This window comes from Tunturibacter gelidoferens (assembly GCF_040358255.1).
GTDB classification, from domain to species: Bacteria; Acidobacteriota; Terriglobia; order Terriglobales; family Acidobacteriaceae; genus Edaphobacter; species Edaphobacter gelidiferens.
Genome location: NZ_CP132938.1, coordinates 2,364,531 through 2,421,132, shown reverse-complemented (window position 1 = coordinate 2,421,132; position 56,602 = coordinate 2,364,531). Strand labels below are relative to the sequence as shown.

General features: G+C 57.1%; 54 protein-coding genes and 1 tRNA gene. 26 read left to right on the top strand and 29 right to left on the bottom strand.

Annotation, left to right across the window (positions count from 1 at the left end; genetic code table 11):
- Positions 1-200: 200 nt before the first annotated feature.
- A complete protein-coding gene (locus RBB81_RS10805; RefSeq protein WP_179581914.1) occupies positions 201-755 on the bottom strand; it encodes a TetR/AcrR family transcriptional regulator in 555 nt (184 codons plus the stop codon).
- Between the two features lie 155 nt (positions 756-910).
- On the opposite strand from RBB81_RS10805, the gene RBB81_RS10800 reads away from it, so the two are divergent.
- Positions 911-1,684 (top strand): SDR family NAD(P)-dependent oxidoreductase, encoded by a 774-nt coding sequence (locus RBB81_RS10800; protein WP_353073691.1) that lies wholly within the window; start codon positions 911-913, stop codon positions 1,682-1,684.
- 61 nt (positions 1,685-1,745) lie between these two features.
- On the opposite strand, the gene RBB81_RS10795 is transcribed toward RBB81_RS10800, so the two are convergent.
- From RBB81_RS10795 to RBB81_RS10785, 3 genes are all read right to left on the bottom strand, one after another.
- Positions 1,746-3,659, bottom strand: a complete 1,914-nt coding sequence (locus tag RBB81_RS10795; RefSeq protein ID WP_353073690.1) for a CocE/NonD family hydrolase — start codon at positions 3,657-3,659, stop codon at positions 1,746-1,748.
- A 126-nt stretch (positions 3,660-3,785) separates the two neighbouring features.
- Positions 3,786-4,217, bottom strand: coding sequence for a hypothetical protein (locus RBB81_RS10790; protein WP_179581911.1), 432 nt, complete (start codon positions 4,215-4,217; stop codon positions 3,786-3,788).
- Between the two features lie 45 nt (positions 4,218-4,262).
- Positions 4,263-6,161 carry a M14 family metallopeptidase gene (locus tag RBB81_RS10785; RefSeq protein ID WP_353073689.1) on the bottom strand — a complete coding sequence of 633 codons (1,899 nt, stop codon included), beginning with the start codon at positions 6,159-6,161 and terminating at the stop codon, positions 4,263-4,265.
- A 114-nt stretch (positions 6,162-6,275) separates the two neighbouring features.
- Here RBB81_RS10785 and RBB81_RS10780 point away from each other — a divergent pair, with 114 nt between their 5' ends.
- Entirely contained in the window at positions 6,276-6,950 is a 675-nt protein-coding gene (locus tag RBB81_RS10780; RefSeq protein ID WP_353073688.1) for an O-methyltransferase, read from the top strand.
- Between the two features lie 152 nt (positions 6,951-7,102).
- Here RBB81_RS10780 and ispF read toward each other — a convergent pair whose 3' ends face one another.
- From ispF to RBB81_RS10765, 3 genes are all read right to left on the bottom strand, one after another.
- Entirely contained in the window at positions 7,103-7,720 is a 618-nt protein-coding gene (ispF, locus tag RBB81_RS10775; RefSeq protein WP_179581908.1) for a 2-C-methyl-D-erythritol 2,4-cyclodiphosphate synthase, read from the bottom strand.
- 61 nt (positions 7,721-7,781) lie between these two features.
- The gene (gene ispD, locus RBB81_RS10770; RefSeq protein ID WP_353073687.1) at positions 7,782-8,498 is read right to left on the bottom strand and encodes a 2-C-methyl-D-erythritol 4-phosphate cytidylyltransferase; all 717 of its coding nucleotides are present in this window, start codon (positions 8,496-8,498) and stop codon (positions 7,782-7,784) included.
- Between the two features lie 29 nt (positions 8,499-8,527).
- Positions 8,528-8,986: a GNAT family N-acetyltransferase gene (locus RBB81_RS10765; RefSeq protein ID WP_353073686.1), complete on the bottom strand. Its 459-nt coding sequence runs from the start codon at positions 8,984-8,986 to the stop codon at positions 8,528-8,530.
- 207 nt (positions 8,987-9,193) lie between these two features.
- Between RBB81_RS10765 and tilS the strand changes: the two genes are divergently transcribed.
- The 5 genes from tilS (at position 9,194) to holA (ending at position 15,517) form a co-directional block, all read left to right on the top strand.
- The gene (gene tilS, locus RBB81_RS10760) at positions 9,194-10,267 is read left to right on the top strand and encodes a tRNA lysidine(34) synthetase TilS (protein WP_353073685.1); all 1,074 of its coding nucleotides are present in this window, start codon (positions 9,194-9,196) and stop codon (positions 10,265-10,267) included.
- 607 nt (positions 10,268-10,874) lie between these two features.
- Positions 10,875-12,794 carry an ATP-dependent zinc metalloprotease FtsH gene (gene ftsH, locus RBB81_RS10755; RefSeq protein WP_353073684.1) on the top strand — a complete coding sequence of 640 codons (1,920 nt, stop codon included), beginning with the start codon at positions 10,875-10,877 and terminating at the stop codon, positions 12,792-12,794.
- Positions 12,795-13,167: 373 nt separating this feature from the next.
- On the top strand, positions 13,168-13,527 hold the full coding sequence (locus RBB81_RS10750; protein WP_353073683.1) for a DUF4260 domain-containing protein: 360 nt from the start codon (positions 13,168-13,170) through the stop codon (positions 13,525-13,527).
- A 221-nt stretch (positions 13,528-13,748) separates the two neighbouring features.
- Positions 13,749-14,258, top strand: a complete 510-nt coding sequence (gene lptE, locus RBB81_RS10745; protein WP_353073682.1) for an LPS assembly lipoprotein LptE — start codon at positions 13,749-13,751, stop codon at positions 14,256-14,258.
- Positions 14,258-15,517: a DNA polymerase III subunit delta gene (gene holA, locus RBB81_RS10740; RefSeq protein WP_353073681.1), complete on the top strand. Its 1,260-nt coding sequence runs from the start codon at positions 14,258-14,260 to the stop codon at positions 15,515-15,517. Before lptE ends, holA begins: the two co-directional genes overlap by 1 nt.
- A 90-nt stretch (positions 15,518-15,607) precedes the next feature.
- Here the strand turns inward: holA and RBB81_RS10735 are convergent, their stop codons facing one another.
- Complete coding sequence (locus RBB81_RS10735) at positions 15,608-16,066, bottom strand: DsrE family protein (RefSeq protein ID WP_179581901.1); 459 nt, start codon at positions 16,064-16,066, stop codon at positions 15,608-15,610.
- A 155-nt stretch (positions 16,067-16,221) separates the two neighbouring features.
- Here RBB81_RS10735 and sseA point away from each other — a divergent pair, with 155 nt between their 5' ends.
- Positions 16,222-17,061: a 3-mercaptopyruvate sulfurtransferase gene (sseA, locus tag RBB81_RS10730; RefSeq protein ID WP_353073680.1), complete on the top strand. Its 840-nt coding sequence runs from the start codon at positions 16,222-16,224 to the stop codon at positions 17,059-17,061.
- A gap of 14 nt (positions 17,062-17,075) precedes the next feature.
- The gene (locus RBB81_RS10725) at positions 17,076-17,975 is read left to right on the top strand and encodes an Fpg/Nei family DNA glycosylase (protein ID WP_353073679.1); all 900 of its coding nucleotides are present in this window, start codon (positions 17,076-17,078) and stop codon (positions 17,973-17,975) included.
- Positions 17,976-18,053: 78 nt separating this feature from the next.
- Here the strand turns inward: RBB81_RS10725 and RBB81_RS10720 are convergent, their stop codons facing one another.
- The gene (locus RBB81_RS10720) at positions 18,054-18,341 is read right to left on the bottom strand and encodes a hypothetical protein (protein WP_179581898.1); all 288 of its coding nucleotides are present in this window, start codon (positions 18,339-18,341) and stop codon (positions 18,054-18,056) included.
- A 108-nt stretch (positions 18,342-18,449) separates the two neighbouring features.
- Between RBB81_RS10720 and RBB81_RS10715 the strand changes: the two genes are divergently transcribed.
- Complete coding sequence (locus RBB81_RS10715; RefSeq protein ID WP_353073678.1) at positions 18,450-19,532, top strand: AI-2E family transporter; 1,083 nt, start codon at positions 18,450-18,452, stop codon at positions 19,530-19,532.
- 62 nt (positions 19,533-19,594) lie between these two features.
- Here the strand turns inward: RBB81_RS10715 and polA are convergent, their stop codons facing one another.
- The 3 genes from polA to RBB81_RS10700 all read right to left on the bottom strand — a co-directional run bounded on the left by polA (position 19,595) and on the right by RBB81_RS10700 (position 24,371).
- Complete coding sequence (gene polA / locus RBB81_RS10710; protein WP_353073677.1) at positions 19,595-22,441, bottom strand: DNA polymerase I; 2,847 nt, start codon at positions 22,439-22,441, stop codon at positions 19,595-19,597.
- Between the two features lie 76 nt (positions 22,442-22,517).
- Positions 22,518-23,612 carry a tRNA preQ1(34) S-adenosylmethionine ribosyltransferase-isomerase QueA gene (queA, locus tag RBB81_RS10705; protein WP_353073676.1) on the bottom strand — a complete coding sequence of 365 codons (1,095 nt, stop codon included), beginning with the start codon at positions 23,610-23,612 and terminating at the stop codon, positions 22,518-22,520.
- Between the two features lie 108 nt (positions 23,613-23,720).
- A complete protein-coding gene (locus RBB81_RS10700; RefSeq protein ID WP_353073675.1) occupies positions 23,721-24,371 on the bottom strand; it encodes a lysophospholipid acyltransferase family protein in 651 nt (216 codons plus the stop codon).
- A 314-nt stretch (positions 24,372-24,685) separates the two neighbouring features.
- Here RBB81_RS10700 and RBB81_RS10695 point away from each other — a divergent pair, with 314 nt between their 5' ends.
- Positions 24,686-26,179 carry an outer membrane beta-barrel protein gene (locus RBB81_RS10695; protein WP_353073674.1) on the top strand — a complete coding sequence of 498 codons (1,494 nt, stop codon included), beginning with the start codon at positions 24,686-24,688 and terminating at the stop codon, positions 26,177-26,179.
- Between the two features lie 23 nt (positions 26,180-26,202).
- Here RBB81_RS10695 and RBB81_RS10690 read toward each other — a convergent pair whose 3' ends face one another.
- A complete protein-coding gene (locus RBB81_RS10690) occupies positions 26,203-26,502 on the bottom strand; it encodes a helix-turn-helix domain-containing protein (protein WP_179583456.1) in 300 nt (99 codons plus the stop codon).
- Positions 26,503-26,589: 87 nt separating this feature from the next.
- Here RBB81_RS10690 and RBB81_RS10685 point away from each other — a divergent pair, with 87 nt between their 5' ends.
- Entirely contained in the window at positions 26,590-26,955 is a 366-nt protein-coding gene (locus RBB81_RS10685; protein WP_353073673.1) for a VOC family protein, read from the top strand.
- 8 nt (positions 26,956-26,963) lie between these two features.
- Here RBB81_RS10685 and RBB81_RS10680 read toward each other — a convergent pair whose 3' ends face one another.
- The 3 genes from RBB81_RS10680 to RBB81_RS10670 form a co-directional block, all read right to left on the bottom strand.
- Entirely contained in the window at positions 26,964-28,208 is a 1,245-nt protein-coding gene (locus RBB81_RS10680; protein WP_353073672.1) for an ABC transporter permease, read from the bottom strand.
- The gene (locus RBB81_RS10675; RefSeq protein ID WP_353073671.1) at positions 28,201-29,133 is read right to left on the bottom strand and encodes an ABC transporter ATP-binding protein; all 933 of its coding nucleotides are present in this window, start codon (positions 29,131-29,133) and stop codon (positions 28,201-28,203) included. Before RBB81_RS10675 ends, RBB81_RS10680 begins: the two co-directional genes overlap by 8 nt.
- A 61-nt stretch (positions 29,134-29,194) precedes the next feature.
- Complete coding sequence (locus tag RBB81_RS10670) at positions 29,195-30,427, bottom strand: MFS transporter (protein WP_353073670.1); 1,233 nt, start codon at positions 30,425-30,427, stop codon at positions 29,195-29,197.
- A 91-nt stretch (positions 30,428-30,518) separates the two neighbouring features.
- On the opposite strand from RBB81_RS10670, the gene recG reads away from it, so the two are divergent.
- Complete coding sequence (gene recG, locus RBB81_RS10665; protein WP_353073669.1) at positions 30,519-32,924, top strand: ATP-dependent DNA helicase RecG; 2,406 nt, start codon at positions 30,519-30,521, stop codon at positions 32,922-32,924.
- A gap of 51 nt (positions 32,925-32,975) precedes the next feature.
- On the opposite strand, the gene RBB81_RS10660 is transcribed toward recG, so the two are convergent.
- The gene (locus RBB81_RS10660; RefSeq protein ID WP_179581889.1) at positions 32,976-33,425 is read right to left on the bottom strand and encodes a response regulator; all 450 of its coding nucleotides are present in this window, start codon (positions 33,423-33,425) and stop codon (positions 32,976-32,978) included.
- 660 nt (positions 33,426-34,085) lie between these two features.
- Positions 34,086-35,060: a PhzF family phenazine biosynthesis protein gene (locus RBB81_RS10655; RefSeq protein WP_353073668.1), complete on the bottom strand. Its 975-nt coding sequence runs from the start codon at positions 35,058-35,060 to the stop codon at positions 34,086-34,088.
- A 328-nt stretch (positions 35,061-35,388) separates the two neighbouring features.
- Between RBB81_RS10655 and RBB81_RS10650 the strand changes: the two genes are divergently transcribed.
- Both RBB81_RS10650 and RBB81_RS10645 read left to right on the top strand, forming a co-directional pair.
- On the top strand, positions 35,389-36,045 hold the full coding sequence (locus RBB81_RS10650; RefSeq protein ID WP_179583452.1) for a peroxiredoxin: 657 nt from the start codon (positions 35,389-35,391) through the stop codon (positions 36,043-36,045).
- A 47-nt stretch (positions 36,046-36,092) separates the two neighbouring features.
- Positions 36,093-36,168: transfer RNA gene (locus RBB81_RS10645), tRNA-Cys, on the top strand.
- 181 nt (positions 36,169-36,349) lie between these two features.
- On the opposite strand, the gene RBB81_RS10640 is transcribed toward RBB81_RS10645, so the two are convergent.
- The 3 genes from RBB81_RS10640 to RBB81_RS10630 all read right to left on the bottom strand — a co-directional run bounded on the left by RBB81_RS10640 (position 36,350) and on the right by RBB81_RS10630 (position 37,787).
- A complete protein-coding gene (locus RBB81_RS10640) occupies positions 36,350-36,550 on the bottom strand; it encodes a hypothetical protein (RefSeq protein ID WP_353073667.1) in 201 nt (66 codons plus the stop codon).
- On the bottom strand, positions 36,547-37,008 hold the full coding sequence (locus tag RBB81_RS10635) for a uroporphyrinogen-III synthase (protein ID WP_353073666.1): 462 nt from the start codon (positions 37,006-37,008) through the stop codon (positions 36,547-36,549). Before RBB81_RS10635 ends, RBB81_RS10640 begins: the two co-directional genes overlap by 4 nt.
- Before the next feature lie 290 nt (positions 37,009-37,298).
- Positions 37,299-37,787 (bottom strand): transporter, encoded by a 489-nt coding sequence (locus RBB81_RS10630; protein WP_353073665.1) that lies wholly within the window; start codon positions 37,785-37,787, stop codon positions 37,299-37,301.
- Here RBB81_RS10630 and RBB81_RS10625 point away from each other — a divergent pair.
- The 3 genes from RBB81_RS10625 (at position 37,780) to RBB81_RS10615 (ending at position 42,577) form a co-directional block, all read left to right on the top strand.
- Positions 37,780-38,130 (top strand): MFS transporter, encoded by a 351-nt coding sequence (locus RBB81_RS10625; protein WP_246373524.1) that lies wholly within the window; start codon positions 37,780-37,782, stop codon positions 38,128-38,130. The two genes, RBB81_RS10630 and RBB81_RS10625, sit on opposite strands and share 8 nt — an antisense overlap.
- Before the next feature lie 44 nt (positions 38,131-38,174).
- On the top strand, positions 38,175-38,627 hold the full coding sequence (locus RBB81_RS10620; protein ID WP_353073664.1) for a hypothetical protein: 453 nt from the start codon (positions 38,175-38,177) through the stop codon (positions 38,625-38,627).
- Positions 38,628-39,766: 1,139 nt separating this feature from the next.
- Positions 39,767-42,577: an MGH1-like glycoside hydrolase domain-containing protein gene (locus RBB81_RS10615; RefSeq protein WP_353073663.1), complete on the top strand. Its 2,811-nt coding sequence runs from the start codon at positions 39,767-39,769 to the stop codon at positions 42,575-42,577.
- Here RBB81_RS10615 and RBB81_RS10610 read toward each other — a convergent pair.
- On the bottom strand, positions 42,505-42,816 hold the full coding sequence (locus RBB81_RS10610; protein WP_423248078.1) for a PDDEXK nuclease domain-containing protein: 312 nt from the start codon (positions 42,814-42,816) through the stop codon (positions 42,505-42,507). The genes RBB81_RS10615 and RBB81_RS10610 overlap by 73 nt on opposite strands.
- 190 nt (positions 42,817-43,006) lie before the next feature.
- Here RBB81_RS10610 and RBB81_RS10605 point away from each other — a divergent pair, with 190 nt between their 5' ends.
- Together RBB81_RS10605 and RBB81_RS10600 are read left to right on the top strand one after the other, a co-directional pair.
- A complete protein-coding gene (locus RBB81_RS10605; RefSeq protein WP_353073661.1) occupies positions 43,007-43,414 on the top strand; it encodes a hypothetical protein in 408 nt (135 codons plus the stop codon).
- A gap of 559 nt (positions 43,415-43,973) precedes the next feature.
- Positions 43,974-45,167: a hypothetical protein gene (locus RBB81_RS10600; protein ID WP_348641578.1), complete on the top strand. Its 1,194-nt coding sequence runs from the start codon at positions 43,974-43,976 to the stop codon at positions 45,165-45,167.
- A gap of 473 nt (positions 45,168-45,640) precedes the next feature.
- Here the strand turns inward: RBB81_RS10600 and RBB81_RS10595 are convergent, their stop codons facing one another.
- From RBB81_RS10595 to RBB81_RS10575, 5 genes are all read right to left on the bottom strand, one after another.
- The gene (locus RBB81_RS10595) at positions 45,641-46,042 is read right to left on the bottom strand and encodes a nuclear transport factor 2 family protein (RefSeq protein WP_179581884.1); all 402 of its coding nucleotides are present in this window, start codon (positions 46,040-46,042) and stop codon (positions 45,641-45,643) included.
- Between the two features lie 96 nt (positions 46,043-46,138).
- A complete protein-coding gene (locus RBB81_RS10590) occupies positions 46,139-46,876 on the bottom strand; it encodes an SDR family oxidoreductase (RefSeq protein WP_353073660.1) in 738 nt (245 codons plus the stop codon).
- 79 nt (positions 46,877-46,955) lie between these two features.
- Complete coding sequence (locus tag RBB81_RS10585; protein WP_353073659.1) at positions 46,956-47,816, bottom strand: NmrA family NAD(P)-binding protein; 861 nt, start codon at positions 47,814-47,816, stop codon at positions 46,956-46,958.
- 351 nt (positions 47,817-48,167) lie between these two features.
- Positions 48,168-48,776, bottom strand: a complete 609-nt coding sequence (locus RBB81_RS10580; RefSeq protein WP_353073658.1) for an SDR family NAD(P)-dependent oxidoreductase — start codon at positions 48,774-48,776, stop codon at positions 48,168-48,170.
- Between the two features lie 136 nt (positions 48,777-48,912).
- Entirely contained in the window at positions 48,913-49,653 is a 741-nt protein-coding gene (locus tag RBB81_RS10575; RefSeq protein ID WP_353073657.1) for an SDR family NAD(P)-dependent oxidoreductase, read from the bottom strand.
- Between the two features lie 217 nt (positions 49,654-49,870).
- Here RBB81_RS10575 and RBB81_RS10570 point away from each other — a divergent pair, with 217 nt between their 5' ends.
- Positions 49,871-50,377 carry a TetR/AcrR family transcriptional regulator gene (locus RBB81_RS10570; protein WP_353073656.1) on the top strand — a complete coding sequence of 169 codons (507 nt, stop codon included), beginning with the start codon at positions 49,871-49,873 and terminating at the stop codon, positions 50,375-50,377.
- A gap of 480 nt (positions 50,378-50,857) precedes the next feature.
- Here the strand turns inward: RBB81_RS10570 and RBB81_RS10565 are convergent, their stop codons facing one another.
- A complete protein-coding gene (locus tag RBB81_RS10565) occupies positions 50,858-51,262 on the bottom strand; it encodes a putative quinol monooxygenase (RefSeq protein WP_179581878.1) in 405 nt (134 codons plus the stop codon).
- Between the two features lie 92 nt (positions 51,263-51,354).
- Complete coding sequence (locus RBB81_RS10560; protein WP_179581877.1) at positions 51,355-52,305, bottom strand: AraC family transcriptional regulator; 951 nt, start codon at positions 52,303-52,305, stop codon at positions 51,355-51,357.
- Positions 52,306-52,456: 151 nt separating this feature from the next.
- On the opposite strand from RBB81_RS10560, the gene RBB81_RS10555 reads away from it, so the two are divergent.
- Genes RBB81_RS10555 through RBB81_RS10535 form a run of 5 tightly spaced genes read left to right on the top strand, consistent with a single transcriptional unit; the run spans position 52,457 to position 56,027 of the window.
- Positions 52,457-52,942, top strand: a complete 486-nt coding sequence (locus RBB81_RS10555) for a (R)-mandelonitrile lyase (protein WP_179581876.1) — start codon at positions 52,457-52,459, stop codon at positions 52,940-52,942.
- Between the two features lie 23 nt (positions 52,943-52,965).
- On the top strand, positions 52,966-53,733 hold the full coding sequence (locus tag RBB81_RS10550; RefSeq protein ID WP_179581875.1) for an SDR family NAD(P)-dependent oxidoreductase: 768 nt from the start codon (positions 52,966-52,968) through the stop codon (positions 53,731-53,733).
- An 8-nt stretch (positions 53,734-53,741) separates the two neighbouring features.
- Positions 53,742-54,602, top strand: coding sequence for a carboxymuconolactone decarboxylase family protein (locus RBB81_RS10545; RefSeq protein WP_353073655.1), 861 nt, complete (start codon positions 53,742-53,744; stop codon positions 54,600-54,602).
- Between the two features lie 51 nt (positions 54,603-54,653).
- Entirely contained in the window at positions 54,654-55,007 is a 354-nt protein-coding gene (locus RBB81_RS10540; RefSeq protein ID WP_353073654.1) for a DUF2255 family protein, read from the top strand.
- A 21-nt stretch (positions 55,008-55,028) separates the two neighbouring features.
- Positions 55,029-56,027 carry an aldo/keto reductase gene (locus RBB81_RS10535; protein WP_179581873.1) on the top strand — a complete coding sequence of 333 codons (999 nt, stop codon included), beginning with the start codon at positions 55,029-55,031 and terminating at the stop codon, positions 56,025-56,027.
- Positions 56,028-56,602 lie beyond the last annotated feature (575 nt).

Genomic DNA, 56,602 nt, shown 5'->3' with positions numbered 1-56,602 from the left:
GCCTCAAAACCTGTCTAAAAACTGCAACTGAAGCTTTGTTTGCTGTTGTTCGTTTGTGTCGTCATCCTGAACGAAGTGAAGGATCCCTGTATTTTGCCTTTGCACTTGGTGTTGCCTGTTCTTCAACCCATCCCTCAATGCAACTCCCTTACGCATCTAATTTGGGAAAAATCCTGAGATCTTCGAAGCCATGGAAGCTGTCATACCAGACCCTTCCGCACCTCACTCAGAATTTCGTCCGAGAATCTCTCGTCCTCCACCGCACGGGCCAGTATCATCGCCCCCACCATCGAAGCCGTCATCCGAATTGCATCTCCCCGCGCCGACCTCCTGGAACGCCAGGGAAAGTGAGCCGTCACAGCCTGAATCAAGGCCTTCAGCCGGTCCGTGAACACACCCCTCACCTGCGGCTCGTGCCTAATCTCCGCCGAAAGACTCGCCATCGTGCATCCCGTACCGGGAGCATCACGATGAGCCGCACTCAAATACCTCTTCACATACTCCGCTCTCCCCTTGGCCGTGCCTTCGGTCGCATTCAATCCGTCTAACGTGTTCTCGAATCCAAGCAACACGCTCTCCGCCATCAACTCTTCCTTCGAGTCGAAGTGATTATAAAAAGGGCCATGCGTCAAACCCGTCGCCTTCATAATCTCGCTGACGCTCACACCGGAAAATCCCCTCTCGCGAAATAACCGCGACGCCTCTTCCAGAATCCGCGCATGTTTCTCCGCCGTCTCTGCTGCTGGATATCTCATCCCAACCTCCCGCTTGACTTTATACATGATACACGTCATGCTTAATCAAGATGAAGCATGACAAACATCATGCATTGATTAAATAAAATGCAACTGCACCCAAACGTTGGCAGTCTGCAATCAAAGACATCGAAACCTGACAAGAGGAAAACACCATGAAACTCCAAGGAAAGAAAGCACTCATCACAGGCGGCAATAGCGGCATCGGCCTCGCCACCGCTCAACTCTTCATCCAGGAAGGCGCACAAGTCGCCATCACCGGCCGCGACCAGAAGACCCTCGACGAAGCCGCCAAACTCCTCGGCCCCAAGGCCACAGCCTACCGCGCCGACGTCGTCGACTTCGAAGCGCGCAAAGATCTCTTCGCCAAAATTAAGAAAGACTTCGGCCACCTCGACATTGTCTTCGCCAACGCCGGCATCGCCGGACAAACAACCACCGGCAACACCGACGAAGCGACCTTCGAAAACATCATCCGCATCAACCTCACCGGCGCGTTCTTCACCGTCCAAGAGGCTCTCCCCATCCTCAAAGACGGTTCTTCCGTCATCTTCAATGGCTCCGTCATCGGATCGCTCGGCCAGCCAGGCTACGCCGCATACGCCGCAAGCAAGGCCGGCCTCCGCGGTCTCTCCCGCTCCATGGCCGCCGATCTCGCTCCCCGCGGCATTCGGGTCAACGTCGTCGCTCCCGGACCAATCAAGACACCCATCTGGACCCGCAACACCCGCACCAGCGAAGAGAACGATGTTCTAGCAACGCGCATCGCCTCTACGATTCCGCTAGGCCGCTTAGGCGAAGCAGAGGAGCTCGCAAAAGCAGTCCTCTTCCTCGCCTCCGACGACTCCTCCTACGTCAACGCAGTCGAGTTCTTCGTCGACGGCGGCGTCGTAGGCACTCCCTTTGGCGGACCAGCCTTCCGCGGCTAAAACAACGGGCGATCGTGAAACACGCCGACGATCGCCCGCACCTTCCTTGTAATCGCAGGTATCAGTGCTGCGGCACGACCAGCACCTCAACCCCACTAGCCGCTCCAACATTCCGATAAACACTCTCCGTCGCCTTCACGAACTGCTCAGGCTTCGCAAACGGAATATCCACAAACGTCTGCGGATTCCTGTCCACCAACGGAAACCACGAGCTCTGTACCTGCACCATAATCCGATGCCCCGTGCGGAACGTATGATTGACATCCGGCATCTCTGCATCCACCTCCACCATCTTTCCTGGCGTAAGCGCAGTCGGCTTCTCCCAGCTATCCCGAAACTTCGCCCGCATCGGCTCGCCCCGCACCAGTTGTTCATACCCACCCATCAAAACTGGCGCAGCACCAACCACCCGCTTACCCACAGCGTCGTTTGGAGGATCAGGATAATCATCCGGATAAACATCAATCAGCTTCACCACAAAATCCGCGTCAGTCCCGCTGGAGGACACCTTTAGCTTCGGCCGCACCGGCCCTGCAACCGTCACATCCTCCGTCAGAGGTTCGGTTTCATACGTCAATACATCAGGTCGCCGCGAGGCAAACCGCTGATCGTCATCCATATACCGTTGCGGCACCGTGTCCGTTGTGTAATCCACAAACGGCACAGGATGTGCCGGATCACTCACATACTCATCCACACCAGCCTTCTCGTTAGGAGCATCGAAGCTGAGCCTGCCGTCCGCGTGAAAATAGAGCATCTTCGCCGCCGCAGACTTTGGAGGCCACGCATCATACTTCTTCCAAACATTGCTTCCCGTCTCAAACACATAGGCCTTTGGCAGCACTCCCCCATCACGCCCCTTCAAATAATGCTCAAAAAACGGATACTCGATGTTCTCTCGATAGAACAGTGAAGTCTTCGAATTGAACGTCACATCGCCAAGACGGTCCCCGTCGTTGCGTGACCATCCGCCATGCGTCCAGGGTCCCACCACCAGCGTATTCACCGCACCGGGATTGAACTCATCGATCGCATGAAACGTCTTGAACGGCCCCGACAGATCCTCCGCATCGAACCATCCACCGACCGTCATCACCGCCGCATGCACATTCTTCATATGCAGCGAAAGATCACGTTTCTTCCAATACTCGTCGTACGTTGTATGCACCAACTGATCGTGAAACAAGAAGTTCGATCCGTCGAACGCCTTATCCAAACTTCCTGTCGGTCCGGCCTTCAAATAAAATTTGTAACTATCTGGAACACCTAAGTCATACGTGGCCCGTTTCTCGGGCAGCATAGGCGTTTTCTGTGGCTTAAAAAAAATGTAAAACCCATAGTTGGCCGACAACATAAACGCGCCGCCATGGTACCCATCATCATTGAAGAATAGATTCGTCATCGGAGCCTGCGGACTGGCTGCCTTGATCGCCGGATGCGAATCGATAATGCTCGCCGACGTATAAAACCCCGGATACGAAATCCCGGTAATCCCCACCTTGCCGTTGTTGTTCTCCACATGCTTCAGCAGAAACTCAACCGTGTCGTACATATCCGTCGACTCATCCACATCTTTATTCGACTTCTTGTCCTCGATATGCGGACTCATCTCCTGAAACACACCCTCGCTCTGATACCGCCCACGAGCATCTCCGCACACAAAGATGTAGCCCGACTCCAGCAGCTCCTGGCTCGCTCCTAGTCGCGTCGGCATCTTGTCCTCGCCATAAGGACCGCAGCTGTACGGCGTCCGCGTCATCAAAAACGGATACGGCCCCGCATCCTTAAACGCCCCCGCCTGCGGCGTATACACCGACACAAACAGCTTCACCCCATCTCGCATCGGAATGCGATATTCAAACTTCGCATAGTGCGACTTGATGAACTCTTCCTGACTCGCCGCTGGAGCCTGCGCCAGCACTCTACCAGCAACCATCGTCAGCAAACACAGCACAAGCGCGATCTTACTTTTCATCAACCCTCGAGGGAAAAACAGAATAGTGGAAGTCTATCGCGACTAAACGTTTGCTGACATACGATATTTCACATCTATACGCGAACGTCCTTATCTTCTTCTCATAATGTTCAAAAACGCCACAAGTCACCGCATCCTGTTCGCCGCGGTCAATGCCTGAATAGGAGTTCCCGCAGCGATCGTCGCCGCGGCCTCACTATCCGCCGACTTGCTCGCCGCAACAGCCGCCGTCTTGCGAAAGATCGTCGTCTCGGCCTCCGACTTGAACCACCGCGCCCCGCCAAAACCAACAAGAATCGCCGTACTCAACTCAGACAGCCTCAACGTAACCGCAGGAGACGGCGCGAAATTCCCCGTAAGTGCCGAGGTCTGCGTCGCAAGCCACGCCCCAACCGCCGCAACGATGCCCACTATCACCACGCCGATGTAGCCCGGACGAAAGACGCCTTCCTCTATCACCGGCAGGTGAAGTCCTGAGTCCCCGATGAACACATTGACGAAGCCGCCCAGCGCTCCGCACACAGCGACCGCCATAAGATCTACAACAAGATCGTGCATAGCTCACCTCTCTTCGGAAGCTCACCATCATAGAACATCGACCGACTACCGCCCCACCGGCACTCCCTCAACCCTCAGCAAACGCCCCACCGGATACTGTCCCACCTGGTTAGCCGCAAACCAGGGAGTCCGCTCATAGAAAAACTCCAGTCGGGCATATGGGTTCCCCGCAAACACCGGATCACTCGCTACCTTCTTCTCGAACTCCGTCTTCAGCTTCGGGTCCTTCGCCATCATCTCGCGCGCCAGCGACTCCAGCACATAGGCCTCGCCATACTCCTTCTGCTCAAAGATCGAATCGAAGAAGCCCCACTGCAGCGCCGAGTCAGGCGCCGCCGGCTCCAGCCACTCCAGCGCCACCTTCGACAGCCGCTGATTCAGCCGCACCACCGCCGACCCCGCCGGAAAGCTCCTCTTCTCCCGCACCAGAACACAACTCCCATACTTTCCCGGATCATGCATAGCCTCGCCATTGAACGTAGGATGCCGTCCTTCGAAAGGAGGCTCCTGCCACGCCATCCCGCCGCATTGATACGTCTCCACATCTCCCGACCACGCCGCCGTCGTCCGCTCAATGTCCACCTGATGCGCCGCCAGCACATCAATCACCTTCACCCACTGTGCGGGAACAATGTACGCAGCCGGCGCCTTCGTCTCTGCCTTCACCTTAAACCCGGTCTGGAACGGCAGCGAAACATTCCACGGCTCATGCGAATACTCCACACGCATCGCCCCCGAAACTGCACTCAACTCCCGCGTGTACTTGTACCCGCGAAACAGAAACGGTGTCGTCTCCCCACTCCATTCCAGCGCCAGCGGATACATGACATTCCCGAGCGGGTGCGCGCCCAGCGCCTCTGCCTCCTTGTCCGCCGCGGCATTCAGCGCAATCACCTTGTCCGCATCCCGATTCATCAACTCCATCAGCCCGGCAAGAATCTCGTAGTTGCCCGTAACCCGCGTCTTGTAGTCCTTCAACATATGCAGCTCAACCAGCATCCCCGGCCGCCCCTCAAGAATCACATAGCCCGTCGAAAATCGTGGCGGATCATCATTGAACCCGAGCCCGTCACCCGGATCATTGTCATTCACAAAATTGATATAGGTAGGCGAAGCCAGATGCCCATGCGAGTCCACATACTTCTCCAGCGTCGACGTCGCCACCTCATCCACCCACTTCGCCGTTCCCCTCGGTACATTCGGCCCGTCATCAATCGTGAACGTCACGTCATACTGATAGTCCGCGCCATCGGTCACGTGGTCATCTACAAAAAAGTCCGGCAGCCAGCGATGAAACATCGTCATAAACGCACGCGCTTCCGGCGTATCCAGCTTCAGATAATCACGGTTCAGATTAAGATTCGTTCCATTGCCCCGCCACCCCATCTCCGCCGGACCAGCCTGGTTGATGCGGTTATAAGCGCTCCTCCGCTCATGCCCATCCGCGTTGTAGATCGGAATAAACACAAACACCGCCCGCTCCAGCAAGTTCGCCTTCGTCTTCGAGATCACCATGTCCCGCAGCAGCGCAAGGCACGCATCCTTCCCGTCCATCTCCCCCGCATGAATCGAGTTCTGCACCAGCACAATCGGCCGTTTCGCTTTATGTAACTCAGAAGGATCAAATACTCCATCCCGCGAAACCACCACCACATCCAACTCGCGCCCTTCGCCTGTCTTCCCAAACGCCTCAATCTTCACCTGCCCCGGCGCCGCACCCTGCACGCGATTCAGATAGGCCATCGTCTCCGCATAATCCGGAGTCGTCGCATAGCAACTCTTCTCCGCCGGAGTCATCCACGCCGCATTACCACTAGGCGTGCAAGCCACACTACCCGCTGCATGCGGCTGCAAACTTATATCAGCCACCGTCTGCCCCCGCGCCACTCCACCCAAAACCAAAGCCGCCACAAAAACCACGCCAACGCCGGAACCAATTCGCATCTCAAACTCCTCGCACGATCAACTCTCTACGAACACGCTAACATTCCTACGAATGCAAGCGACCCCGGCGCGCAATTTGCCCCGCCAGTCAAGCACCGTTATCCTCGTCACTATATGAATCAAGATCTCTGGACCTCAGTCGACCGCTTCCTCACCGACACTCTCGTTCATCCCGATCAAGCACTCGACGAAGCCGTTCGCGTCAACGCAGACGCAGGACTTCCCGCCATCGACGTAGCTCCCAACCAGGGCAAGTTTCTGCATCTGCTCGCCCGCATCCATAAAGCCAAGCGCATTCTGGAAGTCGGAACCCTCGGCGGATACAGCACCATCTGGCTGGCGCGCGCTCTCCCACCAGACGGCACACTGATCACACTCGAGCTCAATCCCACCCACGCCAGCGTAGCTGCGGCAAACATCAAGCGCGCAGGCCTATCCTCGCTCGTCGACCTCAGAGTCGGCAGTGCGCTCGAATCTCTAGCCAACCTGCACGCCCAAAAAGCCGCACCCTTCGACCTCATCTTCCTCGATGCGGACAAACCCAACAACCCCTCCTATCTGGAGTGGGCGATCAAACTCTCGCGTCCCGGCACCGTCATCATCGGAGACAACGTCATCCGCGACGGCGCCATCCTCGATCCGAACAGCTCCGACCCCGGCGTCTCAGGTACACGCACCTTCCTCGAGCGCCTCGGCAACCATCCCCGGCTCGATGCGACCGCACTCCAGACCGTCGGCAGCAAAGGCTACGACGGATTCGCCATCGCAATAGTCAACGAAAGCGAATAGCCACTCGGCAGTTGAAAAAAGACGACCCCGACCAACGGGAGGACCGTCATCTATCACTCCCAAAACAGGTATACAAGTCACGAAGTGACCGCTCCACGCGAAGTGGGCCCGTCCGGCAGGACAAAGTCTTTATCGCCCCTCCACCAGTCGAACTAAGTAAGATCATCCGTATCGAACGGAGTCACCTTTCGTCCCAACGCCGATACGTCGCGCGAATCCCCCACCAGCGTCTTCACCACTACATCAATCTCATCATCAACCTCAGCCGAGGCAACCATCGCGCCCACCGGCTCCGGAATCCCCAGGCTCTCCAGTAGCACCGTCACATGCGCCACTGCAACGTTGTCCTGATTCAAACCCTCCGGCGTCTTCGCCTTGATCCCCACCTCACCAGGCTTCACGCCCAGCAGCGCCGCTACGCTCTCCCGCAACTCCCCCGCAATCGGCACAATCTTCGGCTTCGCCATCACCAGCACCGTATCGATATTCACGATCTTGTACCCAGCCGTCGCCACCTCTTCCAACGCCGTCTGCAGAAACACGCTCGAAGCCGCACCCTTCCACCGAGGATCGCTCGGCGGAAAGAACGTCCCGATATCCCCCGCGCTCACCGCACCCAGCAGCGCATCCGTAATCGCATGCAGCAGCACATCGCCATCCGAGTGCCCAGCCAGCCCCTCAGGATGCTCAATCGCAAGTCCGCCAATCACCAGCGGCACACCTGCCGTGAAGGCATGCGAGTCAAATCCGTAACCAATCCTCATACCCATAAGCTATCTTCCCATGCTTCGATAAATCGCGGAGCGACCACGACCACCGTACAAAAATCCCTCAAACCTTTCCCTGCCCCAGATAAAACTCCGCCAGCTCAATATCCCCCGGCTGCGTAATCTTGAAGTTCCTCGCCAACCCCTGCACCACAGCCACCTCCACCCCGGCCCGCTCCAACAGACTAGCCTCATCGGTCCCCGAAAACCCATCCGCCTCAGCCTCGACAAACGCCGCCCTCAGCAACCCAAAGCGCGCACCCTGCGGCGTCTGCGCCTGCACAATCCTCTCTCTCGGAATCGTCGCCGTCACAATCGCCCCATCCGCCGTCCGCTCCACCTGCTTGATCGTATCCACCGCCGGCAACCCCACAATCGCCGCGCCATGCTTCACCACCGCATCGATCGTCCGCTCAATCGTCGCCGGATCAATCAGCGGCCTTACCGCATCATGCACCAACACCACATCGTCCGCATCGCACTCCAGCGCGGCCAGCGCATTCCCCACCGAGTGCTGCCGATCGTCTCCACCCTCCACCATATGCACCCGCGGCCCCAGCTTGTACTCCACCATCTGGGCCTCCATCCGCTCTCGCTCATGCGCCCGCACGGCCACGCAAACCGCATCCACCCGCGGCACCGCAAGAAACGCCCTCACCGACCGAACCAGCACCGGCACCCCGCCAACCGACAGAAACTGCTTCGGCGCCGCCGGCGACGCACCCCCCGCGGCCATCCGCGTCCCGATACCTGCTGCTGGAAGAATCACAAAGACTCTCATAACCTGCGAAGTATACAAGATGCGCGCACCTACTCCAGACGCAGCATCATCTCGGTCGATTGTTCAAAGCCATTCCGCTCATAAATAGGCCTGCCGAACTTCGAAGCGTGCAGCGAAACCACCTTCACTCCCCGCCCCCGCGCCGCCTCCACCGAAATCTTCAGCAGTCGATAAGCCAGCCCATGCCCGCGAAACTTCGGATCGACATAAAAGTTCAGCAGATAAGCCCGCATCGGCTGCGCATCCATCCAGTGCGGAGGAAACTCCATCATCCACATACCCGCCCCAGCCACCACGCAGCCCTCTTCCTCCACCATCCACCCAACATAGCTGCCATCGTTCAACCGCGGCCGAACCCAGGCAACAAAGTTCTCCATCATAGCCTGCAGCCCCGCGTCCTCCGCCTGCCCCGCATCCACAAACATCTGCCGCCGCTGCCGAGCAATCAACTCCGCATCCTCAACCGTAGCCAGTCTCGTCTCGAACATCAAAGCAGTATATAAAGACGCGGAGCAGCACTTCGCAGCTCGTGTCCCTCATTGTGGGCAAGTAATAGAGAATATCAAGCCGACCAGCGGGAGGCCCATGCAGTTGGCCCAACCCAGACCGGTACACCCGCCACGAAGTGGCCGCGCCACGTGCAGTGGGCCCGTCCGGCAGGACACGATTCCTTCAGGCAACTAACATAGACACAAATGTCCCCCACCCTCCCCTGCGACCGCACACAATTCCAACCCGGCGATCGTCTCTGCGTAGCCCTCTCCGGCGGAGCAGACTCCGTAGCTCTCCTCCTGACGTTCCACGCACAACGCGAGTCCCTCGGCATTGGCCTCTCCGCCGTCCACGTCCACCACGGCCTCCGCGGCGAAGAGGCCGACGCCGACCAGCGCTTCGTCGAAGACCTCTGCATCGCCCACGACATCCCCCTCCACCTCCACCAAGCCAGCGTGCCACAACGCGTCTCCGAAACCCGAGCCTCCGGCAACGCCGAGACCATCGAAGAGGCCGCCCGCAACCTCCGCTACGAAATCTTCACTAACCTCCTCACCTCCGGCCACGCCGACGCCGTCCTCACCGCCCACACCCTCGACGACCAGGCCGAGACCGTCCTCATGAAGCTTCTCCGCGGAGCCTGGACCGAAGGCCTCAGCGCCATCCATCCGACCATCACCCTCGCAAAAGGAAAGATCCTCCGCCCCTTCCTGCAAACCCGCCGCTCCGAAATCGAAGCCTATCTCACCCAACTCAACCAACCCTGGCGCAACGACTCCACCAACACCGACACCGCTTACACCCGCAACCGCATCCGCCACGAGCTCCTCCCCCAGCTCCGCACCTACAACCCCAACCTCGACCAGACCCTGGCCAACATGGCCGAGCTGGCCCGCGAAGAAGAGTCCCGCTGGCAGACCGAGCTCAACCGTCTCCTCCCCCAACTCCTCCTCCCCGGCAAACCAGTCCGAGGCGGAGGCCGCGCCGTCAGCACCACCCCCGGCCAATCCCATTCCGCCGTCTCCATCGAACTCGATCGCCTTCGCGCCATGGACCCCGCCCTCCGCCGCCGAGTCCTCCGCGCCGCCGCTCGCCAGCTAGGAGCCCGCCTCAGCTTCGACGAAACATCCCGCCTCCTCGCCCTCTGCGGCTTTCGCCCCTACCCGGCCATCGGAGCACCCACCGTAGCCGCCCGCACCGGCTCAACCCTCCACCTGCCCAGCGGCCTCCGCGCCGACCGCTCCCCCCGCGAACTGCGCCTCTATCGCGAGGTGTAGTCATCTCACCCCGAACAACGCCTCATCTCCACCCCGAACAACGCATCATCTCCACCCATAAAATGCGTCATCTCGACCGGAGCCGTGCGGTTCTATCGCACGGCGGAGTGGAGAGACCCCCGCATTTCGCCTTTGCCGTTGCCCGCCTTACATCTTCGCCGCTGTTTCTTTTACGTCGTCATCCTGACCCTGAGCGAAGTCGAAGGGGGATGATCCTGTATTTCGTAGTTGCTCGTCTAACATTTCCATCACCCATAAAGGACAAACAAAACCCTATCCCCAAACCCGCCAAGCAGTTGCCCCCACCTCCGCCTTCGCCCAAACAAGCCATTTCAGGCACGAACACCCCCAAACCCCTTCAACCCCCATCCCCCTAAAGTCACATCAATATTTCCCGCTCCAAACCCACGAATCCTTCCACCAAGAGTAGAATCTAACTACTTGACCGAGGCAGGGCTTTTTGCTGACAATCAGGGTCACCAACAGCACAGAACCTTCCCTCACCGCCGTCGTCTAACCGTAGTACGTCTTCGCTTGCGAAGACTGGATCTGACTAGCGCCAGTCGATTTCGAGGCCGCTGCAGACTAGAAAAATGAGGAAATTCGATTGAACTCGACCGTCAAACAAATTCTGATCTGGGTCTTCATGATCACCTGCTTGGTCTTCCTCTGGCAGGTCGTCGTAAAAACGACTGGCGGAACTCAGGAGAAGAACATCAGCCTGACCCAGTTGCTCAACGACGCCGACCAAGGCAAGATCCAGGACGTCGTAGTCAACGGCGCTGAAGTCACCGGCCACTACCGCGACGACAAGAATCAGTTCCACACCACCATCCCGGGCAACTACCCCGACATGTACAAGACGCTCCGCGATCACGGCGTCAACATCACCATCAAGGACCAGAGCCCCAACCAGTGGCTCAGCCTGTTGATCTCGATCGCGCCGTTCGCCCTGCTCCTCGGCCTCTGGTTCTTCCTCCTCCGCCAGATGCAGTCCGGCGGAAACAAGGCCATGAGCTTCGGCAAGTCACGCGCCCGTCTGCTTTCCATGCAGCAGAAGAAGATCACCTTCAAGGATGTCGCCGGTGTTGACGAAGCAAAGGAAGAGCTCAAAGAGATCATCGAGTTCCTCCGCGAAGCGCAGAAGTTCCAGCGCCTCGGTGGCCGCATCCCCAAGGGCGTACTCCTCGTCGGACCTCCCGGCACAGGCAAAACCCTCTTGGCGCGCGCAGTAGCCGGCGAAGCCAACGTTCCCTTCTTCTCCATCTCCGGTTCGGACTTCGTTGAGATGTTCGTAGGCGTCGGCGCAAGCCGCGTCCGCGACCTCTTCGAGCAGGGCAAGAAGAACGCCCCCTGCATCATCTTCATCGACGAGATCGACGCAGTCGGCCGTCACCGCGGCGCAGGCCTTGGCGGCGGACACGATGAGCGCGAGCAGACCCTCAACCAGCTGCTCGTCGAGATGGACGGCTTCGAGTCCAACGACGGTGTCATCCTCGTCGCAGCGACCAACCGCCCCGACGTTCTCGATCCCGCTCTCCTCCGCCCCGGCCGCTTCGATCGTCGCGTCATCGTCGATCGTCCCGACATCCGTGGCCGCGAAGAGGTCCTCAAGGTTCACTCCAAGAAGGTCCCCATGGCCGAAGATGTGAACCTCAACATCCTCGCTCGTGGAACCCCGGGCTTCTCCGGCGCCGACCTGGCCAACATGGTCAACGAGGCCGCCCTCACCGCCGCCCGCTACAACAGAAAGTCAGTCCACATGTATGACTTCGAAGTAGCCAAGGACAAGGTCATGATGGGTGCCGAGCGCAAATCAATGCTCCTCACCGACGAAGAGAAGCGCGTCACCGCCTATCACGAGGCAGGTCACACCCTCGTCTCCGCGCTGCGCGAGCACTCTGACCCGCTCCACAAGGTCACCATCATCCCCCGCGGCATGGCACTCGGCGTCACCGTCTACCTCCCCGAGGAAGACCAGCACACCGTCACCAAGGACTATCTCGAAACCCGCATGGCCACCCTCATGGGCGGACGCTGCGCCGAAGAGATCTTCCTCAAGCAGATGACCACCGGCGCAGGCAACGACATCGAACGCGCCACAGAACTGGCCCGCAAGATGGTCTGCGAATTCGGTATGTCCAAGATGGGTCCCATGACCTTCGGCAAGAAGGAAGAGCAGATCTTCCTCGGCCGCGAGATCGCTCAGCACCGCGACTTCTCTGACGACACCGCCAAGCAGATCGACGCCGAAGTCCGCTTCTTCGTCGATGCCGGTTACAAGTCTGCCTACACCATCCTCGAGTCCAACCAGGACATCATGCACCGCATGGCAGCCGCCCTGTTGGAGCGCGAGACCCTGGATGCCGTCGAGATCAAGCTGATCATCGAAGGCAAGGAGCTTCCCGCCGCTAAGTCCGCGCTCTCCGGCGTAGACCCAGGCAACGGCGGCGAGACCCAGAAGATCCTCAAACCAGAAGGCGGACGCAAGCCCGGCTTCGGCGAAGGCCAACCTTCCCCCGCGTAACATCTACCCCAGCATCAAAGAGACGAGGCAGCCAAAGCGGCTGCCTCTTCTCTTTGCATCCGCAACAGCCACAATCGCAGTGCCTTTGCCTTTGCCTGTGCCTTTGCCGTTGTCTGTGCCGTTGTCTGTGCCTGTGCCTTTGTCTGTGCCGTTGCCGTTGTCCCTTGCCGTTGCAAGTTCTTGCCGTCATCCTGAGCGCAGTGAAGGATCCCGAAGAAGCCCACCAGCAACAACCTTGCGGATCTTTCAACCAACAAGCTTTACTCGTTGCCTTTCTTGTTGTCATCCCCGAAGGGGATCTGCGGTTGCTTTTGTCATTCCGCCTTACTTCCAATACCCCTGGCCATCCCTAAGAACAACGTATAAACATCACATGCTGACCCGCCCATCCATCCTTCGCCGCATCGAAGAAGCCTTCCTTCTAGCCGCCGTCCTCTTTCTCTACCAGCACCTGCACTACAGCTGGCTCCTCTTCGCCCTCCTCTTCCTCGCTCCCGATCTCTTCATGCTCGGCTACCTCCTCAACCCCCGCATAGGCGCAACAACCTACAACCTCGTCCACACCCTCTGGCTCCCCATTGCCCTTCTCTTCGCAGGCTATCTCCTGCACTGGCCCTCGGCCCCTGCTATAGCCCTCATCTGGATCGCCCACATCGCCCTCGACCGCCTTCTCGGCTTCGGCCTCAAATATCCCACCTTCTTCAAAGACACCCACCTCCAGCACATCCCCTGAAAATAAAGTTCAAAATCGTGTCACATTTTTTACCCCTCAAAACTCACCATCCCCAACACCACGTTTACCACGCAATCCACCACGTTCTCACCACCAAAACACCACGTCCAAACGCCGCTTTTTTCAAAAACCCCCAATAAAAACAGGCTTTTCCACCGCACAACTTTTTTCCTCAAAAAAACCCTGCCCACCGCACCAATGCGACAATAGAAGACAGACGCATGCGCCTCCTCACCCCGATCCTCCTCCTCACGCTCACCGGCTGCGGCTACCACCAGGCCGGATCCGCGACCAACATCCCCGCCAGCGTCCGCACCCTCTCCGTCCCCGTCTTCACCACCAACGCCCAGGCCTTCCACACCGAGATGGCCTTCACCCAGGCCACCATCCGCGAGCTCAACACCCGCACCAAATACCACATCCTCACCTCCGACTCAGACTCCGCCGACGCCACCCTCCACGGCACCATCCTCACCCAGACCGTCGCCCCCCTCACCTACGACGGCGCCACCGGCCAATCCTCCAGCTACCTCATCACCATCACCGCCAAAGTCCTCCTCACCGCCCACGACGGCCACACCCTATACCGCAACGACGCCTTCGTCTACCGCGAGCAGTACCAATCCACCCAGGACCTCTCTGGCTTCATCCAGGAAGATAACCACGCCGTCAACCGTGTCGCAAAAGACTTCGCCCAGGCCGTAGTAAGCGATATGCTGGAGTCGTTCTAATGGCCTCTCTCAAGTCCTTCGCCTCCGTCGACCGATTCATCGCAGAGATCGCCTCCCCAGCTACCCTCCGTCCCGCCTACGTCCTCCTCGGCGACGAGGTCTTCCTCTACGACCGCTGCCGCAAAGCCGTCCTCGCCACCCTCGCCCCCGAAGACACCCGCGACTTCTGCCTCCACGATCTCGACCTCGCCGAAACCAGCATCTTCGAAATTCTCGACCGCGCCCAGACCCCCTCCCTCATGGCGCCCTTCCAGGTCCTCTTCGTCCGCAACCTCAAAACCCTCTACAGCCGCGGCAGCAAAAAAGAAGAGTTCGCCGCCATCGACACCTATTTCCGCTCGCCCAACCCCTCAGCCCTCATCCTCTTCGTAGCCGACCACCTCCGCATTCCCACCGACCTCCGCAAGATGGACTACCAGGACAAGGAGCGCTTCGAGAAGATCCGCGAGACCCTCGGCGACTGGTGCGGCTTCGTAGAACTAGCCCGCGTAGACGAAAACGACGCCATCAAGTGGGTCACCACCACCGCCGAATCCCGCAACATAAAGTTCGACCCCGACGCCGCCCGCGAGCTAGTCGACTCCCTCGGCGCCGACATGATGCTCATCGCCAGCGAGTTCGAAAAGCTCCTCCTCTACGTCTCCGCCCCCGCCGCCCAGCCACTGGAAAGCGTCATCCCGACCGAAGCGCGCAGCGCGCAGTGGAGGGCCCCCCGCATCTCGTCCGAAGGGCACCCCATCTCCCAGGAAGCGACGCAGATCACCAAAAACCGCGTCACCCTCGGCGACGTCGAAACCATGGTCCTCGCCGCCAAGCAGCGCTCCCTCTACGAGCTCACCGACGCCATCTCCGCCAAGGACCGCCCCCGCGCCCTCCTCCTCCTCCACGGCCTCCTCAACGCCTCCGACGGTGGCGAAGACGCCGCCATCGGCCACCTCTATATGCTCGCCCGCACCTTCCGCCAGATGCTCATCATCTCCGAAAAAAACGTCCGCGACCCCCGCGCCATCTGGCAAGTCTTATGGCAGGGCTTTCGCATGCCCCCCTTCGCCGCCGAAGACCTCATCAAGCAAGCCCGCCGCTACAAATCCCGCCGCGAACTCACCCGCGCCATCCGCCTCGTCGCCCGCGCCGACCTCGAACTCCGCAGCTCCCCCGCCAACAAACTCCTCGTCCTCGAGCGCCTCATCCTTGACCTCTCCACCGAACCCAAACCCACTCCCTACGACCCCACCCACCAATTCGCCATGGAACTCTAGGCTCTAGTGCCCCACAGTGTCAGATGCCCACATCTCGATTCTGAGATGTGGGCATCCGACCAAGGACGACCGCATTCCAACTCCGACACACTACTCCGTGATCACCCGATCCGCCCACTCAACCAGCGACACAAAGATCGTTGGGTTACCAAACTTCGCCCCATAGTTATTCAGATCCGCCTCAGTCACTCCTCTTGCACGGGAGCACGTCCCGCAAGCGTAGATCGGAATATGCTTCGCAGCAAGCTTATCCAGCGTCTCACCCACTGGCGGCCATCCGACTGGCGTAACGGCGTTGGCAAGCGTCCTTCGCATCAATCCAACTGCCTCCCCTAGCAGGAAAAACTGCACCTCGTGTCCAGCCTCCGCAAGCGCCAGCCCATGCAGAAAGGGAAACGCCGCTTTGGTGGGATCGTCGGAACCCCACGCGCTCTTCATCATGATCTTCAGCGTCTTATGCGAAGCTTGTCCCCTAAGAGAACCACCACCCAAAGCAAGAGGCAGAGCCGCCAATTGCGCAAATCGTGACAGGAAGAGTCGACGCACCATGAGTTTCTCCTTTGACGGAGAATCTTATGCCTAATCCTCGTCGACAGCATTAGCCAGGTGCCCATATCTCGATTCTCCAGATGGGTACATTGTCCAAAGGACGACCGCACTCCCCCTCCAGCCTCTCTCAGCCACGCACGCAGTAATCTAGTCACATGGACCCCTTAGTCACCCCAGCATGGCTGGCCGCCCGCCTCGAAAACCCCAACACCATCATCCTCGACGCCACCCTCCCTAACGTAGGCGTAACGCCAGCCATCGACACCCACGCCCGCTATCTTGCCAACCACATCCCGGGCGCCATCTTCTTCGACATCGAAGAGCTCTCCGACCACTCCACCCCGCTCCCCCACATGCTGCCCACAGCCGAAGCCTTCTCCCGCAGCATGTCCACCCTCGGTGTCGCCGATAACGCGACCATCGTCGTCTACGAACAAGAAGGCGTCTTCTCCGCCCCACGAGCCTGGTGGATGCTCCGCACCCTCGGCGCACAAAAGGTCTACCTCCTCGACGGCGGCCTCCGCGCCTGGACCGAAGCCAACCTGCCAACAGAATCTGGCCCCGTCCTCCGCGTACAATCCACCTTCCGCGCGAACCGCCACCATGAAGCCGTAAAAGACCTCACCCAACTCAAAGAAAAGATCACCGCCCGCCAACAAATCCTGGACGCCCGCTCCGCAGGCCGCTTCAACGGCACCGCACCCGAGCCACGTCCCGGTCTAAGCTCCGGCCACATGCCCGGAGCCATCAGCGTCCCCTTCACCGAACTCGTAGAAGACGGCCGCCTCAAACCCGCAGACAAACTTCAGCAACTCTTCGCCGCAAAAAAGATAGACCTGCACCAGCCCATCACCACCACCTGCGGCTCTGGAGTAACCGCTGCCGTCATCGCTCTCGGCCTCGAACTTGCCGGCGCAAAAGACGTAAGCCTCTACGACGGATCCTGGGCTGAGTACGCCCAACAGCCCGAATCCTTCATAGAAAAAACCATCTAACAGCCCCTCCAACCATGCCAGAGCTACCCGACATCACGGCCTACCTCACCGCACTCGAGCCACGTATCCTGGGCGAGCCCTTAACGCGCCTCCGCATAGCCAGTCCATTCCTCCTGCGGACGGTCCGACCCACCATCGAAGAGATCGAAGGCCAGACAGTTCGCGCCGTGCACCGCATCGGCAAACGCATCGCCTTCGAATTCGACAACGGTATCTGGCTAGTCCTGCACCTCATGATCGCTGGCCGCCTCCACTGGCGTCCCCTCGGCGCAAAACTCGGAGGCCGCAACAACCTCGCCGCCTTCGACTTCCCCAACGGCTCCCTCGTCCTCACCGAAGCAGGCTCCAAGCGTCGCGCCTCACTGCACCTCTTCACAAACGAAGCCGCCGCGCAGGTGATCGACCCCGGCGGAATCGACATCTTCACTGCCAGCCTCGAAGCCTTCCCCACCGCCCTTACCGCAGAGAACCGCACCCTCAAGCGAGCCCTCACCGACCCGCGCATCCTCTCCGGCATCGGCAACGCCTACTCCGACGAGATCCTCCACGCCGCCCAGCTCTCCCCCATCCTCCAAACCCATAAGCTCACCCCCGAGCGGTGGAAGCGCCTCTACAACGCAACTCGCGACACTATGCAGCTCTGGATCGACCGCCTCAACGGAGAAGCCGCACAAGCCTTTCCTGAAAAGGTCACAGCCTTCCGCAAAGATATGGCCGTACACGGACGCTTCGGCCAACCCTGCCCCACCTGCGGTCAGCCCATACAGCGCATCCGCTACGCCGACAACGAGACCAACTACTGCGCCCAGTGTCAGACAGGAGGCAAAGTCCTCGCCGACCGCAGCCTCTCCCGCCTCCTCGGCAAAGACTGGCCCCGCACCCTCGACGAACTCGAAGCCCTCAAAAAACGCTGACCCGTAGCTAGTTGAAGCGTCTTTGCCGTTGCCTTTCTTGTTGTCATCCTCGAAGGGGATCTGCATCTACCCTTCCACTCACGACGAAGCCGCCTCCGGCCCCCGCGGCCCCTTCGCGCGCCGCAAAACCGTCATCGATACATAAGCCCCAATCCACGACCCCACCGCCGCAAAGCAGACATAAACCCAGTTCTTCGTATAACTGATCACGGCAAACGCCGACAGCAGATACCAGATGCTGCTCCACGTAGCCGCCGGCACGCGCCGTTGCGAAGAGACCGCCGCGTTGAACATCACGTATACAGCATCCGTAGCAGCGGTGGACAACAACACCCCAACTGCAAGCCAGGGTTCAAGATGCGCCATCAGCGAACCTCCTCGGACATTAATCGATTCCTCAATCGACCACGTATTCTAATCTCAGCCAATACCAGATACATTCGCATCTAACCCAACCACCGGAGCGTTTACCTCATGCAAGAAGGCCGAGACGACCGAGAACTCCCGCCCTGGAGACAGATCACCCTCTACCTTCTCACCCTCGCCATCCTCATCCTCTGCGCCTTGATCCTCCAGCCCTTCTTCTCTGCTATCGTCGGTGCCATCGTACTAGCGGTCGTCACCGAGATCCCGTATAACTGGCTCTCCACCCGCATCCTCCACCGCACCACCTGCGCCACTGTAGCCCTCATTCTCGTAATCCTCGCCGTCATCGTTCCCGGCTTCTTCTTGGCGCAGGAACTCGGCGAGCAAGCACTCAAGGCCATCGTCTCCCTCCGCAATCCCAACGCGCAGAACACGATTACCGACTACATCGGCAACCATCCCGCCCTCGCCAATCGCATCGAAGCCTTCTCCGCCTCCATTGACATCAACAACGCCGCCCGCACCACCGCCGCCTACGTAGGCAGCAAAGCCGCAATGATCCTCGGCAACTCCGTCCATCTCATCACCGAGATGGTCGTTATGCTCTTCCTCCTATTCTTCCTCTTTCGCGACCGCCATCTGGCCCTCGCGGCGCTCCGCTCCATCATCCCGCTGCGCGAAGACGAGACCAACGAACTCCTCGAACGCATCGACGACACCATCTACGCCACCTTCCTCGGAAGGCTCGCCATCGCTCTCGTACAGGGAGTCCTCGCCGGTCTCGCCTTCTGGGTTCTCGGCGTCCCAGGTGTCATCCTCTGGTCCATTACGCTCACCGCCTTCGCCATGATCCCAGCCTTCGGTGCCTTCCTCGTATGGGGCCCCATCGCCATATATCTCGGTCTCAACGGCCATTGGGGAAAGGCCGCGCTCCTCGCCATCTGGGGCGGACTCATCGTCAGCACCATCGACAACATCCTCTACCCCATCCTCATCGGCGGCCACCTGCGCGCCCACACCGCCATCATCCTCATCACCATTCTCGGAGGCATCGCAGTTTTCGGTCCCCTCGGCATCATCCTCGGCCCCGTCATCTTCACCATCGCCTCCACCCTGCTCGACATCTGGCACGCGCGCGTCAGCCAAATCGCCACGCAACCTGATCCGCTATCGAGTATCCACTCTCTTTAGAAGCGGAGACCATAATCACCCGTAGAACGATTCGTCAGCGTGTCGAAAAATGGAGGAGACTATTATTTCATGTCGCGCCAGTTTTGACCGACGCCCACCTCAGCGACGATTGGAATGGAGAACTCGGCAACGTGCTCCATCTCGTGTTTCACAAGTTTCTGAAGCTCTTCAACCTCTTCCGGCACGACGTCAAACAGCAACTCATCATGGACCTGCAGAGTCATCTGCGATCTCAGTCTGCGATCGCGGATAAGCTGGTCGATTCTGAGCATGGCCAGTTTGATGAGATCGGCCGCGGTACCTTGTAAAGGAGTATTGATCGCAGTCCGCTCCGCAAAACCGCGCATGTTGGGGTTGCGGGATTGAATATCCGGGATTGGCCGGATGCGGCCAAAATAAGTCTTCACAGACTGATCTCGGCGCACTGTCTCGAGCGTCTCCTCAATGAAGCGCTGGACACCTTTGTAACGCTGAAAATAGGTCTCAATATAGGTTTTGGCCGTTCTTTGATCGATGCTCAGCTGCGCCGCGAGTCCAAACGGACTGATGCCATATACGATCCCGAAATTAACAGCCTTGGCGCGAGCACGAGTCTCTTTATCCATGGTGGCAGCGTCGACACCGAAGACCTCGCTTGCGGTCAACGTGTGAATGTCTTTGCCTGTTCTATAGGCATCGAGTAATAACGGGTCTTGTGAGAAATGGGCCATCAGGCGCAGTTCGATCTGCGAGTAGTCCGCAGACATCAGAACATTACCTGGAGCAGGAATAAATGCGGCGCGAATCTCGCGACCAAGTGCAGTACGGACCGGAATGTTCTGCAGATTCGGATTCGTGCTGGAAAGGCGACCAGTCGCCGTGCCAACTTGGTTGAAGGTGGTGTGGACACGGCCCATAGCATCCGTAAGCTGCGGAAGCGAGTCGATGTAAGTGGATTTCAGCTTCGCGAGCTGGCGGTATTCGAGAACAAGTGCAGGAACAGCATGATGTTCGGCAAGCTCCTCAAGCACATCCTGAGCCGTAGAAACGACTTTGCCCTTTCCATACTTCATCGGCTTGGGAAGGAGCATCTTGTTGAAGAGAACTTCGCCGAGTTGTTTAGGCGAGTTGATATTGAACCGATGGCCCGAATCCGTATAAATTCGATCGGCAAGATTATCCATATCAACAGCGAGTCGAGTGGACATCTCACCCAGAACAGCGGAGTCGATCCGAACACCAGCCTGCTCCATCCTCAAGAGAACAGGAACCAGCGGAAGATCCATCGTCTCGTAAATATGTGAGAGGTGAGCGGATTCGATCTGGCTACGAAGGATGTCGGAGAGGCGATGGACAGCGTTGGCGGCTTCAGGCAGGAGATTGGAAATCTCGGCATCGCTAGGCGTCTTCGAAGCATGGGGCAGGGCGCGGTCGGTAAAGCGGGCTGTCACGTCAGGAAGAATGTGAGAGCCGTGCGTCGAATTGATGAGATAGCTGTAGAGCATGACATCGTCGCGGACTCCAGCCAATGTGATCTGATGAGGCTCGAGCGCACGGAGGACGGCTTTGAGATCATGAACGTGCTTGGGAAGTGTTGCGTCTTCGAGCGCCTCTCTTAGGCCAGGCGCCTGAAGGGATACGACCGTCGCAGAGGCAGCAGACGTGGTTAGGCCAATCTGAAGGACGGTCGAGGGAGCTGGCCTTCGCTGGTCCAGTGGTTCCGGTTCTTGGGTTGCGAAGAGGGACATGGACTTGGATGGCGATGGCTCGGGCTCAGCGTCTTCTTCCGTGGATACGTCCGCGCAGACCTCTTCCGCGAGAGCACGGGCGTCTTCAAAGACAGCTAACGTTAATCCCTTGATCTCTCCGGAAAGACCGGCCGAGCGGGCGTCTGCCAGCAATTCACTTATTTGCGCTGATGTCGGTATCAGATTGTATGTGATCGGAGTGTTGGCGGTAGAAGGAGCAAGTTCCTTCAGCAAAGTTGTAAATTCGAGCTCCGAGAAGAGTTCACGACACGCAGCATTATCGGAGGGCTGGGTAAGCATATCGTCTAGCTCGAAGTCGATAGGCACGCCGGTGTGGATCGTGACGAGTTCTTTTGAAAGGAGAATATTGTCGCGATTGTTTTGCAACGATTCGCGATACGTTTTACGTTTTACCTCATCGGCGCGGTCGAGCGCGGCCTCGACCGTACCGAACTGCTGAATGAGCTCGACGGATCCCTTATCGCCTATGCCTGGAGCACCGGGAATGTTATCGATGGAATCGCCGCGGAGGGCCATCACGTCAACCACAAGTTCGGGTGGGACTCCGAGCGCAGTTTCTACTCCGGCACTGTCAAGAATCAGGTTGTCTTTCGTTGGATTGAGAATGAATACATCTTCGTTGACGAGCTGCATCATATCCTTGTCGGAAGATACAACGTAGACCTTGTGGCCCAGAGCTGAGAGCTTACAAGACAGCGTTCCGATTACGTCGTCCGCTTCGAATCCCTCGTAACTAAGAATCGGAATGCGAAAGGCCTCAAGGGCGCGGCGAATGAAGGGGAGCTGTTGTGTAAGGTCGGCCGGCATCTCAGTTCGGTTGGCTTTGTAGCCGAGATAATCAATCTCTTCGAACTGCTGAGTCTTAATGTTGAACTTCTTGACCGACTTCATTTCGCGAGCACGCTCATCGCGGAAGACCGGACCGGAGAGGTCGTAGATCGCTGCGAGGTAGTGAGGGGAAAAGTCTTTGCGAAGCTTGTTGATCATGTTGACGAACACATAGGTCGCCGCAGTAGGGATGCCAGTCCTCGTGGACATTGGACGCTGGCGCTGCATTGCGTGGTATGCGCGAAAGATGAACGCCATGCTATCAAGTAGGTAAACAGGAGGTTTGTTTTCGGACGAAGTGGCTGATTTTTCTCGATTTGCTGAGTTCGACATGGCTTGTTAGATGGTAGCGCGTGCGCGAGTGGTAGGACTTCAAACACGGAGATGCCGTAACCACGGAACTCCGTTTCTAGAGAAGAAGCATGCAGTCACCATAACTGAAGAATTGGTATTTTTCCCGAATGGCGTGTGCATAGGCAGACAGTACTAATTCTTTTCCGGTCTGACTTCCTGCGAAGGCGCTGACTAGCATAAGCAACGTGGATTGTGGAAGATGGAAGTTTGTGAGGAGACCCTTCACGATCATGAACCTATGGCCAGGTTGAATGAAGATGCTGGTTTGGCCGGTGTGGGGTGTAAGACGATCTCCCCCAGACGTTTGGGCGCAGTGTTCCAGCGTTCGGGTTGTGGTGGTGCCGGTTGCAATGATCCTGCGGCCATCATTGAGCGCGGCGTTGATGGCTTCAGCGGTTGCGGGAGGAAGCGTGTAGTGTTCGGCGTGGAGGCGGATGTCACTAAGCTTTTCCGCTCTTACTGGCTGGAAGGTGCCGAGCCCTACGTGGAGGGTGATGGTCTCAATCTGGATGCCGTTTTGCTTGAGCTGGGCCAGGATCTTGGGGGTGAAGTGAAGGCCTGCGGTCGGGGCGGCGGCGCTGCCGGATTCTTGCGAAAAGACGGTCTGGTAGCGGTCGCGATCGGCATCGCTGTCCTCGCGGTGGATGTAGGGAGGAAGCGGCATGTGGCCTATTTTGTTGAGGATGGCGCTGAAGTCTGGGGCGGGAGAGAAGCGGAGGGTGCGTTCGCCGAATTCGGAGGCGGAGAGAATTTCGGCTTCCAGTAAGGGGTTTGCTTCGTTGGGGGCGTGGAAGAGGAGGCGTTCGCCGAGTTGAATTTTGCGGCTGGGGCGGACGAGTGCGGTCCAATCGTTCACGGCAAGTTGCTGGGTTAGAAGGACTTCGATACGGCCGGTTGGATTGGGAGAACTTTGCTGGGTTTGGTGGCTGCGGGCGCGGGTGGCGTAGAGGCGGGCCGGTAAGACACGGCTGTCATTGAGGATAAGGAGGTCGCCGGGTTTGAGGATTTGGGGGATGTTGCGAAAAAAATTGTCGTGGTACTGGCCGGTGGCGCGGTCGAAGAGCAGCATGCGGCTGGAGCCACGAATCGCCGGTGGGGACTGGGCTATCAGCTCTTCTGGGAGGTCGAAATTGAAGTCGGATACGAGCAATCTATGTCAATTTTAGTGGTGAAATCGTGGTGAGTTGTGTGGTGGAACGTGGTGAGGATGTGGTGTTTTGCATGGTTGATTCTGGCGGTGAAAAATACGCCAACTTTTTCAACTTTTTTTTTGAGAGTTGCTGATTCGGGATTCGGCCAGTTCGACGGCGCGATCAAGGGCTGCCTGAACGGCTTCCTCGTTGGCGGTCGTCAGGAGGGGCCAGCCTATGAAGACTCTTGAGAAGGGCTTGGGGATCAGGAAGCGATCCCAGGAGCGCAATTTCCAGGCTCGCTCGGGGAGGACGTAGAAGGTTCCGACGGGGCTATCTACCAATTGGGCGAGCTGGGTGACGCCGGGTTTGGCGACCATGGCGGGGCCACGGGGGCCGTCGGCGGTGATGGCACAGTAGTGTCCGTCCAGGTAGGCGCGGTGCATGTTGCGCAGGCCGAGGGAGCCTGACCGCGAGCTGGAGCCTCGTATCGCCAAATAGCCGAGTCGTTCGACGGTGCGGGCGATCAGTTCGCCGTCGAAGCTGGGGCTGATGAGGATGGCGATGTCGTGGTTGCGGAAGTGCCAGGCGCTGGTGAGCAGGCAGCGGTGCCAGAAGGCGTAGACGGCTGGGGGCGGCGCGTCGAAGCCAAGGGGTGCGCCGGGGTCGCGGACGTCTTCAAAACGAAGGGTCATGCCGAGGACGCGGATGACCGCACTCGCGAGGCGGGGGGCGATGGCGAGGGCGAGGCGTTGCTTGAGGGTGTAGGTGGAGGCCACTTGGTTCAGTTTACCTATCGGGTGCGTTGGCAGCCATCTGTCCTGCCGGACGGGCCTCCTGCGCGGAGGGCGGGCGTTCGCACGCCTTTTTAGAGCTTCGCTTGGTCCTCCCGTTGGTCGGCACGAGATCCTGACCCGCGACCATCGGGAGCGCCGGGCGAAGCGGTACACCCGTCACGAAGTGACCGCCCCACGCGCAGTGGGCCGGTCCGGCAGGACAGATACTCAGAAAAAGACTCGAGAAGAAGTTCTCCCCTTTACGATGAATTTACTGCGAACGTGATTTGCTTAATGCGTTTGCGAGAGGCGTGCCTATGCGTTGCTTCAATCGACTACTCCTTTTCTCTTTTTTTCTTGTTGTGTTCTCCCGGTTTGAAGCCGCCGCGCAGACAGTGGCGACTGCGCCCACGAATGCCGACGTTCAGGAGCTGAGGCAGACGGTGCGCGATCTTGCACTGCGGGTAAGCGCGCTGGAGGCAGAGCTGCACAAGGAGCGGCCAGTTGCGACGACGGAGATGGCTACGCTGCGGCCGGCGGTGCTGGTTGGCCCAGCTGCGGATGTTCGGAGCAGCGTGGAAGGTGTGTCGAGCAGCAGCGTCGCGTCTGTTCCGTCGTCTGCAGCAGTGAATCCGCAGACCGCTTCAACACCGACTTCGCCTTTGGCATCGGTCCTTCCGACACAACTGCCCGGCGGCGCTACGCTGAACTACACCTTTGACGGTTACTACGACTACGACTTCAATCACCCGATTGGGCGTGTGCAGTATCTGCGAGCCTACGATGTGCTCAGCAATGCGTTCAGCATCAACCAGGCTGATGTGGTGCTTGCGCTCGATCCGGATGTGGCGGCGGGCAGGCGGTATGGGGTTCGGCTGGATCTGCAGTTTGGGCAGGCGACGGAGACACTGCAGGGTAACCCGCAGAATGAGCCACGGCCGGATATCTACAGGAATATCTTTCAGGTTTTTGGAACGTATGTCGTTCCACTTGGCAAAGGCCTGACGGTGGATGTGGGCAAGTGGGCAAGCTCGCTGGGAATCGAAGGCAACTATACGAAGGATCAGGTGAACTACTCGCGGTCGTTCTTCTTCGATTATCTGCCGTTCTATCATGCGGGTGTTCGTGCCAGCTACAAGGTGAGCGACAAGCTGGCGGTGAACTATTGGCTGGTGAATGGAACCGATCAGTCGGAGCCTACGAACTCGTTCAAGGACGAGTTGTTTGGATTTACGGCGCAGCCTGCGAAGAGCGTTCTTTGGAACTTCAACTACTACCTGGGGCAGGACCATCCGGATGCTGCGCCGGCTACGAACTGCACTGCTCCGGTGCAGCCTGGGCTGTGCCTTCAGGCGATTACCCCTGCACCGGATGGCAAGCAGCATATCTTCGACAGCTACGTGACCTGGAATGCGACCCCGAAGCTGGCGTTTTCGCTTGAGGGTGATTATTTGATCTCGCGGGAGTGGGCCAGTGCGGCACCTGGCGAATCTTCAGCGCCTTCGCACGTTGATGGCGGGGCGGCCTACGCGCGGTATCAGCTGACGCCGAAGACGGCGCTAGGCGGCCGCTTCGAGTATCTATCGGATCGCGGAGGGCTTTTCACCGGGACCACGCAGGCTTTGAAGGAGTTCACCGGGACCTATGAGTACAAATTTGGCGAGGGTTTCCTGACGCGTGTGGAGTATCGAAGAGACTGGAGCAACATTCCGTTCTTTTTGACGAATAAGCCTGGAGTGCTGTCGCCGGATCAGCCTACGCTAACCGTGGGGATGGTGTGGTGGGTGGGTGGGAAACAGGGGGCCTGGTAGCTGCGATCGTTCGGGATAGCGGATCAGCGTTGCGCTCGCCCCTTCCACGGAGAGAGTGTCTTGTAACTGGGTAGAGCCGTTGCGTTGGATTTTTTTGCGGAGAGAAGACGGCGCTTGATCAGCCAGCGAACTGCGCTCTGTGCCGCACTTTTGCTGATGCCGATGTTTTCGGCCAACTCTCGATACCCGATCTGCACCTCGGATCCTCGCTGTTCGGCTTCGGCTGCGAGCCAGAGATAGACCAGGAAACTGGCAGGGCGGCGATCGTGTCCGACGAGGTCGCGCATCAGGACGTCGATGATGTAAGGATCGATCTCGGTCATGGCTGTACCAGCCAATACTATAGTTTTACGGAGGCAATTGCACTGACACTTCACGTCGCTTTAGTCTGCAGGACAAGGAGAACGGCGATGATTCGAGGCATTAAATTTGTTGGAGTTCCAGTTCACAATCAGGATGAGGCGTTACGGTTCTGGACAGAGAAGGTGGGATGCAAGATTTCGACGGACCAGGAGATGGGTCCAGGGCAGCGATGGATTGAGCTTGCCTTCCCTGGAACGGAGACCGGTATTGCGTTATTTACCCCAGAGGGACATGAAGACCGCGTCGGAACGTTTCAGTCCATCAGCTTCTGGTGCGATGACGTCTTCGCAACGGCCAAGAGCCTGGAGTCGCGCGGTGTGGCCTTTGTGCAGGCTCCTCGAAAGGAAGACTGGGGAACGTCGGCGATCTTTGCTGACGCCGATGGAAATCAGTTTGTTCTGTCCAGCCGATAGCTGAGCAGCTAGCTGTATTTGAGCCAGCGTAGGATCTCGGGGAGGTTGGGTTTTTTGCCGTACATGAGAATGCCGACGCGGTAGATCCGGCTCGCAACCCAGAGGATGGCGAGGATGGTGAGGCTCATGAGCACGAACGAGAGACCGATCTGCCAGGGTGGGACCGTGGTGAGGGAGATGCGGAAGTTCATCAGCAGGGGGCTGCAGAAGGGGATGAGGGAGACGATCTGCGCGAGGGTGGAGTTGGGTGCGCGCACGATGACGAAGATCATGAGAAAGCAGAAGGCGAGCGGGATGACGAGGAACATGTTGAGCTGCTGGAGTTCCTGCTCGGAGTTCGTCATGGCCCCTAGAGCGGCGGCGATGCTGGAGTAGACCAGGAAGCCAAAGATGAAGTAGGCGACGAAGAAGAAGATCTGTGTGGCACTGATGAGAGCGTGGCCGCTGCCGATAACGCCCGTTGCGAGCGAGGTTGAGCCTAGGGCTGCGGCGGCCAGCATCCATACACCCACCTGAGTGATACCGACTGCACCGACGCCGAGAATCTTGCCGGCAAGCATCTCGTCGGGCTTGATGGTGGAGAGCATGACCTCAAAGACGCGGCTGGTCTTTTCTTCAATGATGGAGCGCGCGGTGTTCATGCCGTAGAGCATGATGACCATGTACATGAGGAAGAAGAGGAGATAGGCGGCACCGAAGGCGGCGCGGCTGTCGCCGGTTTTGCTGGTGTCGATGGCGACGGGTGCCATGAGGGCGGCGATGTCGGACGGGCCCATCCCCTGGTGGGTAAGGCCTTCGCGGGTAAGAACATTTTGAATTGCGGTGGAGAGTGTGTCTTCGGTGGTGATGTCGCCGGCTGAGCGCGGAACGTAGGTGAAGGTGGGACGTGCGTTTGGCTGTGGGGCAGGCGTAACGACGAGATAGCCGGTGAGGTCTCCTGATTTGCTTTGGAGATTGCGGTCGAGGTTGGCGCGAATCTCGTCGCTGTTGGATGGCGAGTTCGATGCGAGGACATCGACGGTCATGCCACTGTTTTTTCCGGTCTGGAGTTCGTGCTTGAGGTCGGCGGAGAAGGAGGTGTCGGAGGAGAGGATGGCTAGGTGGGCTGAGGATCTGGTGCGAGAGGCGAGATAGCCGCTGCCGAAGACGAAGACTCCCATGAAAAGAGGAATGAGGATTGTGGCGATGAGGAAAGCTTTGGTGCGAATGCGTTCGAGGTACTCGCGTTTGGCGATGAGCCAGATGTTATGCATGAACTTTTTCTCCAGCCGGGACGCCGGTAGATTCTTCAGTGACCTTCTCGATGAAGATCTCTTCGAGTGTCGGCTCCATGACTTCGAAGCGGGTGATGCGGGCGCCGGTGCGGATGGCTTCGGCGAGGAGGGATTGGGCATCGGCACCGTCATTGAGGCGAATTTCGGCGTGGCCTCCGTAGTTCTTCGCAGAGTGGATGGTGGGGTGGTTGAGGAAGGAGTCGTTGCCAGTGAAGTTGATGAGGACTCGATTGACAGGGTAGCGGGATTTGATCTCGCGCATGGAGCCGGAGAGGACGAGGTGGCTGTTATGGATAAGGCAGATGTTGTCACAGATCTTTTCGACCTGGTCCATGCGGTGGGTGGAGAAGAGGATGGTGCGGCCTTGTTTGCGGAGGTCGACGAGTGTGTCCATGAGGAGGACGGCGTTGACGGGATCGAGGCCGCTGAAGGGCTCGTCCATGATGATGAGCTCGGGCTCGTGGAGGAGGGTGGAGATGAACTGGATCTTCTGCTGCATGCCCTTGGAGAGCTCTTCGGTCTTCTTGTCGATGGATGGGGTGATTCCGAGGCGGTCGCACCAGTCGTGTGCGCGCTTTGACGCGGTGGCGGCGGTGAGACCGCGGAGCTGGCCGAGGAAGATGAGTTGGTCCATGACCTTCATCTTTTTGTAGAGGCCGCGCTCCTCGGGGAGATAACCGACGCGCTTGAGGAGGTCGCGGTTGAAGGGCTTGCCGAAGAGGCTGACGGTGCCGGAGTCGGGGACCGTGATGCCGATCATCATGCGGATGGAGGAGGTCTTGCCGGAGCCGTTGGGGCCGAGGAGGCCGAACATGCTGCCAGGCTCGATGGTGAAGCTGAGGTCTGCTACGGCGATCTTGGTGTCGTAGGCCTTGCGGACGTGTTGCAGTTCTACGATGGACATGGGTTCTCTTGTATTCAGTTACTGCAAGTTTAGCAGGGGGTTCAGGGATCTTTGTGTGTCGTCAAAGTACGGATAGCTGCTCGGCGATGCGGGCGTCGCGGTGTTTGCGATCGAGCCGGGCGGAGAGGACCGCGAGGATCAAGGTGATGAGCGTGACGATGATGCTGGCGAGAGGGAGTTGGCGGTAGGTGTATCCGGCAGTGAGCATCATGCCGCCGAGAGAGGCTCCGGTGGCGTTGCCGAAGTTGAAGGCTCCCTGGTTGAGGGTTGAGGCGAGGTTGGGGGCTGCGGCGGCCTGGTCGACGATGCGGGATTGGAGCGGAGCTCCGGCGGCGAACTGGATCGCTCCCCAAATGAGGATCATCGCGATGGCGGGGACGACGTGGGGTTCGGCGTAGTAGAGAGCTGCCAGAGAGGCCAGGAGCGTGAGGAGAGCGCCGATGAGAAAGGCCATGGGACGCCAGTCGCTGAGAGTGCCGCCGAGGAAGTTGCCGACGGTGATGCCGACTCCGAAGAGCAGAAGGGTGAGAGTGACGGCGTGGGGGGAGACTAGCGTGACGGCTTCGAGAGTGGGGGCGATGTAGGTGAAGACGCAGAAGAGAGAGGCTGAGGTGAGGACGCTCATGGCGAGGACGAGCAGGACCTGCGGCTTGCGGAGGACGCGGAACTCGTGGAGGAGACCGCCTGAGCCTGGGGCTTGTCTGGGGACTAGGAAGAAGACTGCAGTTGCGGCGAGAAGGCCGATGGGAACGATGGCCCAGAAGGCGACTCTCCAGCCGTAGGCCTGGCCAAGTGCGGTGCCGGCTGGAACTCCGAGGACGTTGGCCAGCGTGAGGCCGGAGAACATGAGCGCGATGGCCTGGGCACGCTGGTTGCGGGGCACGAGATTTGCGGCTACGACACTGCCTATGCCGAAGAAAGCTCCGTGGCAGAGGGCGGTAAGGACGCGGGCGGCGAAGAGGAGGTTGTAAGTCGGAGCTATGGCGCAGGCGAGGTTGCCGAGAGTAAAGACGCCCATGAGGAGAAGAAGGGCGAGTTTGCGCTCCAGTCGGGCGGTGGCGATGGCCACGATAGGAGCGCCGATGGTGACAGAGAGCGCGTAGCCGGTGACGAGGACGCCGGCCTTGGGAATACTGACGTGGAAGTCGTCGGCGAGGTTGGGCAGCAGACCCATGATGATGAACTCGGAGGTACCGATGCCGAAGGCGGCTACCGCAAGCGCCATCAGCGGCGTGTGCAGCAGGATGTTCTTACGCTCGGCGATTAGTTCTGAGCTCTCTTCAGGGGGAGGCATTCTTTTATTGCAACATATCTTCTGTCAATACTGAAAGGCTGTTGTGGAAGTGCGGCAATTGGAGACGGCGGGTTCTTGGTAGCATCGGTCTGTGCTGGAACTTTCTACACCTATCAAGTTTGTGAAGCTCGTGGGGGAGCGGATTGCGGTCGAGCTTTCGAAGCGCGGCGTCGAAACCGTGGAGGATCTGCTGTATCACCTGCCGTTTCGGTACGAGGATCGCCTGAATCCGGTGCCGATGAGTGAACTGAGGGCGGGAACGATGGCGTCGGTGATCGGCGAGGTGCGGGGAACGGTGCTGCTACAGACGCGGAGTATGCCGCTGTTTGAGATGACGGTGGGACAGGGACTTAGCACGGTGAAGTGCATGTGGTTTCGCGGGACCTATTTGAGGGATAAGTTTCACGTGGGACAGATGGTTGCGCTGTATGGAAAGCTGGAACCTTCGCGGAGCAGCGCAGGAAAGTTCAAGATGATTCAGCCGCAGTTTGAAGTGCTGCCTTCCGGCGGTGGCGCGGAAGCTGAGTTTTCCACGCTCGAGGTCGGGCGGATCGTGCCCGTATACGAGTCGCTGGGGGGAACGACTGCGTGGGGGGCGAAGCTGGGTTCGAAGTGGCTCAGGCGGGTGATCTGGGCTCTGTTTGAAGAACTGGAAAAGCAGCAAGTCAGCGAGTCAGCAAGTCAGGCTGAGACCTTGCCTGGCGCCATGCGAGCCAGGCTTTCGTTTCCGGAGCGGTTGAAGGCGTTGAAGGCTGTGCATTTTCCTGAAGCCGGAACGCCTATGGCAGAGCTGGTGTCAGCGACGACGCCTGGACATCGACGACTGATTTTTGAAGAGTTTTTTTATCTTGAGCTTGGGCTGGAGTTGAAGAGACGCCGGATGCGGGAGCGGGAGGGCACGGCGTTCGTGACGAATGTGAAGGTTCGGGAGGCGATCAAGCAGGTGCTTCCCTTCCATCCGACTGCGGCGCAGAAGCGGGTGCTGGGCGAGATTGCGAGCGATATGCGCAGGCCACAGCCAATGCGGCGATTGCTGCAGGGCGACGTGGGATCGGGCAAGACGATCGTCGCGATGCAGGCCGCGCTGGTGGCGATTGAGAATGGTTACCAGGCGGCTCTGATGGCACCAACGGAGATTCTGGCGACGCAGCACTATCTTTCTGCTCGGAAGCTGCTGGGCGATGTACTGTCGCAGCGAACCGGAAGGCCTTACCGGGTGACGCTTCTGACCGGATCGCTGGATGAGGCAACGAAACGCGAGGCACGCGGGAGAATCTTTCGCGGCGAGACTGATCTTGCGATTGGGACCCATGCGTTGATTGAGGATAAAGTCGACTTTGAGAACCTTGGTCTCGTGATCGTTGATGAGCAGCACAGGTTCGGCGTGCAGCAACGATTTCGATTGATGAAGAAGCCGGGAGCGCTCGATCCGGATGTGCTGGTGATGACGGCTACGCCGATTCCGCGAACGCTTGCTCTGACTCTGTATGGCGATCTCGATGCGAGCGTGATTGATGAGTTGCCACCGGGACGAACTCCGATTGTGACCAGACGAACGACAGAGGAACGAGCGGAGGATGTATGGGGTTTTGTCCGTAAGCAGGTTGAGGCGGGACGCCAGGCTTACATCGTCTACCCGGTGATTGAAGGGCCGAAGGACGATCAGCCAGAGTTGGATTTTCCGCAGGATGTTGAACCGGACGCGGGCGAGGCAAGCTTGAAGGCACATGCAGATTCCTCCGCTACGCTGCGGAATGACAAGAAAAAAACGGCGGCGGGAAAGAAGACGAGAGTTTTGAAAGCCGGGAGTGCGAAGGGCGGCAGTGTGAAGGCCAGGGGCACGAAGTCTTCTATAAAGACGGAGAAGCTGTTTGAGCCGAAGAGGGCGCTCCGAGCTGCGACGGATATGTATGAGGAGCTGCGGATGGGTCCGCTGAGCGGACTTCGCCTTGGATTGCTGCATGGACGCTTGAGCGCCGACGACAAGGACGTAACCATGCGGCGGTTTCAGCGAGGCGACCTTGATGTATTGATCGCTACTACCGTTATTGAAGTCGGCGTCGATGTACCGAATGCTTCGGTGATGGTGATCGAGCATGCGGAGCGGTTTGGGTTGGCGCAGATGCATCAGCTGCGCGGACGGGTTGGACGCGGCGCGGCGAAGAGCTTCTGCGTGTTGATGACAGGCGGAAGGGTGAGTGAGCAGGCTGAAGCCCGGCTGGACGCTATGGTTCGTACTCAGAACGGGTTTGAGCTGGCAGAGCTCGACCTTCAGCAGCGCGGACCAGGAGAGTTTTTTGGAACACGCCAAGCCGGAATGCCGGAGTTTCGTGTTGCGAATCTGATACGCGATCGTGCGCTGTTGGAGTTGGCGAAGACAGAGGCAACCCGATTTGCATCAGAGCCCGATCCAGCCGTTTCGAGTGAAGAGAAGCAAGCGGTGTGGGCGCGGCTGAAGATGCAGTGGCAAAGAAAGTATGGTTTGGTCGAGGCGTGATTTTCCCAACTGCACTGCCAACCTAGAGACCGCTCTCCCTTGCCAACGACGTCAACTTGCCGTGGCGTGAGTAAAAGAACCAAGCTGCGGAGATTGCGATGGCGACGCAACGATGGCCTTCTTCGGGCCACGCTTGCGCGCTACGAGGACTCGAATACGTTCGATCATCTCCGCTGGGGACGAGGCTCCCTTGGGGAGGAAGACGTCGGCATGGACTGCGCGGTCGAAGGCATTGACGGTGCCGGAGACAATCATCGCGGGCAAGCCGGGATGGAGTTGTTTGGCTCGACGAACCAACTCGTTGCCGTCCATCTGCGGCATGATGAGATCGCAAAGGATGAGATCCAGCGTGCCTGGGAGATATTGATCGAGGATGGTCAGCGCTTCCTGTGCGCTGCGGGCAGCGACGACACGATAGCCACGGGTTTCGAGCAGGAAGGTGCGGACGGAGAGAATTTGTTCGTTGTCATCTACACAGAGAATCGTCTTCTTGGGTCGCATGCAGTCTCGCTTCTGCCGGACACCACCTTCTGGTGGCTCACGGCCGATGGGCCAGTCTGGCGTGTCTGCTGGTTTGCAGGCACGCCGGTCTGGTGATGTTCAAAACTTCCCCGCGGTTCAGCCGGATGCGGCTCTTCGGCGCGTAATGGGTCCGCTGCTCCCGAGCAGAGAAGACGGAACGAGCAAAGCTCTCCTGTCTGCTCCACAAGGGATCAGGGCCAACTGTCCAGCGAGCTAAGCTGCCGAACCGCGGGGTGCGAGAGAGGCTGTAGGCCGGCGCAGGTTGCCACGCGGCTCCAGGAGCGCAAGAGATCCTTCTGCTGCGGATACGGTGAGTGCCGATGATGGGAATGTCCACATCGAACCTCACTGCGTGTGCAGGCAGCGAGACTGCGCTGGGGAGTCGCGACTGCGAGGCAGTCGAGCTTCTCTCAACTCAAATTGTCAGATAACAGGCGAAAGCACTCATCTCCAACGACGCTACATATTGCATGCAAGGTCGTCGTCAACGCTTTCCAACAGTACGAATGAGCCGGTCACTTGGCAAGCGGCGAAGTTTGAGCGAAGACTGACAATATTAGAGCTTGCACATCCACCGATGCGCGGAAGCCACCGTATTCATTGACGATTCACGATGGTCGCCTGTTGAAATCGAGTGCATCACGGCAGGAAAAAGCGTCCCATTGCAACAGGAATGGTGCGGCCACCGACGAACACTTTTGTGACGACTCCATCTTCGATCACTGCGCTGATATGAATGCGGCTGGGACGAAGCATCTCGATTCCCTGTTCAATGACGATCTGTTGACCACTCGCAACGAGGCCATGACGGACGAGGTAAGCGATCGTGCATCCAGAGGCAGAGCCGGTTGCAGGATCTTCGCCTGAATCGAACTGCATGCGTGCGTGCCATTGTGCTGTTGAGTTCTCATTAGCGGGAGTAATACAGTGAAAGAATTTTGCACCGACTCGGTCGAGAAATGGACGGGAGTTTTGCGTGGTAATGCGAAGCCGGCTCGCGACCTCGAGCGATCGCAAGGGCACTATGCAGAACGCCATGCCGGTGGAGATGACCTGCGCGGATAGATGCGGATCGAGGTCGTCGATGGCGAGGCTGAGCGCGTTGGCGACAGCTGCACGGTCGTCGAGGCTGCTGAGAACTTCGCCAAAGGTGGGATCGTTCTGCAGCATGGTGCCGAAGACTCCGATCTCTCGAGGTAGAGGCGTCTGGAAGCGAATCCGGATTGGACCGATACCAAGATCGAGAGTGATCTGCTCCGCGCCACGGAAGGTTGGATGATTGAAGTAGAGCCAGCTGGCGGTTCCGAGGGTTGGGTGGCCGGCGAAGGGGACCTCTTCGGTGGTGAGGAAGATGCGGACCTGAATGCCGCGTTCGCGCTCGATCTCCGGATCTCGGGGAAGGATGAAGGTGGTTTCACTCAGGTTCGTCTCGCGCGCAAGGGCTTGCATCTCGTCGGTGGAAAGGCCACGAGCGTCCGTAAAGATGGCGAGGGCGTTGCCTTCAAGAGGGCGTTCGGCGAAGACGTCCACCTGGGCGAAGTCGTAGATGCGAGAGGACGCAGAGTGGTTTGCGGCGAAAGCTGCAGGGGCGGCCGCGGGATCGTCAGTTGACATAGAGTCTCCTCGGAAGTATGGTTTGAAAAGACCGCGATGGGGCAAACCGGCCTCATGCTAGCTTAGCTGGCTGCGGTACAAAAACATTTTAACTATGACGATAATGCCAAACACGATGCCCACTCTCTGCTGCTGCTGTTGCTGTAGCCCAGTGTGGGTGTGTGGATGAGCTAATCGAAGCAGACATCTTCGAGCAGCACAGAGACCCACCCAGAGCGAACGAGCCGGGTGGGTTTTCTACGTTGAGCCGGGCAACTCGAGCCATCGTTGGACGCGTTTATTTTTAGCAAAGGAAGATTGGGTGAACCCCAAAGAAGGCGAATCGACTATGTCACTCCGCATTAATGATATTGCTCCCGATTTCACCGCTGAAACTACCCAGGGCACGATTCATTTCCATGAGTGGATTGGTGATAACTGGGCTGTTCTCTTCTCGCACCCGAAGGATTTTACGCCGGTGTGTACAACCGAACTCGGTGCGGTAGCGAACCTGGAGAGCGACTTCGCAAAGCGCGGTGCCAAGGTGATTGGGCTCAGCGTGGACCCGGTCGTCAACCACCAGAAGTGGGCCGTGGATATTGAAGAGGTCGGAGGCGCGAAGGTGACCTATCCAATGATCGGCGATCCGGAGTTGAAGATTGCAAAGCTGTATGACATGCTTGCGGCCGATGCGGGCGAGACTTCAGAAGGGCGGACGCCGGCGAACAACGCGCCGGTGCGGACTGTCTTTGTGATTGGACCGGATAAGAGGATCAAACTGACGCTCGCTTATCCGATGACGACAGGGCGCAACTTCGATGAGATCATTCGGGTGCTTGACTCGATGCAGTTGACGACCAAGCATAAGGTGGCGACACCAGCCAACTGGAAGCAGGGCGATGATGTCATCATTACGGGAGCGGTCTCCAATGAAGACGCCGATAAGATCTTTCCCGGTTACAAAACGGTGAAGCCTTATCTGCGTACGGTGGCACAACCGGAGTAGAGTGAGACCAGGGTTGCCGCTATAAGTTTGTTTCGCGGCGAACAAGGGCACCGATGGCGAAGTGGCTAACGCGCTGGTCTGCAAAACCAGTATTCATGGGTTCAAATCCCATTCGGTGCTCCATTAAAAAACGGTATTCAGCTCAGTCGACACATCAGCTTGCCGTCTCCTTCATGCGCCGTTCGAGGATACTCTTGACCGCTCCTGTGAGCTTGATACGACGCATGCGGGTTGAATAGGTAGTCCTCAGACAGATGAACATTTTCCGGCCCGTCCATAAAAGAGTTTTCTGCGCGCGCTTACTTCAAAACGAGAACTTAGCTGCAAGCTGGACGAGACGAGGGGCTGCGGCGCTGACGATTTTGCCGAAGTTTTGTGTGTCTTCGACTTGTCCATCGACTGAGGCGGGGCCGTAGAACTGACTGTGGTTGAAGGTGTTGAAGGATTCCAGGTGAAACTCCAGAGATTTTGCGTCTGCGAAGCGAAGGTTTTTCTGGAGGGTCATGTCGAAGTTGTTGATGCCGGGGCCGTAGAAGATTCGGTGCTTGGCGTTTCCGAGTTCGCCGAGATTTTCTTCTGGAAAGAGTGCAGTGTTGAAGGCTCTTCCGATGTGACATCCACCGCAATCTTCAGGTCACGAAGCACCGAACTTGGCTTCGCACCACGCGCGACGATCTTCACCTTCCGGAGCGCCGCAAGAAACTCATCCCGGTCATAGCGAGTCTGAACGATCTCCAGCATCGCACGCACACCCACGCCTGTCATGAAGAGGATCAGGTCGTAGTTGCCCTCAAGCAGCTTCGCGGCAAACTCCAACACATGCTCGTTCGATTCCAACCCTACCTCACGCATCGGCACAACAATCGGCTCGCCGTCGTACGTGCGGATCAGCTTTTCGACCTCTTTCGCTCGGCGAGATTCGAGCGAAAGTACGCGAAGTCCGTTGAAGCTCGCATGCGCCACGCTTCTCCATCTCCAGCCTTATCAAGATCGTGGACTTTCATCCCGCATCGGGACACCGCCTGCAGAAGCGATGTCCGTTCAAATACATCTATTTTGAGAGAAAGACCATCTTCTGATAATAGAGGCGGCTGTCAAGATGAGCCTAGTCGACTGCCTCAAACACAATACGTCCAGTCAAAACCAGCCCGTGGTTATCGGCGTGGAAGCTGGATGTCGCAATCTGCATCCCCGTCCCCAACACTAACCCCAATCTGTCCTTCGGTCTTTGCGAAATTTGATCTTGCTTACCATCAATCAAGGAGTAATAACACCTGACTCTTATCATCATTGGTGCCGCCGTGATAATAGCTTGCATTCACTTCAACCTCCGGCCAGAAATACTTTCCCATCTTGCACTCAGCAGTTGTATTCCACTGCATCGTTCTGTCAATCTGTTGCACAGAACTCGTTGGTAACACTGCACCCAGGGCTGACTGTACGTCGAAATTGCCAAAGCCTTCGCCGAGTACCACCGTGGGAGTTATCGTCGACACCGCGGTCCCGTTTTTGTAGCTCCTCGTAGGCACCGAGAACGCTACCTGCACGAGCGTCGAGTAGTTTCCCTGTTTCGCATTTGCCGCAAACGGCCTATATTTCGCAATCACCGAGAAGTCTCCAGCGCCATCCGCCGCCTTCGGCGTATTGTGCTGGATGTACGGCGGCAGGTTGATGTCGAACTCCGTCCGGGCAAACGGAATGAGGTTTACACCCTCGCCGTTGTCGTAGTTCCACATGGGCATCGCTGGAGCTGGCAACAGCGGCACCGCTCTAGCCGCTCTCTTTGCGCCTCGCCTCGCCATGCACTTCGGTTGGCAGCACGTCTACGGATTTGCAGCAGCCATGATGCTTCTGCCGCTGCTCGTCATGGTCATCTTCGCCAAAGAGCCGCCCGACATCGAGCGCCAGCCGTTACGCCAGCATCTCTCCTGCCTCTTCGAATCCGATGGCTGGACCTTCAACCTCATCTACATCATCACCTTCGGGGGATTCCTCGGACTCGCCACCTTCCTGCCCTCCTTCTACTACTCGCAGTTCCACGTCACGAAAGCCCAGGCGGCAGCCTCACCGTACTTGCAACTCTAACCGGCTCACTCACCCGCGTTCTCGGAGGCCGGTTCGCCGATCGCGTGGGCGGAATCACTACGCTCTCCGTCGTCTTCCTCATAGCCATCGCTGGACTTTTCGGTTTGATGACCACACCACCACTCATCGCCACCACCTTGCTCTTCATGCTCTGCTTTGCCGCGCTCGGAGCGGGCAATGGGGCAACCTTCCAACTTGTCCCCCTTCGCTGGCCACTTACCACCGCGGTCGCCGGTGGCATGATCGGCGAGATAGGGGCTCTGGGCGGTGGTATCCTCCCCAACTTGCTCGGACAATCCAAACAACACACTGGCTCCTACCACGCAGGCTTCCTGCTCTATGCCGTCCTCGCAGTTGGGGTGCTTCTCATCATACGGACCGTCGCCCGCTCCTGGACCCGTTCCTGGATAGCTCCCGGTGGTCGCGCCATCGATGCTGCGCCTGCCGATAGCGCTGCGATCGTTGGATCAGGACGCATTGAAGAAATTCCGGTCTGAGTGGCAACGCCAGCAACTACACCAACCTGGGTCGCGGCCGCTACATGGACATCGTCAGTCAAATCCTATTCAATGGCTCTCGTCGGATACCAGACGTTGTAGATGCGGACCGAACTCGTTCGAGGTTTATCCTAGTCGTCTCACAACTAAAACAGCGACCGGAAGAAATCTTGTAATTCCTTGATCTGCCAACGAGTCTGCTTTGCCGTAAGTCGATTCTCAGTTGGCGATAACAGGTCAAATCACTCGCTGAAATTACTAAAATCCTATCAGTGCTGATAAATGGGATGATCAGGTTGCCCCGGAAGGGAGAGACTATTTCCCTGAAGAAGCCAGCGCAGCACCTCATAGCGCAAGCCTCGAGACGTGGGACGCTGCGCGAGCTTTCATTTCTTCAGGAGTTTTACCGAACCCTATCACGGCGTCTGCCCCTTTGTAGCGTTACATCGCTGTTGGTGTCGCGCAATTTCAGTGAGTTGCGTGCCATTGCCGAAATGGCATGGAAGAGGTCATATGTTCGGTAAAAAATTGCTCTCAACCTTGAGATGAGATAGACAGGAACGCCAACGAGGGACTCCAATCCCGCTACAGAATGAGCGCACTGAACAAGAATAAGCAGGGCTTGTACGGTTGGAGCACCTCCAAAAACTGCTGTTGATAAACGATCTAGCCCTTGCCCTGAATTTCGGGACCAAGAGATCGGAGGTTCGAATCCTCTCGCCCCGACCATTTAAATTCCACGTCTTTACTAGCTAAAGGCTTCGGACTTTTTGGCCTCCGAACCCTGATCTAGGTCCAATCGCCAGTCTTCTATCCGACCCACCGCATTTCACGACTCCTAGGCGACCGCGTTAGAGTGCTCGCAATTTTGCATCAGGAGTAAGATAAGCAGCTGGCACGAGAAGCTTGGTGTGGCTCGAGACGAACGGTATTAACCTGAGCAGGCAGTGAACTTGCTGCGTCAGATTGAAGTGGCTATAGCGACCTGAAAAACGACAACGCCAGCATGTAAGGCAGCCGAGATCGTCGAGCCGATGTACTTCCGTTGATACAGGGAGTAACCATTTGAGTAATTCGCGTTGCGCGCTAAATTAGGAGTAGCTGGGAACAGCCGTTGGACGGGTGAATAGTCTGCGTTGATGAAGTACCGCAAGATCAGAATCGTGTATTTCCCGGCATTCAAACTCCAAGCGGACGGTATAAGAATCATGATTGATAATGCGACGTCAAAACGGCAGGGAGCATTCAGTCAATTACCGAGTACGGCAGAAGATACCAGGCTTGCGAAATCCAATTCTCGCGAGGAGAATTGGCAGCGATGGGGAACCTATCTTCCAGAGCGGCAGTGGGGCACTGTGCGGGAGGATTATTCGGCTGATGGAAATGCATGGAACTTTACTCATGACATGGCGAGATATCGTGCCTATAGGTGGGGCGAAGATGGAATCCTCGGTTGGACCGATCGTGAGTGTCGGCTATGCTTCGCCCCCTCGCTATGGAACGGAAACGACCCTATCTTAAAGGAACGTCTCTTCGGACTGGGGAATCCAGAGGGAAACCACGGCGAGGACGTCAAGGAGCAATACTACTATCTCGACGCCACACCAACGCACTCTTACTGCAAAGGTTTATATAAGTATCCTCAAAGGGCCTTTCCTTACAATGATCTCGTCGAGACCAATCGCAAGCGCGGATACGATCAACCGGAGTACGAGCTTCTGGATACGGGAATCTTTGATGAGGAACGCTACTTCGACGTGCAAGTGGAGTATGCAAAAGCCGGCCCCGAAGACACGCTGATCAAGCTTACAATTTCGAACCGCGGCCCCGCTGCTTCTGACCTTACCGTTGCACCCACCCTTACCTTTCGAAATAACTGGTCATGGCGCAACTTGGAACCGGGTGAAGAGACACGCCCTTGGATGCACATGCAGGAGAGTAGCGACCGTATTGTGATTGCGAATCACAAGATACTTGGTCGTTTTCGCTTTTGCGCGATTGATGAATCTGGACCAAAGAAGGAAGAAGTCATCTTTACGGAGAATGACACGAACTTTCATCGACTCGTTTCGAATTATCAGGGCTCAGCCCGATATTCAAAAGACGGCTTCGACCGGTATTTGGTTCGAGGAGAGTTGGAGGCCGTCAATAAAGAGTTACAAGGCACAAAGTCTGCATTCGTATATCGTCTCAGGCTGGGCGCTGGTGAGTCGTCTGTGCTAAGGCTACGACTAGTTCGCGAAGACAACGGTGAGCCACCCTACATCAATCAGCAAGCGTTCGATGAAATTTTAACAGCGCGCCAGAGAGAAGCGGATGCGTTTTACGCAGAACGTATTCCAGATAGCTTTAACGATGATGAACGGAACGTCTCGCGCCAGGCCTACGCGGGACTGCTCTGGACGAAGCAGTTTTATTACTACATCTCAGAGCGATGGCTTGAAGGAGACCCCGCTCAGCCGGCTCCGCCAAAGGAACGCCTGATGGGCAAGAATGCTGATTGGCGGCATCTTTACTGCCGCGACATTCTCTCCATGCCGGACAAGTGGGAGTATCCGTGGTTCGCCGCCTGGGACACTGCGTTTCACATGATTCCCATGGCGGAGATTGATCCAGTTTTCGCAAAAAACCAGCTTCTCGTTCTTTTGCGTGAGTGGTATATGCATCCGAACGGTCAGATGCCCGCTTACGAGTTTGCTTTTGGAGACGTCAATCCGCCTGTACATGCATGGGCCGTAATGCACGTTTACTTGATAGACGCGCGGCGGAATGAAGGAGTGAAGGACATTGAGTTTTTGGAACGTGCTTTTCAGAAGTTGCTGTTGAACTTTACCTGGTGGGTCAATCGTAACGATCAGAAGGGGCACAATCTCTTTGGCGGCGGATTCCTCGGATTAGATAACATCGGGGTCTTCGATCGTTCGATCAAAATGCCCGATGGAACAAGCCTCGATCAGGCAGATGGTACCGCATGGATGGGACTTTACTGCTCTTCCATGCTGCTGATCGCTCTCGAACTTGCACAGACTCGACCTGCTTACGAAGACATCGCCAGCAAATTTTTCGAGCACTATATTGCCATCATCGATGCCATCAATGGACTTGGTGGAACCGGCCTGTGGAACGAAGAGGATGGCTTCTACTTCGACCAATTGACTACGGCGAATCAGCCGCCAAGGGCGCTTAAGGTCCATTCGATCGTTGGCATCGTTCCTCTGTATGCGATCTGTATCCTTCACAAAGAAGATGTTGATCGTCTGCCGGGGTTTCGCAAGCGGATGCAGTGGTTTCTTGCAAACAAGCCTGAGCTGGCGAGACATGTTTCCGACGTAGAGACCTCAGATCCATTACTCTCTGGCTCTAAATTTATTGCTCTTGTGCCCAAGGAACGTCTTTTGCGGATCTTCACGCGGCTTCTCGATGAAACTGCATTTCTCTCGGATCATGGCGTCCGCGGTCTTTCCAAATACCACGACGGCAATCCATATCAGGTCGAATTAGCCGGAAAGACTCTTGTAGTAAAGTACGTTCCGGGTGAAGGAGACAGTGGCATGTTCGGCGGAAATAGTAACTGGCGCGGGCCCGTCTGGTTCCCGATGAATATCTTGCTCTTGAACTCCTTGGCGACTTATCACGCTGTCTACGGAGACACGTTCACGGTCGAGTGTCCCACTGGAAGCGGGAAGATGCTCACACTGCAGGAAGTCCAGGAAGAGATAGCGCGAAGGCTGGTCGGCCTATTTTTGCGTGATGCCGACGGACGTCGTCCATCCCATGGCAACGAGCAACGTTACATTGATGACCCACACTGGAAAAACCTGGTGCTCTTCAGCGAATATTTCTGTGGCGACACCGGTCGGGGCACCGGAGCGAGTCATCAGACTGGCTGGACGGCATTGGCAGCCACGTGCATGGAGAAGATGCATCGTCTCAAAGAAACTGTGCGGTGAAATAAATGCGGACTGCCTGTTGTCTTCATATCCACGACCTGTTGTGTGAACCAAACCGATGAGCACCAAACAGCGCGCAGTGAGCACCGACCGAAGCTGAACGGATTGCTCGTTCGCCTTGCGAGGTCGCGGTCCAAGGCTGCAAGATAGAAGGCCAGTTTGCCGAGATATTCTGGCTCAAACCGTCCCGCCTTCAATTCGATGGCAACCGAGCAGTTGGGGCCGCAATGGAAGAACATCAGGTCCAACGCGAAGTTTCAGCCACGATCTGCTACGCATACCATTCTCTTCTCACAAGACAACCTACTGGCTATTGCCAGTGTTAATCAGGCCATTTCTCGTGAACCGGCGGCAGACGGTGGTCGGTGCCGTCGGCGATGTGACGCATACCGAGCAGGAACAGGCTTGCAAACTGAAGCCCATTCAGCCATGCGCGTAAGCCCTCACCCGGCACCGCCGCGGTCTTCGTCTGTTGATAGTCCAGCTCGTAACGGACTGCACTTCATTACGTTTCTGCGTCAGAATTTGAAGATCGCGGTCCTGCGATACCACCGCGTTCATCAAGTACAGATCGGCAAGGTCATTATCTGGCTGGGCCTTCCGCAACTCCTCGTCATTCCCTTGGTGCCGAGGTTGATGCAACGCTTCGACGCGCGAATTCTTATTGGCATCGGAATACTCTTATTTGGCGGTAGCTCGTTTTTAACTTCTCATCTCGATTCGAATTTTGCGGGACCACAGTTCTATATCCCACTCGCTATCCGCGCGCTGGGTCAGCCTCTTATCATGGTTCCACTCTCTGCCGTCTCCACGGCTGGAATGGCTAAGGGACGCTAACCCGGTTCAGCCTGTGCAATTTTCAACACGATGAGAAACATTGGAGGCTCGATCGGCATCGCCGGACTTTCGACATTGCTTTCCGTGAGAGAACGCTTCCACTCGGCCCGCATCGGAGAGTCCGTGCCGATTTACTCAGGTGCTGTGCAGGAACGCCTGCTGCAGTTGGCTCATGTCTCAGGGCAGCGCCCCGTCTTCGGCTCACGTGCGCGCAATTGGTGCTATAGGTGGCGCGGTCCGCCGCCAAGCATTTCCTGCTCGCATACAGCGATTGTTTCCTCGCGCTGGGCTGCGTGCTACTCTCAAGCGCAATTGCTTTGTTCTTTATGAAAAAAGCACGTATCTTGGGTGCGGGCGGTGGACATTGATGTGCAACAACCCACTCGGTAAACCGCAATTCAACGAGGTAATGGCTATGCCTTCTGCTCAAAAACTCGACACTCACCACAAAGCGCTCACTATTAATCTTGATACATCGACCTTTGGGTCTTTCGCCGAAATCGGCGCCGGACAGGAAGTCGCACGTTGGTTTCTTCTCGTGGGAGGGGCTTCCGGCACTGTGGCTAAAACCATTTCCGCGTACGACAAGGAAGTCAGCGATGATCTTTACGGCTCCGGGTCGCGCTATGTATCCAAACAGCGACTCGAGGCGATGCTGGACAACGAATGGGGCCAACTTCTCACGCAATTAAACGAGACTCGTGGGCCGCAGACTCGGTTCTTCTGCTTTGTTGATACCGTCTCCGCCCGTAACTTCGCCGGAACCAACGACCAACATGGTTGGATTGGTCTGCGATTCCAGTTGCAGCCCGGTGGCACTCCCAACGATGTCTTACTGCACATCAATATGCGCGATCCTTCGAATGCACTCCAACAGGAAGCCATCGGTATTCTGGGCGTCAACCTCATCTATGCCGCATTCTATGATGTGCAGATCAAAGACTTATTTCTAGAAGGCCTGGCACAAGACGTCGTCGCGGAGCGGATCGAGATCGATTACATGGATCTTCACGGGCCAGCATTCGAGACTTGGGATCGCCGGGCCCTGCTGGTCGACCTGGTTCGTGCGGGATTCGCAGAGTCAGTATTTTTTTCCACCAAGGGCTCAGCTCTTCCCCCTACCGAGGTTCTCCACAACAAAGCCGTCGTCCTTGCACCGGGATACTTCGGCCACACCGATTCAGTTCACACGCACGTTCATTTGCGATTATTGGCTTCGGCGATTCAAGAGCTCCAGGGAGACCTCGGCGAAACAAAATCGACACCCGCTGGCTTTTTTTGCCTCACCGTTGCTCCGCTCGTGCCGGAAGAACCAGCCCCTGAAACTCCCGACGTGCTTCGTCGCATCGATTCGCTTCTCGCCGCAGGCGACGTGCTGCTTTTTCGTAAACCCGAACTCTACCAAATGACAGCTCTCGTAAACCGCCATACAAAGGCGCCTGTACGCGTCGTCGGAGGCCTTTCCATGGTGATTCGAGCGTTTGAAGACATTTACGGCAATCTCGAAGGCAGACTTCTCGAAGCCCTCGCCCGTCTCTTCGCCCAGAATGTTCGCATCTACGTTTATCCGATGACCGCCGCGGATCTGCGGGAATGGCTGAAGAGTGCTTCCGTCAACGGTTGGGAGTGGAATGAGACCAATGGATTGGTTTCGGCAAACGAGCTGCGTCGCGCGCCACCTCTCGGACATCTATTCGCCTATCTTCTCGCCAGCAACTTTCTTGTCCCTATGCGACTTCCTATGGAGGGATGAGAGACTAAGGTCGGTACCTACACGTGGACGCGGATGTCTGCCGATTCGTTCCAAAGTTGCCGCCAGCGATAGACATCCCCGTTCGACACTCGACATGCAGCATGTCCCATGGGCTATCGAGGCTCTCCCCTCGAAACGAGGTAGCCGGATCTACGCGGGTTTCTTCGACAACCCCGGATTCTGACTCGATTGAGACGTGGCTCGGAGTGAATATCGTTCGCCGATCTTTCCCGATGAGGTGAGTGACCAAATGTTGGCGATGGAGTTGAGCAACTACCTGAACATTTTTGAGCACATCCGGTTGTCCCGTGAGGTGCCAGAGCGCGCCCGTGATCGAGGCGCCGGCTCTTACCAAGTTGAGCCGACGCCAACGTTCGAGCCCGCCATGAGCTTCGATTGCGAGTTTGAGTAGGTCGTCCATAGAACCTTGGCTGTGCAGAGAGGAGGGTTGTTGAGTGACGTGCCGCTCGTGTTTACTTCGGGAATGAGTCGCCGAACATCGGATTCCCGCTCTTAGACTGTTGCTCCGTAGCCTCGTCCTGAATGACATCCCAGTGTTCGACGAGAATTCCATCCTTCAAGCGAACGACGTCCGCGGCGATCCAGTTCGCCGGCAGTCCGATGTTGGAGAATCGGCCGTGAACGATGACGTAGTCACCTTCTGCAAGAATCACCCCGGGCTCATACTTTAGCGACGGCGGAGCAGCCTTGATGAGGTTGAAGAGCCCGTCTCGTCCCGGCTCGATATGGGCGCTGTGTTGAATGTAGTTGGGAGACCAGTACGACTCCGCCGTCACGTAATCGCGTTTATTGAACAGGATATCGAATGCTTCCAGTACGACCGCCTTATTCTTCTCCGCATTTGAATTGCTCATTGTTCTTCCTTTCTTACGAATCAATATTGGACGTTCTTGTTATGAGCGGGTTTATGAAGCTCGCTCAAAGTAACGAGGCAGCGCAGTAGCCCTCGATCAGATTTGCCCTCTGCCGCCATCAACGAACAGTTCGATACCCGTGACGAAACTGGAGTCATCTGAAGCTAGAAACAGCGCCGCTTTGGCAATTTCATCGGGCTCCCCCATCCGTCCCATCGGGATGGTGGACACGATCTGTACGATGGCATCTTCAGGTTGTCCATCGATAGCTGGCGTATCGGTCGGACCGGGGCTAACGACATTTGAGCGAATATGACGATCCTTGAGATCCGAGGTCCAGGTCCGCACAAAGGAACGGAGAGCGGCCTTCGTCGCGCCGTAGACACCGAAGGCCGGCGTACCTTTCACGCTTGCGACCGAGCCATTGAGAATGATAGATCCACCGTCATTCATGAGAGGAAGGGCCTTTTGTACCGTGAACAGCGTTCCCTTGACGTTGATATTGAAGAGTCTGTCGAAATGCTCTTCCGTGATCTTTCCCAAGGGAGCAAATTCAGCGACGCCGGCGTTGGCGAAAACGACATCGATTCTCCCCTTCGACTTGACGGCCTCGTAAAGACGATCAATGTCGGTCAGTTTGGCGATGTCACCCTGAACGCCAGTAACGTTATTACCGATTGCTTTCACGGCCTCGTCGAGTTCCTTTTGACGACGGCCAGTGATGAATACGTAGGCACCCTCGTTCACGAAGAGCTTTGCTGCAGCGAACCCTATCCCGGTTGTGCCACCAGTTATCACTGCTACTTTTCCTTGCAGCTTTTTAGTTGCGGCCATCGGTAGTCTTCCTCACTGTCCCTTATTCAGCTGGGGCTTGTCTTGATACGCAGCCGCAAAAACATCCTGCACGAATTTTTCAAACGAAGTCGGTGTGCTGTTTTCCGGTGAACGCGGCTCTAACGCAACGAGGACTCCTGCGTTTGATGGCCTTGTACATCTCGATGTACAAAGCGGCTCCCTTCGGCGGAACACCCATTTGCATCAAGGCCTGCTGCACCTGGTTATACGGGAACTGCTGGTAACGCAAATCCGGTTTGCCAATGCCGCGCGCAATCACAGCGATAGCTTCCGTCATCGACAGGTCGCGCTCGCCAAGCAGTTCGCGGGTTTGTTTGCTGGAAAAATCCAGGTGCAGGAGGCGTTCGACTGCGTAGTCGCCGACGTCGCGCGTCGCGATCATGGGCAGCTTCACGTCGGGTAGCAGCGCATTTCCGAACACTCCCATCCCATGAATTGTGCCGATCGCCGCCAGATTGTTCTCCATGAAATACGCGGCGCGCAAGTGCAGAACGTTCAAACCGCTGATCGCGTTCAGTTTTTGTTCCGAAGAATGCAGTCCCGCGACTGGCCCCGTACCTTCCGGAACTTGCGCACCATAGCTGCTCAAGTGCACCGCGTAGCGAAGGCCGGATTCCTTCACAGCTTTCGCGATCGCGCTACTCTCTCGCTCCTGGTCCTCCCGGGATTTCGCTGGCGGCAACAGCAAGTATGCCGCGCGTGCACCGGTGAAGGCTTTAGTGAGCGCAGCCGCATCGCTCATGTCGGCCGTGAACGCTTCCGCGCCTTTGTCCACAAAGCGCTGTAGTCGCCCCGCGTCGCGTCCCCCGACGCGCACCTTCTCGCCCTTCAATAGCAGGGAATTGGCGATGATCGAGCCGGTGTTCCCGCTTGCCCCCAAAATCACATACATGCCATTCAAGGCAACGGGTGAAATCATAGCTAGTACCTCCTTAATCTCTTAAAAAAGGTGTCGGACGTCTTCAAGATAAGCGCGTTGTTTTTCGACTGTCACTTCGGGAATGTGTCGCCAAACATGGGAAGGCAGCTGACGGATTCGGCCTTGGTCGCCTCGGCCTGCAGAACATCCCAATGTTCTCTAAGAAGACCGTCTTCGAATCGGACGACGTCGGGCCGCAATCCAAGCTGCGGGCCTTCCGTTTCCCGAGAGACGGCCGTGCGCGATGACGTAATCGCCTTCTGCGACAATGAGTTGGTTTTCGTAGCGCAACGTTTCTGGCGACGACGGACCAGAGCGAACAACCCTTCGCGTCCCCGCGCGATGTGCGCACTATGCTGGATGTACTTCGGCGACCAGAATTGTTCTGCTGCCGCGTAGTCGCGTTTGTTGAAGAGAGTGTCGAAGACTTCGAGAACGATCGACCAAAGTCTCAATTGCCCCTTTGGTAGAGGCGTAGGCAAGAATCGAGGGATTTTCCACGTCGGGCTTGCCAACCACGGTACGGGCAACAGCAGATGAGACAGCAACGATGCTTGAACCGTCGCCAAGAACCGGCAACAGTTGCTGTACCAGGAAGAACGGGCCTCGGACGTTTGTCGCAAAGAGGCTGTCAAAATCCTCTACCGTGTAATCCGCAATGCGTGCCGCCTTGCTGATTCCGGCGTTGAGCACAAGCACATCCAATCGATCGCCGACGATGGAGCGAACCTTCTTGGCAAGCAGCGAAGCGCCCTCTGGAGTTTCTAGGTCTACCGAGATTGCAGTCGCGCGTCCACCTTTCGTTTGGATTTCGGCGACGGGAGATTCCGCTTCCTGCGTGGAGCGGCCATAGTGAACCAGGACGTGGGCCCCGGCCCTGGCGAGCGCAGCCGCCGTTGCGCGTCCGATCCCTTTTGAGGCCCCCGTTACCAGCGCAGTTTTGTTTTGCAATATAGCCATAATCCCCTCTCTCAGATGTCAGTTACGAGTGCGCACCTGAAGTCGAAGGAGAGCCGACTCCTTTAGGTCGTCGGATCTCAACCAGGTCAGCACGGATACCTCTGTCGTAAGGCCCATTGACTGAGTGCGCGTTGGTTCAAGCGTTCATTCCGCCATCCACGGTAAGATTCGCCCCGGTGATGTACGAGGACTCCGCACCGGCGACAAAAGCGACCATCGCGGCGATCTCATCTACGCGTCCATAACGGTCGAGCGCTGTTGCGGCCTTCTGTGGTATCGCCCAATCACCCGAGGCGGGATTCAAATCCGTGTCGATCGGACCCGGCTGGACGTTGTTGACCGTAATGCCCCGGCTCCCCACCTCTCTGGATAGTGCCTGGGTAAACATCTTGACGGCTCCTTTCGTGGCCGCGTAGGGCACAAGCCCGGGAGCGACAGCACGCTCACCCACAGCCGAACCGACCATGATGATGCGACCACCTTCCTTCATGTGCTTCAGCGCCGCCTGCGTGGTGGCGAATACACCGCGGACGTTGATGTCGATCACACGATCCATCTCCTCCTGCGTCGCCTCCTCGAACGGTTTCGGAATGGCGGTGCCGGCATTGTTCACAAGCACATCAAGTCGACCGAAGGTCGAGACGGCCTTTTCGACTGCACCTTTGACTGCTTCAACGTTAGCAGCGTCCGCCTGGATCGCGATGGCCTTTCCGCCACCGAGTTCAATCGCTCTGACTACGGCCGAGGCCGCGCTGGCGTCCTTTGCATATGTGATGGCTACGCTTGCTCCATCGGCAGCCAGACGCTTCGCAATAGCTGCGCCAATGCCCCGCGAACCGCCAGTAACCAATGCCACTTTCTTCGCTAACTTAGACATAGAATCTCCTTTGGTATTTCTCGGAACAATTCACGAAGCCGATTCGGTAGCGATCTTGCCCGATCGTGTCGGACCCGTTATGAACCATTCAGTTCTATACGATGATGAAGGCGGGGCGAGGATGCAGAAATATTGAACTATTTAGTTCTTTATCGGATAATGTGTGTCTATGGGGCGCCCGAAGAACTTTACTCGTGAGGAAGTGCTGGAGAAAGCGATGCCTGTCTTCTGGAAACATGGGTTCGCAGATACCAGTCTTCAGGAACTGGAACGAGCCACAGGCGTGAACAAGTCAGGGCTGTATAGCGAGTTCCGAGACAAGGAAGATCTTTTTGTTGCTTGCCTTCGCCACTATCTTGAGAGCCAGGAGAAGAGAGGATTTCTTACCAGAGAGCCTCTTGGCTGGAAGAACGTCGAGAATTTTCTCAAGAATGGTCCTCTTAACAAGGGGGAACAGCAGGGGTGTTTTTCCGTCAATTCTATGCGGGAGTTCGCTATTCTTCCGGATGAGGCTTATGGGGTCGTGACGGACAATCGAGCGCTATTGCAGCGCCTTCTCGCCATGAACATCGAAGCCGAAAAACCCAGGATGGCTCCTTCAGAAATTGCGGAGATGGTGCTGTCCTTCTTCTCCGGATTGTGCATTGAACGCAACCTCAAATCCGGAAAAACCTCGTCGACCCGCAAGATCGAAAACTTTATGACAGCCCTTCGCAATCTCTAATCTGAGCCGACGCCGCTGCGCTTCGGACCGCGGCTACCATCTTCTGCCTTATCGGGCAGCGTTAGAAGATATCGATCTACGTCGAATGCAAACGGTCCGTTAGTGAGCGAGATGGCGCTCACTAACATGAATGGTCATATGGTTTAGTTTCAGATTGCCGGCATTCCGAAGTTGCTAGCAGTTCCGCGACGGCTGCACCGCCGACTTTTCCGGTACCACCAAGGATAATTGCCGCGAAACTCTGCTTCACAAATAGGACCTCTGCTTCGATAAGGATGCAACAGCCCCGTTCACTCCAGAGGGAAGCATACTTGGTCTCGGTTATACATTGAGCCAGTGAAGCATCGCTTTTCTCAATTGGCGCTATCAGGCCAACTCACTCATCGAACCATGAAAGCTAAGGCATTGGATTACTTCTGAGAAGCACGTTTGCTGTTACCGATTCCAAAGATATCAATTGCCGAACTACCCGCTCAGGGCTCATTTTTGAGCTTTCGTGCCGAGCAGAATCGGGTCAGTATCGAGAAGCGTGAGTGACTTCACCATTTGCAGTGTCTGTTCTTTGTATTTCTTGAAATGGGGAGATTGCAGATGCGCTTGATATGAAGCAGCATCGCGATAGGTCTCGAAAAGACGAATCTGTTCGGGATGAGCTTTTACGGAGACGGCATACAAGGTCAACACGCCCGGTTCCGTTCGGATAGAAGCCTCTATTTCTTCTTTCAGCGCCGCTTTGTAGGCGTTCAATTGGTCAGGATAAATTTCCAGTTCTGCGAGTCTCACAATGCGGTTATCCACCGGTTCGGTGTATCCACGCCTGACTGCCAGGAAGAGACAAGAGGCGATCAGCGGTAGCCCAAGAACTAAGGCTTGTTTCATTTTCATACTCACCTCCTGACGGCCCGCTCGGCTGCCTGTACCAGCTCAGCAAGTTTTTCTGAGGTTCCTTCGCCTCGCGGCTCAGAACGCCAGAAACTTCAGACGACACTTTCCAAAGCTGTGTTGACGTTCTTCAACGCCTTAACATCTCGGATTGGTGGTAACCCGAAGAATCTGCTGTACTCACGGCTGAACTGGCTAACGCTCTCATAACCCACTTCATATGCAGCAGTCGTAGCGTTGAATCCGTCCATCAGCATCCGCTGGCGCGCGGTTTGTAGGCGCAATTGCTTTTGATACTGCAACGGACTCATCCCTGTGAGAGCCCGGAATTGATGATGAAGGGTTGAAACGCCCATCCTCGCTGTAGAAGCGAGTGCTTCCATGTGCAGAGGCTTCGCATAGTTTTCTCTCAGCCACGAGATTGCTCGTCCTGTTCGTTGAACCAGATCGCCACTCGTTGCGATGGCGCGGAGTCTACCTGCCTGCGGTGTCCGAAGAATACGATACAGGATCTCGCGGTGAGCCAACGGACTAAGAAACGGTATATCCTCTGGCGTGTCGAGAAGCTCAAGCATACGCATCGCGGCCCTGAGCAACCCAACGGTGGTCTCACCAACAACGAGGCCTTGACGATGCGCAGAGGGTGGCCCCTCTGGAATGTCATCTCGGCTCAGAACTTCCCGGACCATCGGCATGTCGAGGCGCAGGAAAATTGACAGTAGCGGCGTCTTCTCCGAGGCTTCGATGATCTGGCTCTGAGCGGGCACATCGATTGATGAGAGCAGGAACGACCAACCATCACACAGATACTCCGTTCCGCCGAGCAGGATGCGCTTTCGTCCCTGGACAAAGATGCTTAGGCCCGGTTCGTAAGAAGCCCGGAAACAAGGAGTTGGACTCGTCCGGTGATAGAGCGACAGTCCAGGAATCGGCGTCAGATGTTCTCCAGGCTCCTCTGCCAGCTCTTTAATTCTTTGCGCAAGAGAGCGCCTCATTTCGATCGCGGCCAAATCTCGCGATCCCGCAGTTCTTTTGGGCTTCAGCATCCTTCGCCTCCCCAAAATAGCGTAACTCCAGGCAACCAAGCATGTGCATGAAATCCAACGAGCAGACAGGATCGTGCAAAGAATTGGCAGGATCGGGAAGGCGTCGACACCGCTCAGTTCACTAACCTTTGGGTAGGAGGAAGGGTTGAAAATGAGAAACCCGGTTGCCGTAACACTCTTGCTGGCTTCTATAGTGATGAACGACGTTGCTGCTGCCCAGACGAGCACTCCGCAGATCACGATCACGCCGGCCACTGCGCAAAACGTTATTACGGGCTCCCCCAAGCGATTTACTGGTTCCGTTCGTGTGCAATCGCTCTTCGATCCGACTGAGCCAAGCCGCACCAGCGGTGGCGCAGTGACTTTCCAGCCAGGTGCACGCTCGGCATGGCACACCCATCCGCTCGGCCAGATCCTGATCGTGACGGATGGTGTTGGCTGGATACGGCAATGGGGTGGTCCTGTTCAGGTCATTCGCAAGGGCGATGTCGTCTGGATTCCGCCGGGAATCAAGCACTGGCACGGAGCCACGCCGACCACCGCGATGACCCATATCGCAGTGCAGGAGAGCATCAATGGTGTCGCGGTGAACTGGCTCGAACATGTCACGAATGAGCAGTACCAACTCAACAAATAAGACAAGAATTTGGAGGAATGCAGATGAACATCTCGTTTGAGAACAAAGTTGCACTTGTGACAGGAGCCGCGTCCGGACTGGGACTCGCTACAGCCAAGGCGTTTGCTGAATCCGGTGCGTCTGTAGTGTTGGCTGACTGGAACGAAAAGGAAGTGCAGTCCGCGGCAAAGAGCCTTGCAGATAAGGGACACAAGACGTTGGCTCTCCGCTGTGACGTATCGGATGATACGCAAGTAGAAGCGATGGTGAAAGAGACCGTCGCGGCCTTTGGTCAGCTCGATGCGGCCTACAACAACGCGGGCATTCAAAACGTGCTCGTCGAAACTGCCGACTACCCGCGCGATGATTATGATCGCGTCATGGCGGTCAATCTGCGTGGCGTATGGAGCTGCATGAAGTTCGAGCTGCAGCAGATGCGCACGCAAGGCAGTGGCGCTATAGTGAACTGCTCCTCGTTGGGAGGTCTCATTGGCGGAGCTCAGCGTGCAACATATCACGCTGCCAAACACGGTGTGATCGGCTTGACCAAGAGCGCCGCCCTTGAATACGCAACACGCGGCATTCGTGTGAACGACGTGTGTCCAGGCATGATTCGGACCCCGATGTTAGACAAGATGGTCGAGGAAGGTCAGGGGGAGGAGCTCGACAAGATGCTCAGGACCCTGGTGCCGATGGGACGCATGGGCGAACCCGAAGAGATAGCGGATGCCGTTCTATGGCTTTGCAGTTCAGCCGCCAGCTATGTCACCGGCCAGTCGATCTCGGTCGACGGCGGTTATGTGATGCGTTAGAGAAAGTAATGAGCGTCCAGCCGGACAGCGTCCAAAGAATCAATACACCAACACGGCGTGACGTGTTGAAGGCAGCCATGGGCGGCATGATTGCCACGCTTTGGGGAGGTAGCCCGGCTTACGCCGAGGAGGAGAGAATGACGACTACAACGAAATCCTATGCACTACCTTCCGTGTTGACCTATGACGACGTCCGAGCGGTCTCGCCGGCGTTGGAGCACTATACGAAGGTCGCACTGCTCGATGGTCTTTGGCAACGGCCCGAGCTTTCCCCGCGTGACCGCAGTATCGTCACGGTGGCGGCTTTGATTGCTCGCATACAGACCATCGAGATGCCGTATCACTTCGCGTTGGCTATAAACAACGATGTAAAACCCAGCGAACTGTCAGAGATCATCACGCACCTGGCGTTTTATTCCGGCTGGGCGAATGCCATGTCAGCGGTTGCCGTGGCGAAGGACATCTTTCATCAACGTGGAATCGGCATCGACCAGTTACCTCCAGCGAAAGACAAACTACTTACACTGAATGAAGAAGCAGAGAGACAGAGGGCAACGCAAGTGAGCGCCAACTTTGGCGCCACCTCTCCGGGGCTCGTGCAGAATACGACCGATCTTCTGTTCCGCGATCTTTGGCTTCGCTCCGCTCTCGCGCCTCGTGATCGAAGCCTGGTTACCGTGAGCGCGTTGATTGCCTCCGGGCAGGTCGCGCAGATCACCTATCACCTCGGTCGAGCGATGGATAACGGACTGACCCAGGGACAAGCCTCTGAAGTGCTGACGCACATTGCCTTCTATGCTGGTTGGCCCAATGCCTTTTCCGCTCTGCCCGTTGTCAAGGATGTCTTCGAAAAACGACAGAAACACTAGCACATCGAAGCAGGAGGATCGAACGAATGGGTTTCTGGCCGAAAAGACGAATTGAGAAAGATCGCCGACACCGACGATCTGCACATCTCGCCGTTCCGAGAGGATGGGATGACGTACGGCACGCCCACTTGGATCTGGTCGGTCGTTGTAGACGACTCGCTTTATGTGCGCGCTTATCACGGCACGGCTTCGCGTTGGTACAAAGCCGCGATGCAACAGAAGCGTGGGCGGATCACCGCAGCGGCGATAACAAAGGACGTCACATTCGAGGCATTAGACGGAACGATCAACGAGCGGATTGACGATGCCTATCGAGCAAAGTACAAGGCCAGCCTTTACCTTCAACCAATGATTGGTAGGCATAGCCGTTCGGCAACGGTGAAAATCGAACCCAGCAAGACATAAACGCAGGGAGATGAGGATACGATGCAAAAGAAGATGCTAGGAACCAGTGGGCTCGAGCTCTCTGCCATCGGGCTGGGATGCATGCGCATGAGCGCTGGCCACGGAGAAGTGAGCGGGACCGAAGAGGAGATGATTGCCCTGCTCCGAGGCGCAGTCGAACGGGGTATCACCTTCTTCGATACGGCTCAGGTCTATGGTCCATTTTTAAACGAAGAACTCGTCGGAGAGGCGCTCGCGCCGTTACGGGATCAGGTCGTCATCGCGACCAAATTTGGCTTCGACTTTGGGCCTAGGGCAGACTCTAAGCCACAGGGTCTTTGCAGCCGTCCCGAGTACATCCGACAGACCGTGGAGGACTCGCTGAAGAGGCTCCGCGTTGAAGCGATCGACCTTCTCTATCAGCATCGCGTTGACCCCGACGTGCCGATTGAAGAGGTTGCAGGCGCGGTTCGAGATCTGATCCAGCAGGGCAAGGTCAAACACTTCGGGCTCTCGGAAGCGGGAGCACAGACGATCCGGCGTGCCCACGCCGTCCAACCTGTTACGGCGCTGCAAAGTGAATACTCACTGTGGTGGAAGCGTCCCGAGGAAGAGATAATCCCGACGCTTGAGGAACTGGGCATCGGTCTCGTTCCTTACAGCCCCCTGGGAAAGGGGTATCTCACCGGAACGATCACGGAAGATACGAAGTTTGATCCAAATGATAACCGGGGTACCTTCCCGCGGTTCTCACCTCAGGCTCTAAAGGCGAATCGTGGTTTGATCGATGTCATTCAAGCGTTCGCAGAGCGGAAGCATGCGACACCCGCCCAGGTAGCGCTCGCGTGGTTGCTTGCTCAGAAGCCCTGGATCGTTCCGATTCCTGGTACTACAAGACTACAGCGACTGGAGGAGAACATCGGGTCGACTTGCGTCGAACTCACAGCGGATGATCTTCAGGAGCTGGACAGAGCGACTGCCGAAATTCCTGTCGAGGGCGACCGGTATCCCCCGGACCTTGAGCGCATGACCTATCGATAGCGACGTAATTGCTCCAGGTAAGTCTTTGAGTTAGTGTCGCGCAATCGGAAGGCAGCTCAGTATCAACTGGTGACTTCAGGGCTTAGGACTCATTGAAGGTCGACTCGCCTTGCCTACGCAACCGTCGCCCCGGCGCGCCAACGATCTGAATAATCCCACTCCATAGTCCCAGAAAAATGTCACTCACCGCGGACCGATTTTCCGCCACGCATTCCGTAGTATATAAGGTTAGCGAGGGACAGTCGAGCGGAGCCGCCGAAGACGCGCTAATCATCTAAGTATATAAAAATAAAAGAGATGCGCATTGTACCGTATTTGTACAGGACGGAGATCATCGGCCGGCGAGACGGTTGCCCTCGGCGGATTTTGAGACCGTAGGAGCCTCAAGTTCACCGCCCAGAATCATATGGATACAGCAACTTACGAAACGTCATCGTTCGGTTCCGTAAGGTTATTTGAGGGTCTGTGAGTTCGGTTGGGACAAAGTTTGGACAAAGTCCATCGAGCCCTTCCCTCAACTGCTAAATTAGCATATCAAACAAGCCAAACTACACCAGAGAAATTGGTTCTAACGC

What these genes read in the sequence shown, in the direction of transcription:
- RBB81_RS10805 (WP_179581914.1), bottom strand. Translation starts at nt 755, where the DNA reads ATGAGATATCCAGCAGCAGAGACGGCGGAGAAACATGCGCGGATTCTG.
- RBB81_RS10800 (WP_353073691.1), top strand. Translation starts at nt 911, where the DNA reads ATGAAACTCCAAGGAAAGAAAGCACTCATCACAGGCGGCAATAGCGGC.
- RBB81_RS10795 (WP_353073690.1), bottom strand. Translation starts at nt 3,659, where the DNA reads ATGAAAAGTAAGATCGCGCTTGTGCTGTGTTTGCTGACGATGGTTGCT.
- RBB81_RS10790 (WP_179581911.1), bottom strand. Translation starts at nt 4,217, where the DNA reads ATGCACGATCTTGTTGTAGATCTTATGGCGGTCGCTGTGTGCGGAGCG.
- RBB81_RS10785 (WP_353073689.1), bottom strand. Translation starts at nt 6,161, where the DNA reads ATGCGAATTGGTTCCGGCGTTGGCGTGGTTTTTGTGGCGGCTTTGGTT.
- RBB81_RS10780 (WP_353073688.1), top strand. Translation starts at nt 6,276, where the DNA reads ATGAATCAAGATCTCTGGACCTCAGTCGACCGCTTCCTCACCGACACT.
- ispF (WP_179581908.1), bottom strand. Translation starts at nt 7,720, where the DNA reads ATGGGTATGAGGATTGGTTACGGATTTGACTCGCATGCCTTCACGGCA.
- ispD (WP_353073687.1), bottom strand. Translation starts at nt 8,498, where the DNA reads ATGAGAGTCTTTGTGATTCTTCCAGCAGCAGGTATCGGGACGCGGATG.
- RBB81_RS10765 (WP_353073686.1), bottom strand. Translation starts at nt 8,986, where the DNA reads ATGTTCGAGACGAGACTGGCTACGGTTGAGGATGCGGAGTTGATTGCT.
- tilS (WP_353073685.1), top strand. Translation starts at nt 9,194, where the DNA reads ATGTCCCCCACCCTCCCCTGCGACCGCACACAATTCCAACCCGGCGAT.
- RBB81_RS10750 (WP_353073683.1), top strand. Translation starts at nt 13,168, where the DNA reads ATGCTGACCCGCCCATCCATCCTTCGCCGCATCGAAGAAGCCTTCCTT.
- lptE (WP_353073682.1), top strand. Translation starts at nt 13,749, where the DNA reads ATGCGCCTCCTCACCCCGATCCTCCTCCTCACGCTCACCGGCTGCGGC.
- holA (WP_353073681.1), top strand. Translation starts at nt 14,258, where the DNA reads ATGGCCTCTCTCAAGTCCTTCGCCTCCGTCGACCGATTCATCGCAGAG.
- RBB81_RS10735 (WP_179581901.1), bottom strand. Translation starts at nt 16,066, where the DNA reads ATGGTGCGTCGACTCTTCCTGTCACGATTTGCGCAATTGGCGGCTCTG.
- sseA (WP_353073680.1), top strand. Translation starts at nt 16,222, where the DNA reads ATGGACCCCTTAGTCACCCCAGCATGGCTGGCCGCCCGCCTCGAAAAC.
- RBB81_RS10725 (WP_353073679.1), top strand. Translation starts at nt 17,076, where the DNA reads ATGCCAGAGCTACCCGACATCACGGCCTACCTCACCGCACTCGAGCCA.
- RBB81_RS10720 (WP_179581898.1), bottom strand. Translation starts at nt 18,341, where the DNA reads ATGGCGCATCTTGAACCCTGGCTTGCAGTTGGGGTGTTGTTGTCCACC.
- RBB81_RS10715 (WP_353073678.1), top strand. Translation starts at nt 18,450, where the DNA reads ATGCAAGAAGGCCGAGACGACCGAGAACTCCCGCCCTGGAGACAGATC.
- polA (WP_353073677.1), bottom strand. Translation starts at nt 22,441, where the DNA reads ATGTCGAACTCAGCAAATCGAGAAAAATCAGCCACTTCGTCCGAAAAC.
- RBB81_RS10695 (WP_353073674.1), top strand. Translation starts at nt 24,686, where the DNA reads ATGCGTTGCTTCAATCGACTACTCCTTTTCTCTTTTTTTCTTGTTGTG.
- RBB81_RS10690 (WP_179583456.1), bottom strand. Translation starts at nt 26,502, where the DNA reads ATGACCGAGATCGATCCTTACATCATCGACGTCCTGATGCGCGACCTC.
- RBB81_RS10685 (WP_353073673.1), top strand. Translation starts at nt 26,590, where the DNA reads ATGATTCGAGGCATTAAATTTGTTGGAGTTCCAGTTCACAATCAGGAT.
- RBB81_RS10680 (WP_353073672.1), bottom strand. Translation starts at nt 28,208, where the DNA reads ATGCATAACATCTGGCTCATCGCCAAACGCGAGTACCTCGAACGCATT.
- RBB81_RS10675 (WP_353073671.1), bottom strand. Translation starts at nt 29,133, where the DNA reads ATGTCCATCGTAGAACTGCAACACGTCCGCAAGGCCTACGACACCAAG.
- RBB81_RS10670 (WP_353073670.1), bottom strand. Translation starts at nt 30,427, where the DNA reads ATGCCTCCCCCTGAAGAGAGCTCAGAACTAATCGCCGAGCGTAAGAAC.
- RBB81_RS10660 (WP_179581889.1), bottom strand. Translation starts at nt 33,425, where the DNA reads ATGCGACCCAAGAAGACGATTCTCTGTGTAGATGACAACGAACAAATT.
- RBB81_RS10655 (WP_353073668.1), bottom strand. Translation starts at nt 35,060, where the DNA reads ATGTCAACTGACGATCCCGCGGCCGCCCCTGCAGCTTTCGCCGCAAAC.
- RBB81_RS10650 (WP_179583452.1), top strand. Translation starts at nt 35,389, where the DNA reads ATGTCACTCCGCATTAATGATATTGCTCCCGATTTCACCGCTGAAACT.
- RBB81_RS10640 (WP_353073667.1), bottom strand. Translation starts at nt 36,550, where the DNA reads ATGACCCTCCAGAAAAACCTTCGCTTCGCAGACGCAAAATCTCTGGAG.
- RBB81_RS10625 (WP_246373524.1), top strand. Translation starts at nt 37,780, where the DNA reads ATGGGCATCGCTGGAGCTGGCAACAGCGGCACCGCTCTAGCCGCTCTC.
- RBB81_RS10630 (WP_353073665.1), bottom strand. Translation starts at nt 37,787, where the DNA reads ATGCCCATGTGGAACTACGACAACGGCGAGGGTGTAAACCTCATTCCG.
- RBB81_RS10615 (WP_353073663.1), top strand. Translation starts at nt 39,767, where the DNA reads ATGAAGTACCGCAAGATCAGAATCGTGTATTTCCCGGCATTCAAACTC.
- RBB81_RS10610 (WP_423248078.1), bottom strand. Translation starts at nt 42,816, where the DNA reads ATGTTCTTCCATTGCGGCCCCAACTGCTCGGTTGCCATCGAATTGAAG.
- RBB81_RS10605 (WP_353073661.1), top strand. Translation starts at nt 43,007, where the DNA reads ATGCGCGTAAGCCCTCACCCGGCACCGCCGCGGTCTTCGTCTGTTGAT.
- RBB81_RS10595 (WP_179581884.1), bottom strand. Translation starts at nt 46,042, where the DNA reads ATGAGCAATTCAAATGCGGAGAAGAATAAGGCGGTCGTACTGGAAGCA.
- RBB81_RS10590 (WP_353073660.1), bottom strand. Translation starts at nt 46,876, where the DNA reads ATGGCCGCAACTAAAAAGCTGCAAGGAAAAGTAGCAGTGATAACTGGT.
- RBB81_RS10585 (WP_353073659.1), bottom strand. Translation starts at nt 47,816, where the DNA reads ATGATTTCACCCGTTGCCTTGAATGGCATGTATGTGATTTTGGGGGCA.
- RBB81_RS10580 (WP_353073658.1), bottom strand. Translation starts at nt 48,776, where the DNA reads ATGGCTATATTGCAAAACAAAACTGCGCTGGTAACGGGGGCCTCAAAA.
- RBB81_RS10575 (WP_353073657.1), bottom strand. Translation starts at nt 49,653, where the DNA reads ATGTCTAAGTTAGCGAAGAAAGTGGCATTGGTTACTGGCGGTTCGCGG.
- RBB81_RS10570 (WP_353073656.1), top strand. Translation starts at nt 49,871, where the DNA reads ATGCCTGTCTTCTGGAAACATGGGTTCGCAGATACCAGTCTTCAGGAA.
- RBB81_RS10565 (WP_179581878.1), bottom strand. Translation starts at nt 51,262, where the DNA reads ATGAAAATGAAACAAGCCTTAGTTCTTGGGCTACCGCTGATCGCCTCT.
- RBB81_RS10560 (WP_179581877.1), bottom strand. Translation starts at nt 52,305, where the DNA reads ATGCTGAAGCCCAAAAGAACTGCGGGATCGCGAGATTTGGCCGCGATC.
- RBB81_RS10555 (WP_179581876.1), top strand. Translation starts at nt 52,457, where the DNA reads ATGAGAAACCCGGTTGCCGTAACACTCTTGCTGGCTTCTATAGTGATG.
- RBB81_RS10550 (WP_179581875.1), top strand. Translation starts at nt 52,966, where the DNA reads ATGAACATCTCGTTTGAGAACAAAGTTGCACTTGTGACAGGAGCCGCG.
- RBB81_RS10545 (WP_353073655.1), top strand. Translation starts at nt 53,742, where the DNA reads ATGAGCGTCCAGCCGGACAGCGTCCAAAGAATCAATACACCAACACGG.
- RBB81_RS10535 (WP_179581873.1), top strand. Translation starts at nt 55,029, where the DNA reads ATGCAAAAGAAGATGCTAGGAACCAGTGGGCTCGAGCTCTCTGCCATC.